Source organism: Desulfocucumis palustris (assembly GCF_002933875.1).
In the GTDB taxonomy this organism is placed as follows: Bacteria; Bacillota; Desulfotomaculia; order Desulfotomaculales; family Desulfocucumaceae; genus Desulfocucumis; species Desulfocucumis palustris.
In genome coordinates, this window is sequence record NZ_BFAV01000172.1 from 1 (window position 1) to 57671 (window position 57671).

Genomic DNA, 57671 nt, shown 5'->3' on the forward strand with positions numbered 1-57671 from the left:
AGGAATTATCTTTCTTTTCTCAGGTTATATAGCGAATATAAACTTTTTATAGCGTAATCACTAAAGAAAAACAGGACTTTTTCAACACTCTCCTAGCTGATATAATTTTTGTTTTTAAACTTGCTAATTTTCTTCATGCCGAGATACCAGCCAATACCAATGGCCAAAAGACCCGTTAATACAACCATCGGGTGCTTCCGGACGTTCTCCCAGCCTTCCGTCCAGGGTCCGGATGTAAGAAGGAAATATAACAGGATTATCCCGGTAGCCAGGAGCATTTCATAAATAATGCCGCCCACAGCCGCATCCACCTTATTGCGAAATCTCTCTAAAAACCTTATATGATCGGCCGCGGAGTTCAATGTTTCACCGGCCTTTTCTCCACCCCCAAGTTCATTTATAACCCTCACCGCCTCCCCGAGCCTGTCAAGGCCGGGATAACCGAACTGCTCCACGGCGTCAAACACGGCTTTGTGGGCTGTTGTGCCCGAATCCACTGTTTTTGCTATATACCCGAAAACATCCGCCACCGGTGCGGGGTGCTCCTTCTCAACCAACCTGAAACCATCCAGCAGAGTACCGGTCTTTGCAACAGCCGCAAGTTCCGATACCGCCCGGGGAAACTGCTTGAAAAACCTCTTTCTCCTGCGATTCATGTCAAGCAGCTGTTTTATCCTGGGAACCATAACAAATGCAGCCCCGGCAAACACCAGAGCCGCCAGGGGGGTGAACATAACTCCGGTTGTGAATGCGGCCATGGCCGAATACAAGCCGTATCTAAAGGACTCCTTACGCAGTACAGGGTTAATATTCCAGAGAACATCAAAAAAGTTTGTTTCAGGTTCCGGTTGTTCTTTTTTTCTTTCCAGCCTGTCAACCAGGGGAGAGCGTCTTTGCCAGCCGATTATAGCGATACCCAGTGATATAACCATCAGGAACAGCAGCAGGCTAAGAAATAATAGCATCAGTACCTCCTATCCCCGGGAGGCCGGCAGCAATTCAAACCATACCAGCATGCCGTTTGCCCGGGAGGTGTTAATTCTTTCCGCCTCGCCGGGAGCCACCGCGACCAAAACCGCATTAATTCCGTTTTTCCCGGGAACATCCAGTATCTCGGCATTTGGGGCCAGCAGGCTTACGGACCCGCCTTTAAACGTTGACTTTATAGTCACCCTGTCCCCTCTTTTTACTGCGTTCCCGACGGTGCTGTCAATGGATGGGGCCACGGCCACAGCCACAATTCCGGAACCCAGCGTTGCCAGCTTCGCCGCCGCCCCGGACCCGGAGGACGGCTGGAACATTGACCTGCGAAGGGGTGTGCCGGCCGGTATATAGCCTTTTGCCACCATACCCTGCAGCTGTTCAAGCCCGGTTACCGTATCCTGCCTGAGCGAACCGGCCGGCTCCTTGCCCATGGCCACAAGTTTGTTTGTGGGCATTTCATCGGAGTTTATGTCTTGTATAGCAACCGCCACAGGCACCATCCTGGCCACGGTGTTGTATCCGTGGGCACCCAGCAGCGCTGCCGCCACGGCCAGTATTACCGTTGCTATAAAAAAAAGCCTGTATTTTTTTTGCAAATTAAATTACCCCCTTGGAAAAGATCTCCAATGGCACCCTTACTTTATTCCGGGCCATTTTTTCTATCGCCCTTACCGGTTTATATCCGGTGGGCGCCAGTTCACCGCCGCGCCTTACGAAAATATCCTTAACTTCCACGGGCTCACCCTTTGAAAACTGCACTTCCGATATGTGGGTGCAAACCCGCCTTTCGCTATTGGTTGCCGGATCGTACACCTTTGCCAGCTGAACAATTATATCCACGGCCGACCCGATGATCATATTGCGGGAATTCTGATCCATGCCCACAGCCTCCTTAGCCTGGCCCAGCATCATGGGTATCTGCACCCTTACGGCATGTTCCGGGGATTCCGCGTGCATGGTGCCCATACCGCACTGGCCGGTGGCGAAGCCCCGGAGCATGTAGAATATCGCCCCGTCCCTTACCTCCGCCACCAGTATCCGGGTAGCCCTGGATTGCAGGGCATGCTTCAGTATGTAGTCAAAGGCAATTTCGCCCTTGCCTTCCAGGTTGGGCGGCCGGGAGACGTAATTGCGCAAATAGGGATGGGTGAGCGGGCATTCCCTTACCTCCTCCACCAGAACCGGAAGCTCCAAGGGGTCAAACTCATATCCCAAAACAGCAATCATTGTGGTTTTCCCGGTTCCCATAGGCCCGCAAAATACAATGTTAAGCCTGCCCCTGGCAGCATACTGGGAAAATGCCGCCGCCTCTTTAGAGAAGGTATCCGGCACAAGCCCGGTTATAGGCCCTATATAGACGAATTTCCTGGCGGCAATGTTGGTACACTCGGTTAAAGGAGGAATGGCCACGGCAACCCTGTGACCTTCCGGCAGCGTAAGGGTCACCGAAGGCCTTGATTCGTCCACCTTGCTCCTTCCCAGATAACACAGCCTTTCAACAAAAAGCCGCAGGTGTGTCTCACTGCGGAATTTAGCATTTGCCGTTCTCAGTATACCGTCCTGCTCGTAGACGATTTTATCGGGACCGGCCACCACAATATCGGTTACTGTCTTGTTATCAAACAGATCCTGCAGCGGCCCGTAGCCATCCAGCTCGTTTTTTATGCTCCGGGCAATTTGTATGCGGTCATTTAAGCCAAGTTCCCCGTGCCTTTCCGCTAAAAATACAACCATTTCGTTCTCAAGGGCGGCTCCCGCCAGCTCTTTTCCCTTCTGGTAAAGATTCAGTACATGCCGCCTGCATTCCTCAACCACTTCATCCATTTTGTTAATAAGGGTTTCTTCCATCTTTTTTTGCTGGCGCTGGCTCAACATATTTGATATTCCCGAAAGACCCTGAAAATTAGTATGTTTACTCAATTTACCCCCATCCTATCGCGCTATTTTCAACCGCCGCAGCAGGCCGCCAAAGAATCCCGCCTTGCTCTCAGCCCCGGCAAGTTTAAACACTTCCTTGGGAAATACCCGGTAAAGCAGCTTCTCCATCTCCCTGGTATAGGGAATGTTGGCCCCGCCCAGGTAAGGAACATCCACCTCGCTGCTTACCATGTTTAACAGTTCATGGTCATGGGGAAAGAGCGCCACCACCGGCAACCCCTTGGTAATATAGGGCAGTTCCTTTTCCAGTTTAAAGGAGCAGTTTTCCGGTATTTTATTAATTGCCAGGGAAATTATAGGGTTCCCCCGGATCTCTTTAATGGTGCCGGCCGAAAAATCGGCCAGGCCGTCTAAAACCGGAATTTCCGCCGAGCTTAAAATAATAAGGTCGTCCGCGGCCTCCATGGCCGCCAGGGTAGATGTGGACAGGGTATTGCCGCCGTCCACCAGCACAACGCTGAAGTGACGCCTTAAAACTTCCAGCACCTTTTGCACCAGCTCGTAGGTTATCTCACTCTCATCGGTTATTGATCTCAACGGGGGCAGCACAAAAAGATTTTCCTTTAACTTTACCAGGCAGGATTCCACCACCGCCGTATCGTGCTTGTGTTCCCAGGGAAAACGCGACCAGGCGGAAAGGGTTTTCTCCGGGATTGCAGGGTAGCCTTTAACGGCATCTTCCTCGGTCATGGTTATGGCCTCCTGCTTTCTGTCCCCCAGTATGCCGCAGTACCTGACCACGTCTCCGTAATCCCTGTTCATATCCAAATCCACCAGCGCCACCCGCATGTTGGTCAGGGCATTTAAACTCCTGGCCATGGAGACAAGGGTTACGGTTTTGCCGATGCCTCCTTTTTGACCGAATATAACGGCAATCTTTTTATCCACCATGACCACCCGGTTCCTGTCTTCCCGTTCCCTCTCCCTGATGGTTTCCAACCGGGCCTGCCTGCCTGATATTTGCCGTTCCTCCTTTATCGGAAGGGATTCCCCGGCCACGGCCGGGGACACGGGCCTGTCCGTAAAATAGGCCTGTATGGAATCCAGTTCCTTACCCCTGGTGGCGGTTTTAAAACGGTACCTGGCCCATTTTTTAAAGGCCTCGGCCGGATTGCCGGTGGAAATAAAAATAACGGAATTAATTTTGTTCCGGGTAATCACATCAACCATTATTTCTATTTCCCCGTCATCGAAGCCGAACAGCACCGCGTCCGTGCCGGCCCACATATTTTCCAGGGCATCCACCGTTGTGCTGGGCTCGGTGGTAATGTTGACTATCCTTATGCCGGTTGAATTCTGCGCCCTGTATTGTATTTGATCCGTAAACTCCCGGGGCCCCGCGATTAATAGCCTGATCATTTTAACTTCCCTCCTGAATCCGGGCTGCAACCTCTCCAATGCCCCGGGCAATATCCTCACTGGTGCGATAGGCCGGCTCTTTGGCCACCAGGGCCGCCTGGCAGCCTTCGGGATCATCCTTAATTACAATAAGGGGTTCACCCACGTAGCCGGTGACCAGATCCCGGGCGGTGGCCGGTATGTACCTGTTATAAACAAAAACGGCCTGCCCCCGCAGCTCCGCCGCAGGCTCCACGGACTGCACGATGTCATGGTCCATAACCACCACCGTCCGGTCGGGCTTTAAGGCCCCAAGCCCTTCCCCGGGCACCTGGGAAGGCATGTCCACAAGTACTCTGCGGTAGTTGTTTTTAAGCTGCCCCAGCACCTGCTCCAGCTCCCCCGGGGTCAACTCCCACAAATGGCCAGCGGGCATATATATATCTCCGAACTGCCCCTGGGCGCATTTAAACCCTTCCTGCTCCTGTATCTCCGCCCCGGTATAGCGGTAAGACGCCGGCGGAGCCCCGAGATCCAAAAGAGCCACCCTTTCGCCGATATCCGTGTAGTGTATGGCAAGGGACGTGGCCACGGTTGTCCGGCCAACCCCGCCCCTGAACCCCAGCACGGCAATCACTTTTACCCTGCCGGCCCGGGACGTCTCAGGAATAAAACCCTCTTCCGGCGCCGGGGATTCCCGGCCGGGGTCAATTAAATTCAAAATTTGTCCTGCGATAAACTCAAAGCTTAAACCGCTTCCCCCGGGCACGAATAATATGCTGGACTCCGGCACCCCGGCTGCCATGGCCTCTTGGGCGAAGTCCATCCCGGCTGGGCTGTCAAACCCGGCTATCACCAGTGTTGTGGCGGGATCCGTTATGTATTTGCCGGGCTCCGCGACACCGCCGGTTTTATTGGCCCTGACTATTAAGGTGGCGGCAGGAGGCCCCTGGGGCTCGCTGCTGCACTGCAATCCCGTAAGCCGGCTTAACCTTTGGCTGAATTTATCAAAGTCGGGCGCGTAAATGTACATGCTTTACAGTTCCCCCTTCCGCTATCTTTTAAATTTTGCAATCAAATTTGAGAACACCGATTTTCCCGTGACCTTTTTAATTGCCGGCGCCGGGGCGTCGATGGTAACGGGAAGCACCTCCGACGCATACCTTTTAACGGCGTCCCCCGCCTGGCAGCCCGGGAGCTGGACCGCCAGCCTGCACTGTTTTTTGGCCGCGTTTACCCCGGCGTGGTCCAGGGGCACCTCGTGCCAGGTATCGAATCCCAGCTTTTTGGCCAGCACATCGGTATCGTAATAGGCCAGCGGATTGACCATGTTAAAAACAAGTTTTGTTTTGCCGTGGCCGCCCTCCTGGGTTAAAAAGTGCTTTACTTTGCCCACGGTTTTCTCGGACTGCCCTCCCACCAGCATAACTACATCAGCCATCCTGATGACCCTCCTTGACTGCGGCGAAAAAGCATCGACCCCAAGGTCCACCACCACAAAACCGAATACCTCGGACAGGTGGTAGAGCATGTCCTCTATTTCGGACTCCGGCATATCCCTGCCGGCATAGGGGAAGGCCGGGATTACATACAGGCCGGAGTTATGCCGCAGGGTGTTGCCCTTAAGGTCGGTAATATGCCGGCGCCAATCGGATATGGTGGCCCATCCCCTTTTAGGCCCCCGGGCCTTTTTGTCAATTATTTTGTACCTGTCCTCGGGATCACAGAGGCCGCAGGCGGTATCGCAGTCCCCGAAGCTCAAATCCAGGTCCACAAGTACCGTCGCAATTCCGGACAGCGCCACACAGCCGCCGGCGTTTGTGGCCATAAAGGTTTTCCCCGCGCCGCCCTCCGCGGCGTAAGACACCACCAGGGGAGCCCTCCGGGAGGCGCGCTGCAGTATGCCGCTCCTCGGGGGCTGTACGGCCCGAAGCCCTTCCTCTCCGCAAGCCTTTTTATCCGGCTGCCGCCCCCGGGACGGTTCCGGCGGCTTGCCGTTTGCCGCCTGTGGCCTGGGCCGTGACGGTGCCGGCGGCAGGGGTATTATGGCGGGCACCCGGGCCTTTTCCGGCACCGGTGTTTCATCCTCCTCGAAGATGAATGAATCCTCCCCGTAAACCCCCGCCGGTTCAACCTCGTTTATTTTTTCAAGCTCCGCTATCAGCTCCTCCACCCGGGTCACCATGGCCCCGGACCTCTTTACGGCCTTCATTTCCGCGAAATTTAGCATTCCACCCGGGCTTACCACAACGTATACCGGCACGCCCCCGGGAATTTTATTCAAGGCTTCCAGATTGCCCGGCATTTCAACCACGGCGCAAAGTCCAGCCGTTATCTCGTCCACCGGGCAAAAAGCCTCCAGCCTATGCCTCAGCCCATCCGAGCCGCGGAAATAAATCACTTTTCTCACCACCCTTTCATTAACCCGATATGATTTTTTCAATATTGAAGGGAAGAGTGTTCCTCACGCTGACAATGACTTTTTTCCCCGCTTTTACCGAGGAGATTATTTTCTCCTTGAGTTTGCGCCAGTCCATTTCGCCCATCTCTATCTCCTCCCGCTGTATGGGCACGCTGAACACTTCTGTTTTTTTGTTTACCCGGGCAGGCACGGCTGCCCCAACACGCCAGTCATGCTTCCAGATGGTATTCGGATCAACCCCCAGCACGCTGGCCAGGCGGCCGCAGTCGGCGTCAATCACCACCAGGGGCCTTTTATACTGCCCGATGAAACGGCTTAACTCCATGGTTCTGTCCCCTGTTGCCACCACGACCTTTTTATCAAAATCAATCACCGCTGGACTGCCTTCGTTGCCCCTCTCCGTGGCCGACGCCGGCAATACCCGGTTTCTGCCGGCGTTTTTCGCCCTGTACAGGGCCTCGTCCGAGGATTTAACCAGCTCTTCCCAGGACCCGGCGTCCTTTCCCATAACCGCCAGGCCGGAAGAAAATGTTGAGCGGATCCTTTGGCCTCCGGGCAATGTAAGCAATTGCCGCGACCATGAATAACAAAGCCGCTCCCCTATGGGGAGAAAGTTTTCATTGCCGCAGAAAACCATCAGGAATTCTTCCCCGCCGTAACGCGCCACCACATCGGTTTTTCTCAAACCGTTGTTTAAAAACCGGGCGAAGGCCCGTAAAACCTCGTCCCCGGCCGGGTGCCCGTAGGTATCGTTTACCTGTTTGAAGTGGTCGAGATCACAAATCATTACAGAAAAAGAAATACCGGTTTCCCGGTATCTCCTTTCCTGCTCGGCAAGGTAGTGCTGCAAAAAATCCCTTTTGTACAATCCCGTCAAATCATCCTTTACCGCAAGATTCCACATTCCCCGCATCCTGGCGGCAAGGTTTCGAATCTTCTCCATGGTCAACCGGTCCAGCACTTCCACGCATTCATCGGCGCCCGCCTCATAGTACGCCCCGGAATCGCAGCTTCCCACCACGATAATAGGTGCGGAAGATAATATGAATTGGCGGCGCAGCTGCTTTATTGTACCGGCGGCCCCATCGCCGGCCGGTATCAAAACAGCGGCCGGTTTCGCCTCGCATATTTCCTGCACCGACCGGCAGCAGCGCGCCCCGGGAAGCCGGCCCAGGGCCACAAACTGTTCCGGTATCTGTACCGCCATGTCGTCTTTATTGTTTTGCGCCGTTTTTAAAAACGGTATTGACAGTTTCTTAGCTATCCTGGCGGTTAAGCCCTTGTCCGGCAAATCCTTTTTCAGGCGCTGTTTCCCGGCTTTCCTGCCGAAGCCGCTTTTTTGCCCGGATAATTCAGTGTCCGCCAGCTTCATTCCCGGAAGAAAATGCTGCACGTCGGCAAAGGTTCTCCTGGTTTCAAACCATTGCCGCAAATGCCTTTCATTAAATTCCTTAACGAAGTAGATATCAAAGACGGCCAGGCTGGTTACGGCCTGAAGAAAGCCTGTGTCCTCCGTCCTTTCCTCCGGCAATAACAATATAATCCGGCTGTTGGGCCGGCTTATCCTTATTTCTTTCAGCCTGGATACAAAGGAAGTGTCCCTGGCGATACTGCCATTTGTCAAATCTATCCTGGAAACATCAACCGTACCGTCAATCAGTATGATATCCGGGGGTTCTCCCCTGCCCGATTTGGCCCACTGGGCGGCGGTATCCATGGTGAAATCCTTGCCGGTAACTTGAGCGAATTCTTTTATGGCGCCATAAATATTCTCAATTACATCTGATTCAAATACCAGGTGAACTTTTGGGGTGGTTTGCTCCGGCTGTTCGTTTATTGACAAATACGCCCCTCCTTTCAGCGTCATTGCTATCAAAAAAAGACCGCTACCCTGCGGTCTAACTAAAAAACCATTGAGCAAATGAATAAATCCTATCACTTATAACAGGCGCGTTATTTATTAATAAATAGCCGATAACCGCTGAGATTATCAGCCCAAGCCCCGTACCTTTGGTAACATCGCTTGATTTTTTGTGTACTATCCCTATCAAAACTCCTATTATAAAAATTACTGCTCCGCCTGTTACGGCAAGAAGTAACAGGGGCTTGGAATAGGCCCGGCCGGCTTCCACAATTGCGTCTTTCGCCTTATTGGCTTTGTTAATCAGACTTTCCTGGGAGGCCGTGCCTTTAGGCTCATCCACTTTTTCAGGGCCATAGTTATATTGCTCTGCCGCCTGCCCGGCCTGTTCACCGGAGGATTCCGCACAGCTGATAATTGGCATAAAACATATGCCAGCGGATAATATGGCGGCGAAAATGCTAATTAATATACCGCATGGGATCCTCATATTTAACAGTGCCCCCTTCCACTTTAAACACCTCAAAATGCAAGTGGGGACCGGTACTCAAGCCGGTGCTTCCCACCAACCCGATTTTGTCCCCGCCTTTTACGTGTGCGTCCTTTGCGACGGTTATCAGAGACAGATGGCCGTAAAGCGTTTTAACATCACCATGGTCAATCATTACACAGTTGCCGTAACCTCCTTTTTTCCCCGCCCACATAACAACGCCCTCCCAGGCGCTGTAAACAGGCGCTCCACTTGGCGCGCCTATGTCGATACCATTATGCGGTTTTTCGGTTTTTGTTATAGGGTGTATCCGCTTGCCGAAAGGAGAAGTTATTGTAAAGTATTTGGCGGGAACCGGCAGGCAAACAGTGCCTCTCTCTCCTGTGTAATACTGTTTCGTCAAATCTACCTGAAAGGCCTCAACCCTGTTACCCATGATACCGGCATCAATTTGGTATTCCTCATCATATAGCTCCGCCAGCTCCAGCACCGTTTCTATTTCAAGCCTATCCGTCACCTTATACCCAGCCATCAAGTCAATTAACCTTTTTAAAAACGGGCCGCTTTTTTCAACGGATACCAGCTTGGGCATAATTGATTTCAAGTGGCCGTCGTCGTAATAGTTTGTCTCTGTTTCCCAGATGTATTTATAGCCGCCCTCAAAGTTGTTTGCTGTGTCCAGCAAGTAAACCTGCCCTGTATAGGTATGATAGCTCACCGTTTTATTGCCGTTTTTATCTCTTTCTATAGTTCGATCAACTTTTGTAACCTTAAAGGTTGTCCATTGGTAACTTGACTTTAAAACCTCATAATGATAGTCGGGATTAGGATTTCTAAGCAAACCGTCCTTGTGAATTATCGGATCGCCGGCAACCCTGTCCACTCCCGCCAGAACACTCCAGGGGAGCCTGTGGGGATAAGCCTGGGTTTGCTGGCTGGCGATTCTCCCTTTCTCAATATCCGAATCAAATATTGCCGGCAGCGATTCTTTTAACTCCTCCGTGCTCTGATGGCCTTCTTTCCAGGTTCTATCGCTTAATTCCCGGTATTTTTGGGCTAATTCCATATCCCTGGCCTCTGTCCAATCATCTTTTTCACCCAAATTAAATATTGATACCACTTTACTTTCACCATTGGGAGGTTTGTTGTCCATCATAAATTTGGGTAATAAAAATAATATGGTGAAGATAATAAAAAAAAGCAGCAGCATCCCCAGTAAAGGCAATGCAATTGGAGCCAGGGAAAATAATAGCTGCTTAACCGCTGCCGACAATATTTTGCCGCTAATTTTAAAGCCGGAACGGGCGAGCCCGCCCACTCCGGCCCGGGTTAAATTCTGAGCTGATTTATCCTGCTCCATACATACCCCCTACACTTGTAGATTAACAATCTTACCTTTATTCATAGTCCATATCATAATTCATACCATCATCCACAGGTTCACGTGACACCGGCTTCCTGCCCCTTGCCTTATAGTTATAGCCGTTTATGCCTCCGTTTGCTCTTGCCTTTCCCGAGCCTCCCTTATTTCTTCTAATCTATTTCTCATTCCCTCGTTAGAAAGCTTGAATTTTCCTTCCAATAACCCCAATCTGTTTTCCGCTATCTGGCCGGACAAGGTTTGAATAGCAGCCTCTGCGCTTTCTATCTCTCTTTTTCTTATCACCGGGTCGGAATATTTTTCCGAAAAATTTGCCGCCTCAAGCCGCTGACTGGCGGCCTCGTACTGCGGGACAAGCCTGGACAAGTTTTGCCTTGCCTGTCCCATATTACTCATTACCTCCCGCCTGTGCTCCGATATTTCCTGGCCGGTTCGGGCGGCGTCCCCCGCAAGATCGGGCATAAAGACCCGGGAGACATTAGCCCCGGCGGATACAACACGTCCGGCAAGTGCTCCCGCTCCACCCAGCACCCCGGTTCCTCCCAGCATGTTTCTGCCTATTTGAGCCGCGCTTGCACCGTCAAACAGCTGGCCGGCGCTAAATACCCCCAGTCTGTCTGCCGCCGTTCCCATAATTGACTTTCCGGTGACTTCAGCCTCTTCACCCACACCTTTGATAAAACCGCCGAGTTGATTAAATTTATTTGCCATCCCGGCGCCCAGCGCCCCGCCAGCCATTAAGCCCATACCGGGACTGCCTGTTGCCATAGCCGCCAGTGCACCGCCGGCAGTGCCCGCAGCAGCTGTTACCGCAACCCCTCTCGCCAATCCTCCCATGGTCCCGGCGGCGGTGTTTGCAACGCCTGAGCCTGCCGCACTGCTTGCAGCTCCGCTTGCAACTCCTGCTGAAGCCATACCGGCAGCCATGTCGGCGGCCGGAGAAGCGCCCATTTTACCCCCCATTAACCCGTGCCCCATTCTTGAAAGAGACATAATTGAGCCCAGCCCAAGCATGGTTCCCATGTGTCCCATGGCTCCGCTGCCGACAGTATCGGCTCCTATTACGCGCCTGACCAGAACAGCAATTGAGTTAAGCCCCAAAAGAAAGGCCATGAGGGTCCAGAAATCCGCTCCTCCCTCTGTAAACCCTATAAACAGGGCCAGGGCAGCCGCATGGCCGGATTGTAAAAATAGATTGGCGGCAAGCTCTTTTATCCACAAAGTAAAAACTCCCCTGGTTTGGGGAAACACGCTGGCAACGGCCATTACCGGGAAAATTAGCAGGAGTATGGCCAGCATTATTTTTCTCAATGAATACTGCCAGGTCATAATTGCCACCACAAATACCGTAACAAAGGCTATTACCGCCATCCCGAAGCTTGCGGTATCCCACTTGCAAAGGGTGTCCAGGAATCCCCTGCCCGTAATACTTCCCTCGATGGTTGTGTACAGCGCCTCCACCAGATAATAGTTCAGGCCGAAGATAAACTGCCATAAATAATGCCCGAAACCTACCAGCAATAAGCAAATAAAAAAACCGTTAATATAATCCTGATAGGTTAAACGCTTATTTGTATTTGTGGACTGCACCATGAGGAGTATACCGGCAATGGTAACAGCGATAACCAGGGGTATCGGCACCAGGTTTCCAAGGGTCTCGTAAATTATTCCTATTGCACCATATTCTCCATCGGTGAAGGTATATAGGTGTAACCCCTCCAACGGCGCCATTCCTTTTTTTATATCCCGGTTGAAGACTATTTGCAACGGCTCGTCTATACCTATAACGTCATTAATGAACAGGGGCACAATCATTATTACTTCCGCTAAAAATTTTTCTATGTAACCTGCTTTGCTTTCTACATCCTCAATATTTGTTTTGCCTTTGAACACTCCGTCAAAGGGACCGTCACCCTCAGAATTCTCACCATTACCCCCGTCCCCGGCGTTTGGATCTGTTTCGCCATTATCATCCGTTGGCACGTCTTCATAAGGCTCTACTGTTATTGGATACTTTCTAAGAATATCCGTTGATAGTATGTACTCTATCGTGACATCCGGCATGCTTTTATGTCTTTCGTCTATATAGAGCCCCTTATTTACATCTACTTCGGCTAAATATGTGTAGGGTGGCGGATTATTAGGGAACTTGTATTGTATTTTTACTTTTCCTTTACCCTCTTGATAAGATGGCGACCACTTTAATGTTACAGTGCCATCAGAGTTTCTTTTACCGGTTACATTTAAACCATAATCAGCCCATGCGGGTGTTGTTAGAAAGAGCATTATAATGAGTGCCATTAAGAGCTTACGCATTGGCGGTCACATCCTGTCTTTCCCAGAAGTCTTTATTCGGGTCATTTGCGAATAATTCAAGGTCCTTCTGCGTGGCCTTAAAATGTACCGCAACCGACTGGGTATCGGCTTTTAATATTCCGTACCCCTTTGGCGAACGCAGCAAAAAAGCAGCCTCTCCGTTGGACAGGGCAAATTTCCCCTGAATTGCGTCTATGTCAAGGCTTTCCTGCCTTAAGAATATTTTAGTGGGTGAGTTTTTAATTACCCCCAGTCCATAGGGGTTTCTGAGAAGCACCTCAAAACCCTGGGTAATGGTTATCATCCAGATGTTTAAGTGGCGGCCCCGGCGGTACCCGTTTTCAATCCACCTGGCCAGCTCCACGTCGGCTTCCATGGGAATTTGTATTTCATCCATCACTATGTACGTGGGATTCTTATCGGCCTTGCCGAAACGTTCCCAGGCGCATTTCTGTATTACAAAATAGGCCAGCGGCTGCATTATTTCCGCTTCCAGGCCGGCAACACTGATTCCCGTGATCGGGGCCTTTCTGAAATCCACGTTGCTCCGGCAGTCGAATATCGCCTGGGAGGGATTGCTTCCCTGGCGGGTGAAGGGTTTTAATATTTCGGCAATCTCTTTTAACTCCGGCACCCTTGCCATTTCAAAATACAGATCCGAAAGCGCGGGCATTTCCTTTCTTTCCCTGGTGAGCCTGAAGGATGAATCCGTGCTTTGGGCCCTGGTATAAAGATTTTTGGGATTGCCGTCTATTCCCCTGTCCGAATACAGTTTCCAGATCAATTCCTGAATTCTGGTTTTGGCCAGGCCGCTTAAATATTTTTCGTCCACCAGCCTGACAAGTTTAAACACGAAAGCCTGCACGGCCTGCACTGTTTCAGCCAGTTCCACCACCAGGCCGCCGTCCTCATCCTCTGATTCCACAACGTCAAATATATTAAACCTGTAATGACTGTCCGCGGTGAAATCAATATAGGGGCACCCGAGACCCAGAATGCCTTTTTTGAACTCCCTGGAGGGCTCGATCACCACGGTCCGGATGCCTGTCAGGGCTGAGCGGGCTATCAGCATCAAAACCATAAAGGTTTTACCGAAGCCTGTTCTCCCTACCACGCATATATGCCCCGTCCCCAGGGCTTTCTCCCTGCCGTTGTATAAAAGGGGTTTCTTTTGCATATCCTCCCCTATCACTATCCCGGTTTTGTGATTGATTGAACCCTGACCGAAGGGGAACAGGTCGGCTATATTGGAGGACTCCATATTGCGAAAGGTATCCTTGAACGCTCCTTCCTTATCCAGGGGAGTCATGGATAAAAGGGCCTCCAGCTGCCTGGTGTCGGCACCCCGGAGAAAAATCCCCTTCATTGCAAACCGCTTTACCAGGCTGTTGCAAAACCTTCTGAAAAACACCATATTGTTGCTGCTGGCGGTAGACTGAATGGAAACAAAGAAAAGCCTTTCCACTTCCACCCTCAGCCGTTCCTGCTGTGCCATCAGGTCACGCAGGGCGGTCAGGAGCATGGACCGTTTGTTTCTGTCCGTCTCGGTCATCAGGTCGGATTCAATTCCCGACATTTTTCTCCCTATTTCAAAGAGCACCCTTTGGGTGTCGGCGGGCCGGACGTGTATAGCCGTGTCACAGTCGCCTGGCCCGAAATCTCCCAGGTACAGGGCGTCAAGCATCCCCGCCCAGGTGGTGTTGGTGGTCAAAGGAGCGAAAAAGGAGCGAAAATATCGCGCGGGCTCAATGGTGCCGCCCACCTCCACCCAATAGTCCGTTGCCACACCCTCGTAATTTTTTTCCCCGGGCTTAACCTCTTTCACCAGGGACGGGGCCAATAAATCTTTTGGCCCGGCCGCCCCGGAAAAGAAATCCGGCTGGTCTTTTCCAGGCTTAAACTTGATTTTCTGATCAGGCTGTTTTTTCACCCTTTCCGGTTTCAGAGCTTTTATTCTTCCCAGCAGACTCCTCAATTAGCTCACTCCCTAATAATGGTGTAAGTGAATATGTGGCCGGCGAAAACATATCCTGGACGCCGGCATCCACAAGACGGGCATGTGGAGACAGGTCCCGGTTGAAAGTGCTGTAAATTAAATCAATAACCCCGTCCCTGCCCAACCGGATGTTTGGAATCTCCATGCCGCTAAGACACCCCTGTATCACGCCGGCGAGATTATCCAACTCCTGTACGGCCAACGCGCTTATTTCCTTATCGCTCATATGGCCGCCCCGTTTTGGTTTTAAATCGGACAGCAGGGCGTTAATAGCCTCATTATCCAGCTTTATGCCGGAATCAATGCTGGATACGGCAAGGGCGTCGATTTTAAGAATAATGTAGTGTCTCCTGTCCCTAACGTTTTTTTCCGTTTTTTCGCCGAGTTCGTTGCATAGTATCCTGCCGTATTCCTGCAGTTCCGGTGTGGGGGCTTTACCGATTTCTTTTTGCAGCTCGGCTATATAATCTTTAAAATCCAAATGTCTGCTTTGCACCAGAAATGTTGCGGGTATGGTGAGGGCATTAACCAGATCACGAAAGCCCAGCCAGAGGGACTCCTGTTCCGAGTGGCTTTTGAGGGCCATGTTGACGGGTTCCACCTCTATTACCATTCGGTACTGGTGATTGGGCAGTTCCACCGCGCCCCCGGGTGATATGTTTTTATACCTGATCAGCTCCTGGGTGGTGGTAACCGGTTTTTCCCCTTTTTCTTTTTTCTTGTTAAAAAGAATAAAAAGGGCGGCTGCCAGTGCCGCAACCGCTCCGTAATTCGACAAAAAACTCACTGCCCGGACCCCCTTTTGTAGATCAAGGTTCTCCGCCGCCTGTTAAAGGCAATCCAATACATGAAATAAGTATACAGTGGCAGCCCTGTTTTGCCTTCCCCGGCAAATCCGCACAGACCGCACAGGGCCAGCGGCAGAGCGTGATGTAAATGTTTAAATACATAGCTCTCCATGGGCAGAGGCGGCACAAACTGGGAAAATTTTATGGACAGGAATACTCCCGCCGCCAGCCAGCCCAACTGCTTCAAGGTAAAATTCCAGACAATCTTCTCTCCCTGGGTTGCCTGGTACGCCAGGGGATGCTTCTGCCCGTACATTATTATGTTCCCGAGGCCGTCGAGGTAACAAACCACGGCCATATGGCTTTAACGATGTCTTCAGCTCCGGTAATCAGGAATATGGCGATAAAGAAGTACATTAGTTTATCCTTTGCTGCAGCTTTTTTCTGTGGGTCGCCACCCGCGCCGAAAAAAATAAACCCTGCCCAGATAATAAATATAACTGCCGCGACTTTAGCCAGATCCTGAAGGACTTCAACCACTTTTTTTTGAGCAGCTTCTGCTCTGACCACAATACTGCTTTTATCGCCAGTATCATCCGCCATTGCAGCACTGTTAATAAAGAGCATAAGTATAACACACAACAACAAAATAGCAATTTTTTTCTTTTTGCTCAAAGATATTTACCTCCCTTTAATAAACGAATATGCCTTCATGAAAAGTAAATCACACCAACATTAAAACGGGACTTTGCTCTATACCATACCATTGAAAACCTTTCCGCGGAAACCAGTGTTCGAGCATCTATATCATGCCAACCAGAGCAGGCATCACCTCCTAAAAAAAATAGCCTGTAATCCATGAAGGACTACAGGCTTTATAAAGGAGGGGGAAACAGCATTTTTAAATGCTGTTTTGATGCTTTGAGTAATAAAATTATATATAATTATTGAACCCTGAATTAGCTGTTATGTACTCTATTGCCTCCCCGGAAAAATATATTAATATGGCACCTCTGCACAAGGCTGCCGCAATTTGGCTATTGGCAGTTCTTTGTCCCATTATGCCGGCAAGGAATCATAAGGTTAAACGCATAATAATACCGGCATTGGAAACAGCCTCACACCCTTCTTATACTGCGCATTATCGAATGGCATAGCTTCGCCATCCCCCAGTTTCTTTATTTTTTCCGACCGTTACCCCTTGTCCCTGTTGGATGCGAACCGGGATAAACAATGGTCTCCGAAATGATGTTGCAAATAATGACCTTCCCGTAATAATCCGCCTTTACCCTGCCCTGGCCCCGCCCTAATGATGACTTTTACAAGTGGTTGACTATCCGGTTGTATTAATTGATATCAGGGTCGCAATGCTTGCTTCCAAACCGTCATAATGCCAGCTCCACCGGTTCCATCATCAGCCGTATAAGCATTTTTTCGCTATACGACTCAACGAAAAAAACCTGTGCGGATTTCATCAGGTTGCGGACATATTGTAAGGGCAGGCGGATAACTGATTTTTTATTTCGTTTGGCTTCGATTATCCGGCTGAATTTGGCTTTTATTGATTCTAATATTGAAGTATCGGGTTTGTCAAATTCGGCCTGGTTTTCACAGCGGGAAAGTATGCGCTCCATTTCCTCCTCGGATATTGTCCCGTTAAGTATACCATAAACATGGGGCAACCTCCTGAGATAATGCCACAATTGATCCGTCAAAATGCATTTTACAAATACGTATCCCGTTATTATCGGCTCATACATGACTTTTTTACTGGAAAACACCGCAATTTTTTTTAATGGGGCTACAGCCTTGTCAATTAACCGGCCTAAGTTTTCCATACCCTTCAAATCAAATTTAACGGACCACTCCACGTCTATTTCCTTACCACTATGAACTTGCAGTGCTATCCAGTTATAGGCCATTATTTCTTCCTCCCATGGATACTTTTGATATAATCCCTTTTAGCAGCGTCCTCTTCCAGCTTGTAAATATTTATCAGGGTGCCCGAATTCTTTAAATAGTCTATTCTTGTGTTGATATGGGCGATTTCTTTAGTAATTTTTCTATTCCGGCGAAGGGTTTTCTCTTCTTCCATACGCACAAACTCTCCAAAACCCTTAGCCTGGAGCTGGCGATTTGTTCGGGAGAGATTTCTTCTGTCCACCTTTAACAGGTTAATCTCACGGCTAATGAACTCGTCTAATATTAACACCCCCTTTTAACATTTATCCCCGGATGAATGTACTAAAAACGGTTTTGCCATGTATTTGCCCAAATATCCAAACAAAAACACTTCCAGGTTCCGAAAGTGTTTTTTATTCCCGGCATCCTGGCAATCATACTGACAGTATCAGCTTAGACCCACGGCTTTGCGACCCCGGCTTTCGCAACGGGTTTGCCTTTGTCAAATTTTGTGTTTTTTGTATTCTTAAAGGTTAATTTGTCTTATTGTAGAAATATTTATTTAAAATATACCTTCGGGGATGGTTTTATGTTGAAGTGTATTGTGATAGATGATAACGATATTGCCCGTGAGTATTTTGTTGAGTTACTCCGTTTGACTGGAATGATTGTTGTGGTAGGTGACTATGGCGAGCCTTACAAGGGTATTTTAATGGTCAACCAATTATCACCCGACGCGGTCTTTTTAGATATTCAAATGGAACCCCTGAGCGGTTTGGAAGTGGCGAAGGCTCTCATTGCCAAAAATAACCCTCCTGAAATAGTTTTTATAACGGGCTATCCGGAATATGCCCAGCAGGCCTATGAAATAAACGCGGTTGACTATGTTATGAAGCCATACGATTTTCCCCGCATTATTACATCAGTTAACCGGATTATTGACCGATTGCAGCCGAGGAACAGGAAGGTTATTTTTAAAAATGGCAGCGCTACCTATTATGTTGAGCCATCTGATATTATTTTTATTGAAACCCTGAATAAAAGGTCCATTGTTCACTGTTTTGACGGAAAGCTGACAATTAATGAAACATTGACCTCCATCGAGAGGAGGTTGCTTGGCTTTGGCGATTTCGTGAGGTCCCACAGGTCATTTTTAGTTAACCGGTCCTGGATTAAAGCTATTTCAAAGGACACTAAGAACACCTATAAGATTTACTTTAAAAACTACAGTGGAACTGCCGATCTATCTTTCGACAATGTTCAACATTTTTTATAGTCCGGGGCTTGCTCCTTGATCCCGGCAGACTCTTTAATAATGCGCCACTACATGTGTTTAACGGCCTGTTGCTTCCGGTTTCCACATCTCATGTTAAAAATCATAGCATTTTTTGTCGTTAAATCAATAGGTTTTGCGCCAAAACAGGTTTTAATGCCCCGAAAGCCGAATTTTAGAGTATGAATCCCGCTATTTTAACAAAAACCTTTTTTAATGCTCCCGCCTACATTTCCATAAAATCCCTTTGACGGCAAATAAAAAAACCCCCACTCCTGCCCGCAAGCAGACATGGGGGTCTTTTTCATTAAATGGCAACCGACCCTTCTGCAGCCGGTTTTGCATGTGCGCAAACCTTGCAGGCTGCACGCATACTCCGCCCTCGCCCTTCTCGTGGCAGCTCCTGTCAGCATTTTCCCACGGGGGCCTTGCGGTCTACACACTCCATGCCGTCCACAGGCGCATGAAGCAGAACCATTGCACCTTCGCCCTGTTCTTTCCCTGCCTTTACGTCAAGCTGGGTCCGGTGTCAAACAGTGTAATAAAAAATTTGTAATTATTATACCTATTTTGGTTTTTTTATGCAATAACTTTATTTGCTTTCACAGGGAAATTTTATAAATCCCGCACGGCTTTTTATTTCCGTATAAGGAAAATTCAATGGAAGACTTTGTTTAAGAATCCATACCTTTTATCCCCCGGCTTGGAAGCCGGGCTGCCAACCCGGCGGCTCTCTCTTCATCTTTTTTTCGCCGTCTGAATCACTATGCGATTGTCCACCAAATTATTCCCCCGGTTGTCAACCCGAAATTTGCTTATCCTTCTTTACTCCGTCATATTGAATATCGTCAAGCGTATCTTTGCCGCCCTGCATCACCCTTGTTTTTTCCCTTTTAAAACGCAGAAGCAAAGGCTTCAGATCCTCAGCTCCCGCATCAATAAGATTTTCAATTATGGAGTGCACCTCCACCAAAAACAGCAGGCAGTATATGATTGAACTGAAAAGAACAGGCACGGCTTCGATTTCAACTATATATTTGGACTGGTGGGCCAGCACGGTCATAAAAAAATAAGCCGCTATTTTTATGGCCGTCCCGTGAAACATTTTTTTGGAGGATATTTGCGATTGCCTGGTGGCCTGCCAAAAGCCGCCGTACTTGACACTCAATGCCACCAAACGGGTTAAAAGGTCGATGACAACCGCAATCCAAAGCGCGTAAAAGGCTGCCGTCGGAGCAACCAGATAGGTTAAAACGCCTAAAAATATGCCGCCCAACTGGGCGGCATGGTTATTTATTATGTTGGTAAAAAGATTATACAGGTTGTCCAATTAACCACCTCTCAGCTAAATCGTATGACTATTTTTATCATCCCCAAAGGGTGAATTTGGAAATGACATAGACTTAATTTAAGTGGGTTGTCTCTTTGCTGACTTAAATATTTGGTGCGTATTTTAAGTCAATCACACCAAAACATCAACTTCTGTCTCGGACTCATTCCAAAGTTAATACCGGAATCCTTTACCTTTTGCAAACCTTCCTCACCCAACAGGGCTATGAAAGCTTCATGAATAACCCGTAGTTCATCAGCATGCAACTTGGTATACGACTGCATAAACACTTCCCAGCTTAACTCATTGGCCTTTTCGTTCGTCCGGTTCATGTAGGACGCAAACAAGTTCTCATGCGAAGTTTTTTGCAGGTCGATAAGCTGCAGTTTTTTAACCGACTCTTCCGGTAAATTGAAGCACTGCTTACCGCCCTTTTTAAGGGATAGAATATTATTCAACATAAATTACACCCCCAAAGACAGGGATTGTACCTTGATAATTGCCTTTTCAATCAGTACGCTGTCCCGGGCCGAGATAGCCAACATTGAAAGCCTTTTATAATAATCAAAAGTGTTGTAGTCTGTGCTGAAGGCATATACATCCTTGTTAAGCTCGGTCTGCACAGTGCTTTTCAAAGTCGCCAAATCAGTTACGTCAAGCATTGTAAGGCTTAAAATTCCCAAATAATACGCCGTGTCTATAAAGTTAAGGCCACTGATAACGGTTTGTAGAAAAGAAACCTTGTCAGCAGTTGCGTTGTTAATGGCATCCTGCAGTGTGCCGCAAATTTGTTGCTTGCCGTCATCGGGTAATTCTGTGCTATTCAGCGTTTTGATTTCAGTCGTAACTGTGGTGTCAGAATTGAGAAGTTTGTTGTAAAAACTTAGAGTTGCCACAAGGATGTCCTGCTGTTCCTGAAGAGTAGCCATGCTATTTTCCTCCTTTATGAAACTGTTATTTGATTTTCCAGGGTCTGAATATAGGTTATCGCACCAATAATATCATTCATCCTAATGATCCGGCCCTGGTTTACCAGGAAGTTTTTCGTGCTATCCACAGCCTTAATGTCGAGAACAACCTTATTGAAATGCTCCAACTTTACCGGTGCGCCAATCATCGGCTCCACGACATAGCCGTCATCCGGCCTGGTTTTGCTTCTCCTGGTCAACTCATTACGGATGGCGGTTTTTAACTCCAGAAAGTCATTCTTTAGGATAAATCCTCTATTCCTGATGTTTAGCCCCAGGTTTGCAATGGCCTGGGCCATGTTTGCTGCCATGCAAGCGTTATCACAATGACTTGTGCATGTTCCTGTGCAAGCTGTACATCCACCCGAACAATTACCTGAGCATGTGCCCGAACAGCTTGTATAACAACCTGTATAACAACCGCCAACACAACTACCTGAACAGCCTGTGCATGATGTACAATTACCAGTACAATCATTGGAACACCCAGTAGCGCAAACATTGGTGCAAAATCCAAGACATGTGCTAGCGCATCCAATACCGCAGCCGGAACAACCTGTGCATCCAAGCGTGCAATCGTTGGCGCATTGTATTGCACATGTTCCAGAACATGTGTCGCTGCATGTGCCAATACAGGAACCCGTACACCCGCCGCTGCAAGTACCGGCACAAGTATTTGTGCAACTACTACAACCATAGGCACATTGACCACCACATCCAGAACATGCACCACAACCACCAGTGCAGTGAGTTACACATGTATCTGTGCATCCCGCACACATCGCCGTGCAACCGGTACAGGTACCACAGGATGTATAGCAGGAACCAGAGCAACTTCCGTAGCAAGCCAAGACCTCACCTCCCTTGTAGTAGATTTATAAATTCCCCCGGCACATTGTCATCAAAACTTTGGTCAAGTCCCAGGTCCCTATAAAGTCGGTTCCAGTAGTAGACATTTGCGGCAACCCGGGCATGTTGCATATCGCAGATGAAGGTGGCCCGGACGTTGGGATCGCCAAAACGATCATAATTATATCCGGTGCAAAGGCTGCATCCGGCTGCAATTTGGCAGTCAATGCATTTCTGAGCCGATTGGCTAATCATGTCAATCTCTTTTAACCTGCGGAGCCATGGGTTTTCTTCTCTCCGGTCAAGACCGCGCCATATATCTCCGATAGACTGCTCCTTGCGTCCAGGTGTGGACATGGAGTATTCCATGAACCGAATACAGGGGAAACACTTCCCGTCCGTTCCAATCGCCAGCATCTGCCCGTTTCCCCCGCACCAGTTGCGTGTTTCGGTAAGTGGCTTACCGATTGCCTCGTTAAACAGGCTGGTATACACCTTGCCGTAAAGCTCGTTGTCAATCAGGTAGTCAGCCAACCCAACCATTTCACGGTAAAGTATCCGGGCGTGCTCAAGAGTCCATCCTTCCTCAAAACAGCAATTCGTAAACGCCCCGACAATGCCCAGGCTCCAGACGTTTTCCAGCGCCGGCCGCAGGTACCGGACATTATCCGGGGATAGGGTGATCTTCGTTTGCGGCCTGGCCTCGTTCTGTATCCACTTCCGGGCAGCCCGTTCCACAATGTCATAACTGCCACTGCCATCAGGGAACACACGGCAGGCGTCGTGCAGTTCCCTGTTACCGTCAATGGTGAGGCCCACGCTTACCTTCCCGGGGTTGCGCCACAGGAACCGCTGCACTTTCTCGGTGTCATACAGGATACCGTTTGTGGTCAAGCTTATCATGTAATTCAGTGCCCACGGGTGATTAAATTCGAACGCCCGGAATTTGAAGTATTCAACAATATAATCAATAAGGTCAATTTCCAACAGGGGTTCCCCCCCTATGAATTCCAGGATAACTCCCGGCGAAACAATCTCAGAATAATACCCGTTCACCTTCTTTTTGTCGAACAAAAAATCAACCGCCCTTTTAGCAGTCTCTTTTGTCATTACGTTATTGGATTTATGGACCTCGTAGCAGTATTTGCAAGCGAGATTACATTTCTCCGTGACCACAAAAGTGATGTTTTTTACCTTGAGATCGGGGTTTAAGCTGCATCCTTCCAGGATGTTATCCCTTTCCTCTTCCGTCATAATGAGTTTTGAAAAATAGTCCTGCCACTGCTCGAAGTCGGCTTCTGTAAGATATAGGCCGTTTTTAGGGGTTATCATGTTTACCTCCTATGCATAGGACGCCGGAACCGCTGGGGATAGTCCGATTATGTCAAGAGATATGGTTATGTTATTGGTAAGGCTACCACGGGCCGTCACCTCAAATTTTAAATCAAGCGGCAACAACAGTATGCCGGCAGATAGCCCATACTTTAACTCAAAAGGAACATACAGGAAGCTGTAATCAGTGGTGCCGTTATTGAAATCTGTACCCAAAAAGCTAATGTCTGCAAGTGTGATATAATTACCGACAGCGTTCTTTGCGCTCACTACGGCCCTTAATACAGCCGTGGTGGACGCTGCGTTACTGGTTTTTGCCCGCATTATAAAGGCGTATTTGTGGTATCCCAGTTCATTAACCGGAATAAACGCCCCAATGCTGTTTGCTATGGCCGTCAACACGGTAACGTCGACATTTGTGGTTATAGCCCTGGTACATATACCTTTTGAGGCATATGTGTCAACGGTCAGCCCCAGGGGCAGCGTTATGCCAATGACACCGTTCAAATCGTTTATGGAATACAGCTTTCCATGAAACATATTTTCGGCCAAATGCACAGCAAAATCTGAAGCCTTCGCTGCGTTTTGATCTATCAAATCAATGTTTTCATTGTAGGCTGCACGGCTTACAGCTTCATTCCCTAATGGTTTTTTCAATCCAAGCCTTGGCGTGATATCAGGCATTTAACCATCCCCCTGTCTCAAAGTCATTCCAGGCCAGAACCTTTGCATCTAATTGGTCCCAGGTAATACTTTGGACGTCGAAATCATCCCATAAAAGATAGCGGAAATTATAACTCACCGCCAGGTGAGCAGGTTTAATGTCCTCTATGGCGTTTTTTAAGTCTTCCAGGTTGGGCGGAATTCCGTATGTGTCCACAAATTTAACGGTGAATTGATAAAGCTCCGGCTGCTCTGTCACCTCCACGGCCCCGCCGTCATATGCTTCACAAGCGGCCTTTACCAATTGAATTGTTACCATACCCACACCCCGGATTTTGGATACAATCCTGTCCTGCCGCTGCTTGTCGGGCTTGCCGACGTAGTTTACGAGGCCCAGTTCCTCCTCCCACCGGTCCAGTCCCCAACTGGCTGTCCTGGCAAACCACTGGTCCAGAATCTCTTTTACACCTTGCTTAAACTGGTCCAGTTCCGGTCCAACAGCCTGCAAATAGGATTTAAACACCCGGCTTGTCTCATAATATTTGGGGCAATTGGCCAGCATGGCCTTGCCCCGGGGGCTGGTTAGAATGTCGGCGCTCAATTTAACGTCACCGCCCCCATGACGGCCACCTGGCCGGACATTACCGCCACGTTTCCGGTTCCCCCGTTAACCTGCAGGTCGCTGTAATCCTGCACACCCTCGGTATCCAGCAGCAAAGACCCGATCCTGACATAGCGCACCGTAGGATCGCCGGAGAAGGCCAGGCTTTCCAGGTAGTCTTGGAGTGCCGCTTCAAAAAGGCTCCTTACTTCAGCCGGGGTCCTGGTGCCGGAAAGGACAACAACGGCGGTTACATCAATGTTCACCATGGCGGCCGCCGTTACCGTCACCGCCGCCCCAATGGGCGCCTTTCCCTCCCCCATGCCCGGGTTTGGGTCAATATACCCTTGCGCCGCGTCCACAATGGCCTGGCTGGCCGGCTGTTTGTCCCTGTCCAGGAGAACAACCTTCACGGTGCCCGGTCCGTTCCACAAGGGTATCACCTGGACCGCCCCCACTCCGGCGACCTCCAGCGCCCATTGCATGTAATCGGCCTTGTTTCCGCTGGTTCCCGGGGTTCTAACCCTGGTTAAAAACCTGTCCCTTAAATCATCATCAGATTCCGTATCCGCTCCCCCTGTTACCGGGGATTCGTTTGTTACCGCGGATACCCCGTTGACGGGGGTTGCCAGCAACCCGACGGCACCCGCCGCCACGTTGCCTGTTTTGCCGGCCTCCGCCGCTTCAATGTCAGCGAACACGTATCCCTCAGCCGGAATAACAGCCGCCTGTTTGGTTACAAATTCCACAGCCCCGGTGTTCGTTACCAGGTCCGCCGCGGTGCTTACCGTTGTGCCGGCCGGTATAACGGTTCCCGCCACGCCGGTGAATCTGACCTGGCCGGCAGACTTAACCGCCGGCTTTCTGCTGATTCCGTGCTCATCGCATCTGGCGTCCAGGTATTCGCCAAAGGTGGTGCCGGCAAAACCCCGGTTAAGATATTCCCCCATATCCGCTTTCATTTGCGCTATTTCGTTGGACACGCCGGCCAGGGCGTCATATATGTAGCTGCCCTCGGATTTGTCAATGTCATCAGCCACCCTGTCCAGCATCCTGCTCAGAATGTTATATTCACTTTCATTTGTCAGAAAATCAGGCAGTTCCGACATCAGCTTAATTTCACCTCGCTCCCGATGGTTGTTTTCTCCCCCCGCACAGTGGTGATGTCGCAGGTAAAATACAGGGCGTCTTCCCGCCACGAAAAGGAGAAATTATTAACCTCAGCTGTCCTGGGGTCAACCAGCAGCGCCTCCCCGGTCATGCGCTCAACTTCACTTTCAATAATTGCCCTTGAATACCCGCGCCCCGCAAGCTCCTCGTACTCACTGCCGTAATTCCGGCTATATATCAGATAACGGTATCGCTGGGTCAACAGGGTTTTTTGACACCACTCCATGTAAGCCTCAATACCTTCCGCGGTTGCCACTCCGCCCGAGGGAGTCAGAATAAAATCCCCCGCCCCGAAATCAAAGCGCCAGCTTCTCCCGAATAACGCTTCGCCTTCGCTGAACCGGTTAATTTCAGGAGCATTAATTGTTGTCTCAGTTGGGAAAAGGTTAGGCATTTGGCATCACCCTCGCTAATATGACAAAATCCTGGCCGCCGTTAACCGGTGCCACCAGTACCCTGTCGCCGGTTTTTAATCCTTGCTTTAATTCCAGACGCACATCCTCAAATTCCCGGGCGTTGAAACTGTATTTTGTCAAGGCCGATGTGCCGGCTCCCGGCAGGGGATTACCCTGCCCGTCCACCGGACTTGTGGCGGTTCCAACCAGGAAAAAATCCGGAAGATGTATTTTAACCAGCCAATCTGCTATCAGGAAATCCTTTATTTCATGTTTAAAGTTATCCAGCTTCAGCCCCGCGGAGGTGATGGTTCCCAGTTCGCATTGCATTCCTGATGCCGGCCGGCCGGCTTTATCCGTGATCCTTGCTTCCAGCAGGGAAACAATCTGTTTAAAAGGATCCATTAAAATACCGCCTCCTGACCAATTCGGCGCCTGCCAGTTCCAGGCTCATGTGGCCGGGGCCGCCCAGTTCGTGTTTTACCGAGGTGACCAGCAATTCCCAGCCGTTCAGGCTTACTTTGTCGCCGGCCCTGATTGTGTTGACATCCAGACCTCTGACAGTCACCGTTTCCTGAATCCCGGCAAGCAATTTTTGCCCCGCGGTTTTGGCCTGGCCCGCACTGGTAATCTTGCTGTCAATCAGAACTTTCTGCAATGTCCCCAGTTTTTCCGTCTCACCCTTGACCAGGGCCAGTACGGGGGAACGCTTGTCTTCGGGAGCATTGCCCAGAACCTTTACCTGGGTGATTGCACCCTCCAGGGTCCGGCGCTGGTTTATTTCTTCCAGGTTTTGTTCCGTTTCAAGGGCCCAGATGGTTGAATTGCCGCCAATTCTGTATAATTCCAGCCCGTTGGGAGTCATCCGGGGCCGGTACATTTCCCCGCCCTTTTTAACGGTATCCGCCAAATCAGCCCTTATCATGGAATAAACCGATTGGGCACGGTATACCGCCTTGGCCAGCGGAGTTTTTGTGTCGGCCAGCCCGGAAGCCAGGGTGATATTCCAGTCGCCGGCATATTTTTTAAGCCTCTGGGTTGCGGTTTGGCCTGCGGGGAACAGATACTCGTCCTCACTTCTGGAAAGGTATATTGTTTTGTCGTAAACCCCCACATTCAGGTGTTTTTGTCCCCGGAAAGAGCTGTAGCACTCCCACACCACGCCCGGCTGCAGCAGGTATTGCATAACGTTGCCGCCAAAGGGCAGGCCGGAGACCCGGATATCCTGCCCGGGGGTTATGGCTGGAAAATCAGCGGTTGCAACCAGTCTGATATCCGCGTGATAGGCTATATCATCCAAGGACTCTTCCAGGGTTATGCTCTCCACAAGCTCCCGGAGATAATACCGGTTGTCCAGAACCACCTCGTATTTGCCGCTTCCCGGATTAATCATTTGGGCATCACCAGCTTCATTCCCGGGTAAATCAAATCCGGGTCGGGGCCGATTATCTTTTTATTGTTTGAGTAGATATCCTTCCACCTTGAGCCGTCACCGTAATTCAGTTTCGCTATGGCCCAAAGGGTGTCCCCGGACTTTACCTTATATTCCCCGGCAACCGGTTTTAAATCTTGCCTTTGGGCTTTCAGCCCGCCCGTGGAAGAAAGCGAAGCCGCCGCCTCCGCGGCGGTCCTGACCTTAATCTCACGCCATGTCCGGCAGGTCAGGTCGTAATAAACGTCACCGGGATAACCGCCTTTGAAGACGCTGGTATGAGCGGATATCAACACCGGCACGTTTATAATGGTTCCGGTTATATTCAGCCTGACGGGCTTGCGGCTTATCATCCATGCCGTCAACCGGTTCATGGCCTGCTGGGGGTCGGGCAGGTCGGAATAACGGCAAAAGGACGGGTCATATTCCATGGGAAAAAAAGAAGAGAAGGTGATATCTTTTACCTTCTCCCCGGTGGGAAAGTCAATTTCCCCGAGATTTATTATGTCAACCGTTTCATATTGCTTTTCCCGCCGGATTGTTACTTCTTCCGGGTTCACCGGCAGCTGTAATTCCGGTCCCTCGGGGTCCGATAAGATGAAATCCAAGGAGATTCACCTCCCTTTTTAATGCCGGCGGCCAATGAGGCTAGGCATAGGCCGGACCAAGGCCGCCGCTTCTGTTTTGGTATGCCTTGCGGAATTCCCTTGCAATTTTTAAGGCTATTTCATCGCCCAAACCGGCGGCATCCGCCTGGCTGTTAACGGTAACGTTTACTGAAACCTTTTGATTGATCCGCGGGTTGTTATTGTTGTATTTATTGGTTAAACCGCCGGATATACCATCCATGGGGGGTAACATCAGCTCAATATCTTTAATATTGCTTTTTCTCCGGCTCATGCCTTTTATAGTTTCCAATTGAAAATTCTTATACCGGTTGTTTTTATTAAATGAATTAAATAAATCTCGCTTATAAATATAAACATCCGCATTTAAATCATTAATAGTTCGTAAAGGGCGGATAGCTTTTTGGGTCATAAGAGAGGCAGGATTGGCATAACTGTTGTTGGGCAAATTTTGTTCTAAAATGTTATTTTTGTAACGTGCAGCAGCCATCTTGCCGGTTTGTAATGAATTGTGAAAGCGGTCCCCGGTGTTTTGAGTTAGTTCAATAAATTTATCGAAAGCCCATCCTGATAATTCATCGCCCACAAACCCTCCTATAAAGTTTCCAACTGCGCCACCTGCAGGGCCTCCAACGAAAGCGCCTCCCAGCATCCCTAATGTGCTGCCGATACCACTACCGGCAGTGGTAACTAATAGTCTTGCTAACTCTAAATTCCTTTCTTTCCCTTTTTTGTTTCGAAGAATATTACCCACTTCAAGAATTCTTAAACCAATTCCCAAATACCCGGCCCTTTTAGCAATATATGTCAGCCTGTTCGCTTCATGTATATTTATCGGCATTGCATCTGATAATATTTCTGCGGTTGAACCAATGCCATCTATCAAATCTTCGCTGGAGCCAATAAGATCTTCACTGCTAAATGCAACTTTTTCCAGCAGTTTTTTTATGTGCGCACTGATGGATTTATTTTTTTGCTCAGCAATTATTGCCTTATTTGAAAAGCCCAGCTTATTCTTATTGATTTCATTGATCTTATTTATCATTACCCGCTCTTTAATGGGATAAATAGGATCAACCGCGTATAATATATCCTTAATCCTCTGACCTGCTACATAACTATTCTTATTCAAATCGGCAATGGATCGCAAAGGTTTTGTAAGCATATTTTTTGTTGGTATGGCATCAGTTTCCAATTTTAAATGGAAACTGATGCTGCTCTCTGTAGCTTTTTTCCAGCGCTCTGTCTCTTTGTATCCCGAACCGCCAGCCGCCCTATTAGGGCTTTTCATAATTAAATGTCGATTTACATTTGGGACGCCTATGTTACTATACTTTTTTAAATTATTGATAGTCCGCGAGGTGAAAAATGCCTTATTAAAATTACGCTCAACCGCCCTTTTTCTGCGCTCCGCCTCTTCATCCCCCGGCCCCCCTGAAGTCCTGCCTAATTTATAATTAATATCAAACACGCCGCTAACCCTCCTTCCGCGCCCCGTCTCCGGCTTCCAGCTCAATCTCCGTACTGGCTAAAAGAAAAAGCTGTTCCCCCCGGGGCAGCTTCCAGAAATCCCCGGGAAGCAGGTGGTGCCGCACCCACATAAAGTGCAGCACCCCCGGCAGCCCCCCGGAGTTGATCAGTTTTTTACATCATCAAGAGAAATATTGAAGCCGCTTAAATCAAGAACCGTTTCCCCAAGGGCGGAAAGCTCCCCGGCCAGCAATACCCGTTTGATTATTTCCTCCGGCCCGGAAGCCTTATGCTTGGCCAGCAGCTTGCCGTCCCCCCAGTTCGGGGATACCGTCGCCGCTTCAATAAGGGCCACGTTAAAGTCCTCTTCATCTATATGCTCGATTACCTGGCCCCGGCGCTCCCTGCGCCGGGTGCAGCGCTCCCGGATGCCGAAAACCTGTTTCCCGGTCAATCCCCTCAACGTCACCGGGATACCCAGGCGGGGAAGGGTAACAGTCTTTTCAGGAAGGGAATCGGCCTCCAGCAGCCTGTTGATTATCTGTTCGCCGGTCATTTTTTCCATATCCATGCCAATCACCCCTATGCCACGATGGGATCCAGAAGCTCGTATTCCTCAAAGGTGAATTTAACTTCCTCCGTCACGGGTTCCCCGGCTTTCCAGCTAGCCAGCTGAAGTCCGTCCACCAGCACGTTTTTCAGTCTAATCCTTTCAAAGCCGTATGCCTCGGGGTCGTCCAGCTTGGAGATAATTTCAAACTTGCTGAAACCCCGCTGCAGCATACCGCTGGTTACTTTAAAGCCGCTCATGGTGCCGCTGCCTTTTAGAGGACCTTTCTTATACCTCTTCCAGACATCGCCGGACAAAAGAATTTCCTTCTTGTCCATTTCAACATTGGCCACAAGGCTGTTAAAATTGGTTTGCCACTGGCCGTCGATAAAAACCTGACCATAAGTTCCCAGAATGGTTCTGCCGGCATCCAAAGACAATTAAGCCACCTCCTACTTCACAATAAAAGTGCCGAATATTTGTTCCATAACGTCGGTGAGCCTGGCCTCCCACCTTAGATATACCTGGTCCGGCTCCGGGGTATTGACGGCCCCGGTTCCGTAATAATCCGGGTCCAGATATACATCCCAGCCGGTATTTTCTATAATTCCGGCCTGTGCCAGAGACTGCATGTACTGTTTACAGGCCCCGATCAGGGCCAGGCGCCCTTCCTCGGTGTTGTTGACCTTGCCTATATAATTGTCCTCGGCGGCCCTTAACAGGTCCGTATTGACAGCATCCATTACCCTGATGGTCCTGATCTTTTTCCAGGAATTGTTTTGCCCCTGGCGAAGGGTCACCAGGGAATTCATCCCCCGCAAGGCCTTAACCAGCAATCCGTCATGGAAGAGCAGGAAAACTCCCCCGGCAACGGCCTGCTCCATCTCGGAGCGGGTCCACCGTCTGGTCACGTCATCAAAGGGTGTTGCCGCGTAAGTGGTCGCCTCGCTGAGTTTCTGGCCGGCTATAAGCCCGGCCACATAGGCCGAAAGCTGCGCGCTGGAATAGGCAACACCATCCAGAATGGCGCCCGTCCCGACGTTGACAATCCCTTCATGGTTAAACCCGGCGCTTCTGGCTATGGCCTTGCCCACCGCCTCGGGCGCAGTGTCGTCGGAGGCCTGTCCGCCGAGAACCGCTATTATGCCTTTTCCTTCTTCCCTCATCCGTCCGGCCCAGGATACCAGGGATGTTTGTATGGCCGGATCATAAACACCGTCCAGGGCGATCAGATTAAAATCCCGGGTTTCAAAAGCCGTAAGGGCGCCGGCGTATTCCGCGGCTCCTATTGAAGCAATGCCGGAATTCCCGCCGCTGAGCGGCTGGTCCGGCACACCGGCGATTGTGCCGTCGCCGCCGGCCAGTTTGGCCGCCCTCACCCACTTGTTTGCAGGGTCGCTATTTATGGCGGCAACCGCATTGTCCACCACCCCGGCGCCTTTGTTAAAGGTAAAGGTTCTGAGTAACACGGAGCCCTCAAAAAGCTGTAGATCCTGTTTGTTTACGCCGTCGGCGGGGTTGTCCCCGACGGTGATTTTAAAGTTGTTGCCCCTGGCGCCTTCATACCTGGCCGTTATTCCCAGGACATCCGCGGCCGACCCGTCCTTTAAAGTCACACCGGCTTTAGCCGCGCTGCCGTCAGCCAGCCGGTAGGCCAAAACTTTACCGGCCCCTCCCAGCAGAATCAATTTAAGGGTTGTTGCCGCCGTGGAGCCTCCGGTGTGATCCGCGGAAAAATAATCATTTATCGCCGCTTCGCTGTTTATCTCAACGAACTCCCTTACCGGGCCCCAGTGAGCCTTCACCGGCGCCACCACCACGCCCCTGGCGCCGGGCTGTATAGCCGCCAGGGCGGCAGCCTCAAAATTCAGATACAATCCCGGAAGCACAGGTATTTCAGTTGCCGACCATGTTCCGCCCGCCATTAGCAAATCCTCTCCTTTATTATTTTATTTCCGGCTTTTAGAAGCGGTGTGCCATACCACACGAGAATTTCACACTCATCACCTCCGCTAAAATCAAATATAAGTGAGCCTTGGGTTCCGCCGGGAAGTCCCCATTCCAAGCCTTCCTTACTTGCGAAGCGAGAGCGAAGGGAGGGGTGGTTCACATAGTCCCCTTATTGTGTACGGCTGAGATAAGTGGAGCCTCATCCCCGGCTCTGCTTGCCAGTTGCCTGAGGGTTACCGATAATTGACCGGTGTTGAAGGCGTCGGCCTCATATTCAACCCTGGGGCGGCCAACAGTAAGATACCGTCTGTCGGCGCCGTCCAATAAAATTTTTATCGCGCCGCCCAATTGCCGGGCGATCATGACAACGGCCCACTGTTGCTCATTTATGCCGGCGCCTAAAACATGCCCCGTAAAGGTTTTTTGCACCTCGAAGAAATACCGGGCCCTCTCCCTTGTCTCAACTTTGGAGAGACGCCAGAGCACCGCGGGGTTTTTATAATTAACCGGCCAAAGATTGCGGTAAACCGCCCAGCCCGTGCCCAGCAGGGACTCCGTCCATCCGGACAGGGCTTCCAGCCAGGGGTCGTTCTCCACATTATCCGTTCCCGGTACTGGCTGCAGCGCCAGAACAACGAATTTCAGGCCCCTGGATATTACATCCAGTCCGGTATCTATGCAGTCGCCGCCCAGGGTGCCCAGGTAGCGGCAGGTGAACCAATCTCCGCCGCTTGCCGTAAGCTGCTGACCTTCTAATGCCCCGGTGATTTTTTCAACCAGATTGTCCACATTTTGAAATGACTCCGAGGCTGAAACATATGGCCATATCTCAATGTTTCTCAAAAAGCCGGCCCAGGGAGTTACATCCGGTCCCATGCGGACCGAAAGGACTCCGGCATCCACATTATTTCCAAACAGATCCGCCCGGGGAAGTTCCTTGGAGTCCGCCCCCTGTTTCAAAACCAGATAGGGCTTTGCCGTGTTTGCATTTGCCGTATGAAATTCAAGCACTCTGCCTTCAATTTCCGGAATGACATCAATTAATTTTTGACCAATCGCCGCTCTCATTATATTTAACGTGCTACACCTCCTGTCCTAAGGACTCCCTCTCACTTATTGTTTGCTTTCGTACGACAAGCGCGATTTTTTTCTCGGCACGGCGCACTAGATTCTGAACGCTGCCCTTGTTGCAGCCCATGAGTTCCCCGGCCTGGGCAAAGGAGTAGCAATGTCCGCGGACCAGCCTGAAGGCCTCTCTCTCCCTTGCGGACAGGGAGGACAGCAGCCTTTCCAGAAGCTGTACCATCCAGTCCGGAGCGGATTTTACGGAATCACTGCTTTTCAGAAAGCGTGAGATTAAAAACGGGTCCACCGGCACTTCCCTTTTTTCACGGCTCCATCTGGCAACGCTCCACTTTTTGCCGGGCACCCGCCCTGTTTCCATGTATTCTATCGCCCACAGGGTATCCGATATCATGCTCCTGCCGTGTATCGGCGATATATTGCTCCTGCGCAACAGGCTCAATGATTTTTTATATTCATCTATCAGCTCTTTCACAGCGCTCACTCCAGTCGGTAAAAATCCCGCGGGAAGTAACCGATAATGATTTACAGCTTTAGAGTAGAACTAAAAAGAAAAAAAAGAACACCCTTACAGGTGCTCCCCATTTTTTTCCATTAAGGCGATAATCTTTTTCATTACCCGGCTGACCTTCATCTTGCTGACATTTATTTTCTTTGCTATTTCAGATTGATTTAACCCCTGCAGCTTCAGTCCGAAAATAGCGCCCTCTTTCTCACCCAGCAGCTCTTTAACCTTTTTAATAACACTCTCCAGGTATAACCGGTCAACAGTTTCCAATTCAATATCATAACTGTCCTCCAGCATGTCCAGCAGGGTTATATGTCCGTCAGACAACTGACCCCGGGAATTTTTATTCCCCACCGGCTCATCCAGGGACCTGATATACTGACCTATCCCAAGAGCTTTAGTCACTTTCTCCCGGCTTTCACCCAACAGCTCGGCAATTTTACCGGGCCGGGGCAAATAGCCCAAATCATCCTCAAGCCTCTTAATCCTTAAGATAAGGTCATTTGCCGCCCGGGTGGGCCGGATGGGGCAATAGTGATCCCGGATGAAGCATCTCACCTCTCTTGCAACGGCAATAACCGAAAAGGAAGAAAATTTTGTGCCCCTTTCCGTATCAAAAGCATTTATAGCTTTAATCAGACCGATGCGCCCCACCTGCAGAATATCGTCCTTGTCCAGACAGGAGTTCTTAATCATCTGCTCGGGGTTACCCACGTATTTGTGGATGGAGTACCAGATAAGCTTTTCATTGGCCAGCAATACTTCGCCCATGTATACACTGTCAGATTTACACCTTTCAACATTAGCCTTGACGTTCAGTGAATACTTCTGATCGTATTTATTCATCGGCTCTACCCCTGTATTAATTTCAAAAAGATTTTGTATGGCCGGACATCCCTCAAATACCCGGCCATACTATAGGCCCTGCCGCCGCCCGGCGGCCATGATCAAGCCATATCAAAAACCGCGCTGCCGCCGTTCACATCCCGCCCCGGCACACCCCGACGCGAGCAGCGCAGTTGATTTTTAGTTGCCGGGAGAAAAACAAAAGGCCCGGGGTCTAATCCCGGGCCTCCCGTTTATACGAGTCAGCCTTCCAAACTTCCTTTATCTCGCCCCATACCGCTCTGCTATCCTGAACCTTCAGGATAACCTCGCCGTATTGGAGCTTGTCAATTTCCTTTGATTTTTTTTTGATTTGCGTAATTAATTGTTCCGAGACCCTCTCCAATAAGAACCACCTCGCAATAATTACACATTACGTGTATACGGGATGTGTTTTTTTGCCGCAAGCCGCGGCACGGCTATATTATGGCCATGTGTCAAAACAGCCGGATTACACGTAACGTAAAATTCATATCATCATTATAATTTTCCAACAGGGGTGTGTCAATAAAAATTTTACTAAATGTGAAATTATTTATCATTACGTGAAATGTGTGGTATAATATTTTAAATTAATATATTTGAGGTTGATTGCAATGAATCTAGGGAATAGATTAAAAAAAGCCAGAATGAAAAGGGGCCTTACCCAGATACAGGCGGCCCAAATACTGGGCATCGCAAACACGGCTTTGTCCAATTACGAACGGGGGGAACGGGACCCCGATACCACCCTGCTAAAACGTCTTTCAGAATTATACGGGGTTTCGGCCGACCACCTTTTGAACATTAACATCAATTCAAAAATTGATATTATGGAACTTTTAGAAGACGGAAATACTGAGGTTGACATTGAAGGCCGGCCCTTGACCCTGGAACAAAGGTTAAAAATAAAGTACTTTTTGAGCGGGCTGCTGCGGGTGGAGCAGAGAAATTCAAAGCCGGAGGATGTAAAGTATTTGGAAAATAATTTTTCCGACACCAATTTGGACCGGCAGCTGGATAGGGCCGTGATTGCGGCAAGCCACGAATCCCGGCAATTCCTGCAGGCGTCGCCGGATCTTAGAGAATTGATTAAAGAAGAAGTGGTAAAAATTCTTGAGGAAAGAAAAAGCAAATGAAATAATAAATTGAAAAGCAGTTTTAATAATTGCCACAAAAACTACCCCAGGGTAGTTTTTATGGTTTCCAAACCATTCGACAATTATTGACATGGGTGAGGTATTATATGGATCAGAAAATTCAATCTCTCTGGGAAATTGCCGAAAAGGAAGGAATAGAAGTAAGATACACAAATCTGCATAAAAAAGACCCGAAACTGAATGGACTATACGTATGGGCGTATAATCTGCCCATAATACTTTTGGACAATTCCCTGCAGTGGAACTGGCCGCAATTTCGTTGCGTTTTTGCCGAGGAAGTAGGTCACTATTATACCTCGGCAAAATCCAATCTACTGATAGCCCAGCCAAGTTACCAGGATAAAATGAATCTCAGCCGGGATGAATACCGGGCAATGTGCTGGGCAACGGATTATTTAATACCCGATATTGATTTAAACAGCGCAATAAATTCGGGGAAAATCAGTTCACCTTCGGAGCTGTCCGATTATTTCGAGGTAACCGAGGCTTTTTTAAATCATAAATTGGAGATATTTAAGAAAAGAAAGGAATCCGGCGGCGGAATTTTTAAAATTAATTTGCCCGCCCCGTTGGACCGGCCCGTCTGAGTTTCCGGCAGGTTGCCTGTAAAGCGGCACGTCCTGGCGGGACCTGCCCCGGGAATAAAAATTTGCCGGTAAACTCAAATGCTGTTACAATATTTGAAATTCTAATTTATGGCGGTGGCATCATGGCAAATTCCTTCTGGCTGTATAGAATATTTGATGTGGCGGAAGAAATCAACCTGGAAAGGGTGGAACAAATACTGGCTCAAACAGGATCCACCTCCCGGATGAAACTTTCCAGGGTCCGCTCCAAATCCATTCAGATAAAAAACCCCCCGGTAACCATAGAACTTGGAGAAGAAACGGTAACCGCCCTGCAAATGCCTTTTAAGGCAACCTTCTCCGCCAGGATATTCGATCTGGGTGTAATAAGCATTGTGTTAAGGATTACCCTGCCACTTGAATTTGACTATGATAATATCCATAAATTATCCGTATATATGTACAACACAGACGATATGGAGCCTCTTTTTGAAAATAAACTTTCGCAGATCCAGCGCACGCTTCAGGACGCGATGTTCAAGCCGGTGCTTTCGGGCTTTGTGGAGGATTACATAATATACTTCTTCCGCAATTGGAATCCCGAATGGGACCCGGCCCCCCTGCTGCTGGCGGAAACGGAGCCTTTAAGCGATCAGGTCCGGCGGGAACTGACGGCCAACTCCTTCGTCTACGGCAGGGAGGATCTGGCAGTGATAACCTGGGACTCCGCCCTGGTATACGACGCCTCGGGCAGCGCGGATATACCGGACCTGCTGGAATTCGCCAACTCCCAGCTGCTGGAGCTGCGCTACTACGACAACCTGCTCAGTGACGAGATGAGGAAAATGTACCAGGCCATCGAGGATGTGGGTACTGTTCCGAAATACGGACGCCGCAGGCAATACCGCAAAATTATGAACGAATTGATGGAACTGGTGGCGGATGTAAGTGAAATCACCGAGCGCATACATAATTCCCTGAAGGTTACCGAGGATATTTTCTACGCCAGGGTATACGGCTCGGCGCTGAATATATTCCGCACCCGGGCCTGGGCGGACAGCATTGAAAGAAAAATATCCATCATCCAGCAGAGCTACTCCATGCTCAGCGATGAAATCGTCACCCAGCAGTCCGCCATAATGGAACTGGCCATAGTGCTGCTGATCATGCTGGAAATAGTATTGGGATTAAACAAGCTGTTATAGACTCTGAATATTCGACTCTGGAGACTGATGCAAATGCGTAAACAGGAACGTTTGCTGACCACCGCCGAAGTTTGCTCGACCCTGGGCGTAACCCCGGCAAAAGTCCGGCTGCTCACCGATGAGGGCTACCTGGAAATACAGGGCAAGCAAAAACTCAAGCATGGCGATGTAAATCTCTATAGTCCCGAGCAGGTTGAATCCCTGACCCGGGAAATGCCCAGGATACTGGCTAACTGGGCCACCCGGGAAAACGCCCGGTTCGGCGCGGCCCGCTCCGGCAGGATAAGGGCCTTTGAATCGGCCAACGCCTGGGAAGTCAGGAAGGACCGCGAACGTTTCCTGGCATCCCTGAACCCCGCCCCGGAGAAAACCGCCGATCTATTAAGGGTATCCTACTATCTGTATCACCTCAATCACTACGCCAAGGCCGGGCAGAAATACCTCTACGACCTGAAGGAAAAAGTTTTAAAATCCATGGCCCAAAATTTTATAGAAGAACCGGAGTTGGAAATCGTTAAGGTAGAAGGGTTACAGCAGATTAACCTCTGCCAGAACTGCCGGGCAAAGGCCAGGTCCATGGGCCTTAGCTACGCTGAAATGGCCAGGTCCGGCGAAGGATGCCCCCGCTGCGCCAGAAACAACAGCTACTACGATCTCTTCGAATTCAACATCGCCTGGGGCGAACACCGTTTTTCCTTCCACACCCCCTTTTCGGTGGCCAGAAAGTGGTTTTCCCAAAACCGGCAGCTGCCCCGCAGAAATCGCGGGCACCAGCAGGAACAGGGACTGACCTTCGGACGCCCCATCACCGAAAGGGAAGCCCGGGCGCTGCCCATGGACGAAGTATTGAAACAGCTGGATTTTTTTCTTGAGAAATACTAAATTAAGGCAATCCTTCCTGAGATTGTTTGTAAATAAGGATTTTGGCGGCCAAAGAAAAAAAAATACGCCCTGACCGTTAACCCGCCCACAGGCGGTTTTTTTATTTAAAAATGACACTCATTAAACTCCGGTGATTCTAATATATTCCATTAGGAGTAATTAATACCGGAGTGGTTGTTATGGAAGACGTTTATAAATTAATCAATCAGGCCCGGGAACTGGGCCGCTTCTGGTCCGACATCCGGCTGCCGGAAGTGATTTTTATGGGACCGGTGAATAGCGGTAAATCCACCCTGATAAACGGCCTGCTTCAGTCGGAAATATGCCCGGTGGACGCCTCACCATGCACTTTCATTCCCATCCGGCTGACCGCGGGCAGCGCTTTTTACGCGGAAGCCCATTTAAGGGGCAAGACCCGGCGGATTATGGACAAAAGACAGCTTGCGGATTTAGTCAGGCGGAAAGCCCCGGGTAAGGTCACCGGAAGTATAGAGATAAGACATACCGCGGATATTCTTAACTGGTGCTCCCTGGTGGACGCCCCCGGGTCCGGCCTGAGCACGGAAACCGACCGACTGCTGGATAAACTGGTGGCCGGCAGCCCCGCGGAGATAATTTTCCTGTTGCACCAGAGGGGAATGGATTCCTCCATCCACAGTTATTTAAACGGCATTAGAAAGCTCATACAGTCCGGCAATATAAACATATCCTTCTGGATAAACGCAAACACGGGGCTCAGCGACGGCTCCACCCTGCGGGAAACCGTCGCCTCCCTGCGGCAATTGCTTCCCGGCCGGAGCGGAGTACAGCTAATCAGCACCAAAGACCACAAAAGTATTGAATTACTGTCCCTGTACATAAAAACCTCCATGGCCGGAAGGATGCTAAAACAGATTGAAAAACAGCTCCGGAGCATGGACGGGAGCCTGCCGGTGAGGCTTGGCAAAATCACCGGCATCAAGGACGACGGGGAATTCCTGAGGCAATTCTGGGATTTGCACCAGGATGCCCGGCAACTCCTGCTGGCCCGGGAGGCGATATCATCCCTGCCCGGAGCCGGGGGCAGAATACACTGGCTTTTGAATGATAACGCCAGGCGTCTGGTGCTATTGGACGTACCTTCCGGAGCAGCCCTGAAGCAGCGGGGAAAACATTCCGGGCAGCCGCTGAAAATGGAACAACTGATTAAAGAAATGGCCGGGGACAGTATCCTGAACAAAATAATACCCGCTCCGGGACTGAAAGACCTTGCTGAAAAAATCAATAACCGGAAATGCGTAATTGAGGTGGTGGGCACCTTTTCTTCCGGAAAGACCACATTTCTTAATGCCCTGCTGGGGGAGAGCATCCTGCCCACCGGAGACAAGGCAACCACTTCCAGCACTGTTGTCATCGCTTACGGCTCTGAAAAAAAAGCGGTGGTCCGCTCACTCTTGCAGCCGGTATTTAACCCCGTGCGGAAAAAAGACGGAAAATACGTGCCGGACGCCAGGGAAATGAAGGCCCTGCAAAGCCTTATAAATGATAAGGAATTTTTTTCAGTGGTGGCGGATGTGGAAATAGCGGTGGAAAAAAGCTTTCACCGCATTCCAAAGGACGAATTGGCAGCTGCGCTGGAGGATACCCTGTCCCAATTAAGCAGGGAGAAAAAAGCCGGTTCCGCAGGCAAAATAGCCTCCCTGCTGCCCGGATTCATATCCAAAAAGGCGCCGTCCAGGGAAAATCCGCCGCTTATGGCGGTTCGCCTGACACTCAGCAATCCCCTGCGCTTTGTTTTCGACCTGGATAACCCCGGGCAGAGGGAGCGGTATGTTAAAATAACCTCCCCTCCTTATTCCTTCATCATTGAAAATGTGGAAGTTTTCCACCCGTCCATGCCCCTGAGGAAAGCATATTTGGTGGACACCCCCGGCTGGGATTCCCCGGACAATCCCCGGGATGTGAAAAAGCCTGTCTTTTCACACCGGGCGGATATAAGGCTGCACTTCCTTCACGGTAAACATCTGGCCTCCGATGTGAGGGATCCTCCTGAAAGCAGCCTGCCGGAGGTCTATTACGTTATCAATTTCGCCGACACCTTGAATCAGCTGGAAAGAGAAAAGGCTTCCCTTTTTATCAGGATAAAATTGCCCGCCCAAAGCGGCAAACAACCTCTCCCCTATCCCCGGGTATACATGATATCGGCCCTTGAGGCTCTACGGGGCGGGGACGAGGGATTCAGCCGCCTGGTCCGCCAGCTGGCCCGGGGCGTTGAGGACCGTCACCTGCGAATGCTCCGGGAAACCGGAGAACAACTCGGTTCCATGCTTGGGGAAGCGTTAGAGCGTTGTTCTTCCGGAAGAACCGGAAGCGGAGACTCCAGGAATGCGGCAAAAATAAAAAAATATCTGGAGGAGCTAAAATCTTTGTCTAAAACGTCCAACATGCCGGGGGGGAATAAATTATGGAAAACGCCAGGCTGCTAGATGAAAGGCTGAAAAAGATAATTAAGGAAATAGGCAGCAAGACCGGGGAAGAAGTAAAATCGCTGGTTATTGGAGATATCATCCGGGAAGTGGAAACGATTACCGCCAGAAATAGTCAGCGCCAGTTGATAAAAATGCTCTCCATGCTGAAAAAGGCCGTAGACGATATTTAATGTGGACATTCCTTCGGAGGGCTGTTAGTAACCGGCGATTTTTAACCAACATAAGAAGGTGTGTCCCCTAACCTTATTAAGGAGGTATTTCTGTGGATAAAAATACAAACTCCACCGGGCAGCAGGACGAGGTTATTCAAAAACTGACCAGGGATATCATGAAAGGAGCCAGATTGAAGCTGGTGGAACCGGTGCTGGACGAAAACCGCCGTTTGCTGGACCTTTTGCAGGCCCTTCAAAAACAGGAAAGAGATGATTTCGCCGCCATAAAGGCGCGCCTGGAACTGCTGGAGCATGCCGTGCAGCAAATACCCCTGCTCATTCTTTCCGCCATTCGGGATGCCATTAACCAGGCGGGAGTCGATGTCAAATATGAATGAAGCGGATAAACTGAATAAAGAGGTGGGCTCCCTGGCCAGCTCAATTAGGGCCAGGCTGGTCAACCCGGCTGAAACATTGGAAAACAGGGTGTCGGAAGTGGAACAAAAGGTTTTACTGTTAAACAGGATATGCATCCTGCTGTCCGCATTCACAACATTGTCCCTGGGAGGAATTGTATATATATTGACCAGGTAATACATTGTGGACATTTCTTCACGATAAATGATAAAGGTGAGGACAGGGTGCCCCCTTAGCAGAAAAACAGCCGGGCGAAATCGCCCGGCTGTTTTTTGAGTTTCAAGTGTTTATTACAGTTTCAGAAGAAGCGGACCAAGGATCAGGGAAATGGTACCGGCAACCTTGATCAGCGGGTTCATGGCAGGACCGGAGGTGTCCTTGCAGGGGTCACCAACGGTGTCACCGATAACGGCAGCCTTGTGCGGTTCGCTCTTCTTGCCGCCATAAGCGCCGCCTTCAATGTATTTCTTGGCGTTATCCCATGCGCCGCCGGCGTTGGCCAGGAACAGGGCCATCAGCACACCAACGGTGGTAAGTCCGCCCAGGAAGCCGGCCAGAGCCTTGGCTCCCAGAAGGAAACCAACCAAAATGGGAACGGATACGGCTACAACACCGGGGAAGATCATCTTGGCGATGGCGGAGCGGGTGGCAATGTCCACGCAACGGGCGTAGTCAGGCTTGCCTGTACCTTCCATGATGCCGGGGATCTCGCGGAACTGGCGGCGAACTTCTTCCACCATGCCGAATGCGGCTTCACCCACGGCGCGCATGGTGCTGGCGCCAATCAGGAAAGGAATGGCACCACCGATAAACACACCCACCAGAACGATAGGCTCGGTAAGGTTGACAACAAACTCGCCGTTGGGCAATACAGCGGCAAATTTGTGTTTTACACCGTCAACATAAGCGCTGAACAGGGCCAGAGCGGTAAGGGCCGCGGAACCGATGGCAAAGCCCTTGGCAATGGCGGCGGTGGTGTTGCCCACAGCGTCCAGCTTGTCGGTTTTCTCACGCACTTCTTTGGGAAGTTCGGCCATTTCGGCAATACCACCGGCGTTGTCAGCCACGGGACCGAAGGAGTCCATGGCCACAACCATACCCGCGGTGGAAAGCATACCCATGGCAGCCATGGCTATACCGTAAATGGACCACAGTAAAGACTGTCCTTCAGGAGCAAAAGCGGAAACTGCCCAGTAGGAAATGAAAATAGCGGCGGCAAAGGTCAGCATGGGGAAGAATACCGACTCCATACCAACAGCCAGACCGTGAATAACGTTGGTGGCGGGACCTGTTTTGGAAGCCTCGGCGATCCTGTTGACAGGGCCTTTGCCCGCGGCGGTGTAGTGCTCGGTAAGATAACCCACCAGAACGTTAACAATCAAACCGGCCATAACAGCCAGGAAGATACCCATATAAACGTTCTCAAAAGCCACGCCGGTGTCCTGACCGTTGATAATAACATGGGCTTCCGAGGGGAAAACAGCCTTGGCCACGAAGAATGTGCCGACGGCGGTAAGAACGTTGGTGCTCCACAGACCAACGTTCAGAGCGGCCTGCGGGTTGCCGCCCTCACTGGTGCGCACGGTAAATGTACCTATGATAGCTGAAATAATACCCACCGCGCCTACCAGCAGCGGGAAGATAACACCCGGGAAACCGAACAGAGTATTACCGATGAGCATTGCGGCAATAGTGGTGGCGCCGTAGGATTCAAACAGGTCGGCGCCCATACCGGCGGTGTCACCAACGTTGTCACCAACGTTGTCGGCAATGGTTGCGGGGTTGCGGGGATCGTCTTCAGGAATACCTGCTTCAACTTTACCCACCAGGTCGGCGCCCACGTCAGCAGCCTTGGTGTAGATACCGCCGCCAACACGGGCGAAGAACGCGATAACCGAGGCGCCGAAGGCGAAGCTGTTGATAATCAGCGGGCTTTGGAAAATGATGAAAAGAACGGAAACACCCAGAAGTCCAAGACCGGCCACGGAAAGACCCATAACTGCGCCGGCCCGGAAGGAAACCTGCAGGGCTTTGCCCAGTCCGCTGCTGCGGGCGGCTTCGGCTGTACGGGCGTTGGATTTGGTTGTACTGTTCATGCCGATATAACCGGCGATGGCTGAACAAACGGCGCCCACCAGGAATGAAATGGCGGAAGCCGGGCCCACGGGCAGGTGGGAGCCGGGTGCCTGGTGCACAAAATACTGTGCGGCCCACAATAATACGAAAATTACGATTGCGAAAGGAGCCAGTGTTTTATACTGGCGGTTCATGTACGCCATGGCGCCCTCTTGAACCGCTTCGGAAAGCTGCTTCATCTTGGGCGTGCCCATGCTTTCTTTAAGCACCTGGGACATTGTAAAAAGGGCAAACAGCAGCGCAATCGCGCCGGCGCCGGCAGCGTAATAGGCTAAGGTCATATTTTCCACTTTTAACTTTACCCTCCTCTTCCCCTAAAAGTTTTCTTTAGTTACCGGAGAATTACCACAAACCCAACAGTAGAGACGTAACCCCAAACAATATTGCAACAACCATTGTAACCTTGCCCAGCAACTCGTCCATTCCTTTTTTCTTGCCGAAAAAAGTTTCTGCGCCGCCGGCAATAGCCCCGGACAAGCCGGCACTTTTTCCAGACTGCAGTAAAACTGAAGCAATAAGAGCTATGGACATAATTACATGAAGGGCGGTTACCAGGCCCTTTAACACAACTTCACCTCCTCCAACATCTCATATGAAAAATATTATAGCACGGGGAGCAAAAAATGACAATCGGACGAACCTTTTACAGGCCTTAAAAGCAATTATTTATCTCAGGCAGTAAAGGGCTTGCCTACCTCCGTAACGGGCCACCTCGCCCAGTTCCTCCTCAATGCGCAGCAGCTGGTTGTACTTGGCCACCCGGTCGGTCCTGGAGGGAGCGCCTGTTTTAATTTGCCCGGCATTTGTGGCCACCACCAGGTCGGCTATGGTAACATCCTCGGTCTCCCCGGAGCGGTGGCTGACCACCGCGGTGAAGCCCGCCCTCTTGGCCATTTCTATGGCGTCCAGGGTTTCGGTAAGGGTGCCTATCTGGTTTACCTTGATCAGGATGGAATTGGCCACCCCTCCGGATATGCCCCTGGCCAGGCGCTCGGTGTTGGTCACAAAAAGGTCGTCCCCCACTATCTGGATACGCCTGCCCATTTTTTCAGTGAAGAGCTTCCACCCGTCCCAGTCATCCTCCGCCAGCCCGTCCTCAATGGAAAGTATGGGGTATTTGTCCAGCAGCGCCGCGTAGTATTCCACCATTTCCGTGGAGGAGCGGGGCTTTCCTTCCAGTATGTAAGCGCCGTCCCTGAACATTTCCGTGGCCGCGGCGTCTATGGCCAGGGCTATGTCGTCACCGGGCTTATAGCCGGCTTCTTTAACAGCCTCCACTATAACGGCCAGAGCCTCTTCATTGGAGCCCAGATTGGGGGCGAAGCCGCCCTCGTCGCCCACGGCGGTATTGAGGCCTTTCTTCTTCAGCACTTTTTTCAAAACATGAAACACCTCGGCGCCCATGCGCAGGGCTTCGGCAAAACTCCCGGCGCCCACGGGCATAACCATGAACTCCTGGATATCCACGTTGTTGTCCGCGTGCTTGCCGCCGTTCAAAATGTTCATCATGGGCACCGGCAGCTGTTTGGCGTTTACCCCGCCCAGGTACTGGTAAAGGGGCAGGCCCAGGGCATTGGAGGCTGCCTTGGCCGCGGCCAGGGAAACACCCAGTATGGCGTTGGCCCCCAGCTTACCCTTATTCGGAGTGCCGTCCAGTTCAATCAGGCTTTTGTCCAGCTCCACCTGCTCGGTGGAGTCGTAGCCCAGCACCTCCGGGGCAATAATATTGTTGACGTTCTCCACGGCCTTTGCCACTCCCTTGCCCAGGTAACGGCCGGAGTCCCCGTCCCTTAACTCAACCGCCTCGTAGGCTCCGGTGGATGCCCCGGAGGGAACCGCCGCCCTGCCCAGGGTGCCGTCCTCCAGCAGCACATCCACCTCAACGGTGGGATTGCCCCGGGAGTCCAGTATCTCCCTGGCATATACGTCCGCGATAATTGTTGACATTATATATTCCTCCTTTTAATGTAAGGGGACACACCTCTATGAATGTCTTTCCTTAGGGTTGAGGAATGTCCCCAACGTATGTAAGGGGACACACCTCTATGAATGTCTTTCCTTAGGGTTGAGGAATGTCCCCAACGTATGTAAGGGGACACACCTCTATGAATGCTTTCATTAGGGTGAGGAATGTCACCAACGTATGTCAGGGGACATTCCTCTATTGAGCCTCTTTGGGGTGGGGTGTGTCCGCAACTATTCTTTTATTATCAGGCTTTCTCCGGTCATTTCCCCGGGCTTGTCAATTCCCAGCAAATCCAGCATGGTGGGGGCTATATCCTCCAGCCGCCCTTTCCTGAGTTTAAGGCCGGACACATCATTCCCAATTAATATGAAAGGAACCGGATCCACGGTATGGGCCGTGAAGGGCTCCCCGGTTTCATCCTTCATGCGCTCGGCGTTGCCGTGGTCGGCGGTAAAAATAACCACCCCGTCCCTGCCCAGCACAGTTTCCACCAGCCTGCCCAGGGAGGAATCCACCGTTTCAACGGCTTTGACCGCCGCCTCCATGTTGCCGGTGTGGCCCACCATGTCCGGGTTGGCGTAATTCATGATGATGACCTTGTATTTATCCTGGGCCAATTGTTCCAGGGCGGCCCCGGTAACCTCCGGGGCGCTCATTTCCGGCTTCAGGTCGTAGGTGGCAACCTTTGGCGAGGGCACCAGTATGCGGTCCTCTCCCTCATTGGGGGGTTCCACCCCGCCGTTAAAAAAGAAAGTAACGTGAGCGTATTTTTCTGTTTCCGCCAGTCTCAGCTGTTTAATTTTTTTGCCCGACAGCACTTCCCCCAGGGTGTTGACTATTTTTTGGGGCCTGAAGGCCACCGGGGCCTCAATGGTTTTGTCATACTGGGTCATGCACACGAAGAACACCCGGGGCCGGTCCCCGGGCCGGTCAAAACCGTCGAACTCCCCGTCCACAAAGGCCCTGGTTATTTCCCTGGCCCTGTCCGGCCTGAAATTATAGAATATAATTGAGTCGCCGTCCCTTACGGTGGCCAGAGGATTTCCCGGGCCGTCCTCAATCACCGTGGGCAGAATAAACTCATCCGTCTTCTCCCGGCCGTAGGAGTCCCGGACCGCCGCCAGCGCCGACTTGGCCTTCAGCCCCTCACCCAGCACCATGGCCCGGTAAGCCTGCCGCACCCTCTCCCAGCGCCTGTCCCTGTCCATGGCGTAATAGCGGCCTATCACAGTGGCAATACGGCCCACGCCCAATTCTTTTATTTTATCTTCCAGCTGCCGCACATATTCCACCCCGCCGGTGGGGGAAGTATCCCGCCCATCCATGAAGCAGTGAATATAAACCTTTTCCAGGCGGCGTTTCCTGGCCATTTCCAGCAGGGCAAAAAGATGGGTGATGTGACTGTGCACCCCGCCGTCGGACAGCAGGCCCATCAGGTGCAGGGCGGAGTTGTTTTTCAAAGCGTTGTTCACCGCGTCCGTCAGTACCGTATTATTGTAGAAATCGCCGTCCCTGATGGACTTGCTGATACGGGTCAGCTCCTGGTATACAATTCTTCCCGCCCCAATATTCAAGTGTCCCACCTCGGAATTGCCCATCTGCCCCCCGGGCAGCCCCACTTCCTCTCCGGAGGCGTCAAGGGTGGTATGCGGGTAAAGGGACAGGAACTTGCAAATGTTCGGTGTATTGGCGCAGGCAACGGCATTGCCCTCTTTTTCATCCGTCAGACCCCAGCCGTCCGCAATTATCAGCACCAGGGGACCCTTCAGTCTTTTCACCAGATTCACTCCCAAATTTCTACTGTCACCTAGCTGCCTTTATTATCCCCGCAAAGCTGTCCGGCTTGAGGCTGGCGCCTCCCACCAGGGCACCGTCGATATCCGGCTTGCCCATTAGTCCGGCTGTGTTCTCCGGCTTAACGCTGCCCCCGTATTGAATGCGCACTTTCTCCGCCGCCTCCCGGCCGGCCACTTCCGCCAGCAGTCCCCGGATCAAGCCGTTGACCTTCTGGGCGTCGTCATCGGAGGCCGTCCTTCCGGTTCCAATGGCCCAGACCGGCTCATAGGCCATCACCAGGCTTGCCGTTTGTGTCCGGTCAAGCCCCGCCAGGGCGCCCCTAACCTGGGTGTCAATGACCTTCTCGGTTACGCCGGACTCCCTTTGCTCCAGGGTTTCACCCACGCATACTATGGGTATCAGCCCGTGCTTAAAGGCGGCTTTGACTTTTTTGTTCACTGTTTCGTCTGTTTCACCGAAATACTGCCTGCGCTCGGAGTGCCCCAGTATCACATATTTGCAGCCAATCTCCCTGAGCATCGGGGGAGAAATCTCCCCGGTAAAGGCTCCCTGTTCTTCCCAGTACATATTCTGGGCCGCCAGATTGATATCACTTCCGGCCAGGGCCTGGGCCGCGGCGCCCAGGGAGGTGTGGGGCGGGCACAAAACCACTTCCACACCGCCTGTCCCCCCGGCCAGCAGCTTTTTCAGCTCATTGATAAATTCAACGGTCTCCGGCACTGTTTTATACATTTTCCAGTTGCCTGCAATTAATGGCATACGCAATGTAACTTCAGCCTCCCATTCATATTAATAACAGCCGCTCCATCTGTCGGGAGTTTTCCTGTTCCAACTTCTCATTTCCCGCCTCCCGCCTCTCAATATTGAACGGCCTTTGCAATTATCTCCTTTACATGTCCTGCAGGGCGGCCACTCCGGGCAGCAGCTTACCCTCCAGAAATTCCAGTGAAGCCCCGCCGCCTGTGGAAATATGGGACACTTTATCCGCCAGGCCGGCCTTTTTCACCGCGGAGACGGAATCCCCGCCGCCCACCACCGTAACAGCGCCGCTGTCGGCCAGCGCCCGGGCCACTTCAAAAGTGCCCCTGGCAAAGGGAGCCATTTCGAACACCCCCATGGGTCCGTTCCATACAACAGTTTTCGCCTTTCTGATGGCCCCGCCGAACAAATCAATACTCTCCGGGCCTATATCCAGGGCCATCCAGTCGCCGGGAATCCCGTCCGCCGGCACAACCTTCTGCTCGGCGTCGGGGTCCGCTGCCAGGGCAACCACCAGGTCCACCGGCAAAAGCATCTCTATGCCCTTTGCCGCCGCTTTTTCCATAAGCTCCCCGGCCAACTCCGCCTTATCGGGTTCCAGCAGAGATTTGCCGGTTTCGTACCCCTTCGCCCGGAGGAAGGTATTGGCCATGCCCCCCCCGATAATCAGGGTATCCACTTTCTCCAGCAGGTTGCCGATTACCCCTATTTTATCGGAAACCTTGGCCCCTCCCAGAATGGCCACAAAGGGTCTTTCCGGGTTGAACACGGCCCGCCCCAGCATTTCCAGTTCTCTTTCCATAAGAAAACCGGCCACTCCGGGTATTATCCGGGCCACCCCCTCGGTGGAAGCGTGCGCCCTGTGGGCGGCGCCGAAGGCGTCGTTTACGTACAAATCCGCCAGCTTGGCCAACCGGGCGGCAAAGCCGGGGTCGTTCTTTTCCTCTTCGGGATGGAACCTGACATTCTCAAGCAAAAGCACATCGCCCGGCTGCATACTTTCTATAGCCCTGGCGGGCTCGTCGCCCACACAGTCATCCACCTTGACCACTTCGTTGTCCAGCAATTGCTGCAGTTTCTCCGCCACGGGGTTCAATCTGTAGCGGTCATCCACCTTACCCTTGGGCCTTCCCAGATGAGAAGCCAGTATTACCCTGGCCCCGTGCTCCGTGAGATATTTAATGGTGGGCAGGGCGGCCCTGATCCTGGTATCGTCGGCCACATTGCCCCCCTGGTCCAGCGGCACGTTAAAGTCAACTCTCACCAGCACCCTTTTACCGGACACATCAATATCCCTTAAACTTTTTTTGGGCATTTGCAACACCCCTTCCGATTGGTATCATTTCCAATTTTATACTTTAATTTAAGCTAAAAAACAAACCGGCCTGTCACCACCGGTAATACTTATCGGAACAGGAACCAGTTTTATTTTGCTTCAAAAGGTATTCTATCATGTATATTTGACAGCCGGTACAAATATGCGCCAAACCGGCTTTAAATTCACCCAAATGTTAATCATGTTATTCGATTCGCCGCCGGAAAAACAGTTCCTTCAATACGGCATATATTTCCGCGCAAAAAAGGCCCTTGCGCTATCCGCCAAAGGCCTTCCCTTTTAATTTTAATACCGTTTTCTTTTCCGGATGGGGGCTATATTCAATTCATCCCTGTATTTGGCCACGGTGCGGCGGGATATTTTTATCCCCCGCTGCTTGAATATCTCGGCGATTTTCTGATCATTGAAGGGATTGGCGGAATCCTCCGAGGCCACAATCTCCTGCAGCATTTTTTTAATGCTCTCGGCGGAGGTCATGGTGCCGGAAGAATTGCTCAGCCCGGAGCTGAAGAAATATTTCATCTCCAGCACCCCCTGGGGAGTCTGTATATATTTATTGGAGGTGGCCCGGCTGACCGTGGACTCGTGCAGTCCCACCAGGTCGGCCACCTTTTTGAGATTTAACGGTTTTAAATATTTCACCCCGTAATCCAGAAAATCCCTTTGCAGCTCAACCAGGCAGCTGGCTACTTTATACAGGGTCATGCGCCTTTGCTCAATGCTTTTAATCAGCCAGGCGGCGGCGTTCAGCTTGCTCTCCACAAAACGGCGGGTTTTGGAATCGGTATCCTTATCCTGGGACAATACCGATCGGTAGGTGGAATTTATGGTTAAACGGGGCACCGACGTGTCATTCACCAGTATCACGTATTCCCCGCCCACTTTTTCCAGCACTATTTCCGGCACAATATAACGGGTTTCGTTGGAGTTTGTAAAATTCCTCCCGGGCTTGGGATCAAGTGTTTTAATATAATCAGCCACCCGCTGGATTTCCTGCACCGGAACCCCAAGGGTCTGGGCCATTCTGCTGAGCTTTCCCTTGGCCAGATCCATAAGGTGGTTCTGAATAACCTGCCTGAGCAGCAAATCTTTATTGCCTAACTGGTCAACCTGTATCAACAGGCATTCCTCCAGGGATCTTGCCCCCACCCCCGACGGGTCGAAGGTTTGAACCAGTTTTAAAGCCTCCTCCACCTCGGATCTGGTGGCGCCCATTTGAACCGCCGCGTCCTCCAGCGATGTTTGCAGATAGCCGTGTTCATCCAGGTTGCCAATCAGATACTCCGCTATATTTCTGATCCTGTCCGAACAAAGGCATAAATTCAGCTGGAAAGTAAGGTGTTCCACCAGAGTCGGGGCCAGGCTGAGGAAATTCTCATAGGTGTACTGGTTTTTCTCCGAATTTCTTTCCACTTTGTTATAGCCCGGATCGCCGCTGTCGTTGAAATAATTCTCCCAGTCAATGTCATATTCTTTATCACGCTCAGTTTCCTTCCCCGCTTCAGACATTTCTACGGTCTCTGTTTCAGCCTTGTCCTGATCCTCGTTGATCTCCAGCAGGGGGTTTTCCTGAAGCTGCTGCTCAATGTAGGATTCCAGTTCCAGAGAGGAAAGCTGCAAAACAGTAATAGCCTGGCGCAGTTCAGGGGTCATGATTAATTTTTGCGTTTGTTCGATGTTGAGACCATAACCCATGCGCATTGCCTTTCACCCCTTGATCTTCGATAATCCCCCGGAAAGCCTGCCACATTTCATAAATTCCGGGCAGCCTCCGAATTGATTTTAAAACGTTCAATATTGTCAAAAAAATTTTAATAAATAATAAATTCTCTGTTTACAGCGAAATTTCCTGCCTTCCCTGGCCTGATACCAGCATATTCGCAAGGTAAATGTTTCATTACCCAGCTAAATTATCTTCTCAGCCTTGCGGGAAAGAGCAGCCGCAAGCCGGTCAGGGCCGTCATTATCAATGCTGTTGACAGCGCCAGGACAAATTGTCCGGACATGTAAAAATAGGGATGAAGCTGGTAACGGTAATCCGCCAGGTCATTCAAAATCATCCAGGCCAGGACGCCCGCGCCCTGGACCGGCGCAACCCGGAGGGTTCGCAGGTATATCCACCCCTCCAGGGCCATTCCCAGGTGCGAAAGCCAGAGAAACACCTCTGTAAGGGCAATTTCACCACCGCTAAGCCAGTAATCGGTAATCAGCACCACGGCCCACAGCCCGTATTTAATGCAGGTGGCGCACGCCAGGGCGCCAATGGCGCCGCTCCTGAGGCCCAGCAGAAACAAACCGGCCATAAGGGCGAACAGCGTGGTGGAAAGCGGGCTGTCCGGAACAAGAGGCCATACCGCCGGCGGGGTTTCGGAAAGCTGCCCGCCGTACCAGTAATACCCGTAAATGGAGCCGAAAAAATTTATAACCAGCAAAGGTATTAAAAAACGCTTCTGCCACGGATTTTTCCAAAGTTCACGCCAAAGCTCGAAGGGATTCATTGATATAATGTTCCTTGTCTTATACTATGTTGCTTTCAGCCTATTTGCCAACGGTTTCCATACAATCCGCCGCAATGTTATAGTTTTCCCTGACAACCTTCGCGGGCACTCCCGCCGCCAGCGCCCCGGGGGGAATATCCCGGTTGACCAGCGAGCCCGCCCCCACCACCGCGCCGTCACCTATGCTTACTCCGGGCAGAACGGTGCTGTTGGCGCCCAGCATTACCTCCCTGCCTATCTTAACCGTCCCGGTGCGATACTCCCTGATTAAAAATTCGTGGCACAATATGGTGCAGTTATAACCCAGCACGGAGTTCTCACCGATGGAAATAAGCTGGGGGAAAAAAACATCCATCATGGCCATCAGCCCCACCGAGGTATTCTTTCCAACCTTCATTCCAAGGCTCTTATATAGCCATCTTTTCAAATGCAGCGAAGGCAGGTAGCGGCATAATGTTATGATGGCAAAATTCCAGCACACCCGGAGCGGATTAACCGCGCTGCACCAGAGGTGCAGTGAATTTTTGCCGGGCGGGGAAGGCACGTGCTTCAGCCGCCTCCGGTCGGTCATTTATGGGTCCTCCGTTGGTTCATTCTGAACTTTTCGGCAATTTCCTCTATTTTTCTCATCCTGTGGTTGATGCCGGACTTGCCCAGCCGGGGTTCCATCATGTCCCCCAGTTCCCTGAGGCTGACGTCCGGGTGGGCCAGCCTGGCCTCCGCCACCACTTTAAGGGACGGGGGCAGTTTGCCCAGCCCCATGTGCCTGTCCACCAGATTAATATTATCCAGCTGCCTCACCGCGGCATCCACGGTTTTGTTCAAATTTGCCGTTTCACAGTTTACCAGGCGGTTGACCTGGTTGCGCATATCCTTGTAAATACGGGTGTTTTCAAACTCCAGCAGGGCCGTATGGGCTCCGATTATACTCAAAAAATTAACAATCTGCTCGCTTTCCTTCAAATAAACCACGAACCAGTTTTTCCGGCGGCTTATTTTGGCCGACAGCTTGAACTTTCTGATAAGCTCCGCCAGGTCGGCGGCATGACTCTCGTTAGTGGTTATAATTTCTAAATGGTAAGTGCCCTCCGGGTTGCTTACCGAACCACCGCCCAGAAAGGCGCCCCTGAGGTAGGAGCGGCGGCAGCAGTCCCGGCGGATAAACTGGTTTTTAATGCCCTGCAGAAAATTTCCCCTTTTATTCAAAAGGCCCAGGGCTGCGAGTATTTCCAGGGTCTTGGGCTGTGGCGGCACCTGCACCATGTAAACATTATTTTTACGCAGCTTTATCTTTTTCTCAGCCTGCACTTCCGTTTGAACACCGAATAACTCCCTGAGAAGAATAAAAATTTTCCTGGCCACGGCAGCGTTTTCATTAACAATTTTCAATAAAACCTGCTTGTCGCTGATTTGGATGCTGCCGTCCAGCTTGGCCAGGGCGGACAGTTCCGCTATTTTGCAGCAGCGGTTTACATTTAACACCCGGGCCAATTCATTTTTTGTCAACGTGGAGAAGGACAATCCTCAAATCCCCCTCTCTCCCTCGCAAATATTATACCACAATGCAAAAAATAAGCCCAGGAAAATAGCGGTATTGCCCTTCTCCCGGCCAAAATAAAAATTACGGACATAGGTTTGGAACGTTCCTTGCTTGAAGGCAGGCCGGCCTGGGCACAACCCCGCAGCCACGGAACTCCCCGGTTTAGATGGCCTTGGAAGGTTTCCCTGTTCTCTGCCATTTGCTCAGCTCGTATATAAATCTGCCCTGGGTATAATCCCCCCGCACCCGGATTCTTCTCAGGGTATAAATGCCGTCACTTTCCCTGGCCAGACCCTGTTTTGTGGTAACCGCCGCCAGGTAGCCGCTTTCCCTCACCATATCCACCACCCTTTGATTATAATTTCCATAAGGATAGCAGAACACATCCACTTTTTTACCCAGACCCTTTTCCAGTTTTATTTTGCTCCGGGCTATTTCCTTCCGGGCCCTGTCCGGGTCCACCTCCGCCAGGTGAGGGTGGCTTAAGGTGTGGGAACCTATGGTTATTCCCCCGGAGGACATTTCCCTCAATTCCTTCCATCCGGCCATGTGATTCAGGGGCTGGCGCCCCGCCCTGTAGTCAAAATCATTGATTCCCCCGATGGTGTCGGCCACCACGAAAACCGTGGCGGTCATTCCATACTTTTTCAGTATGGGAAAGGCATAGGTGTAATTATCCAGGTAGCCGTCGTCAAAGGTTATAACCACCGGTTTTTTCGGAAGAGGCCTGCCCCGTTTAAAGTACTCCGCCAAATCCACAAGGGAAATGGAGTGGAAGCCTTTTTTCTTCAGAAACCGGAGCTGCCTGTCGAAAGACCTGGGTGTAACCCTGAGGCCATATCCGCCCACAAAGGGGTCGGGGTTGACCTTGTGATACATTAATACGGGAACTTCCCGGGAAATGTCGCCGGTATAAGCGTAATCGGCCAGGGACTCCGCCAGATCGTCCCTGGCGCAGCCCACGGCGTAAAAAAATACATATACGGACAGGGCTGTAATTACCAGCAAAGCAATTATCTTTTTAGCCATTTGATTAAATTACTCCGCGCTTATTAACATTTTTTACAGGCTTTCAGTCTGCCTGGCCGTTGCCCATGCCATGCAACAGACTCATTCTTTCCAGGGGCTTTTTATTGGCCAGGGTAAGATTAATAATGGTTTCCGCAAGCTTTTTCGGATTGTGCCTTGCCATGTCCCCGCCGGCCAGGAATTCTCCGGTAACGGCCTTTGCTCCCAGTTTTTCTATTTCCCTGGGGTCCACCCGGACTTTTACGGCCCCTTCCTTGCTGTAGCGGTTTTTCAGGAAAGCCGGTATTTCCTCCGTGTTCACCGCCATATAGTCCACAACCTCCCCGGAGTGAGCCACTATCGCCCCCAGGTGTTCACTGGCGGTATAACCGTCTGTTTCTCCGGGTTGGGTCATTATATTGCACACATATATTTTTATAGCCCGGGTACGGGCCAGGGCATCGGCCATACCCCGCACCATCAGGTTGGGAATTATGCTGGTATACAGGCTGCCGGGGCCGAGTATGACGGCATCCGCCTCGTGAATGGCCTTCAGTGCCTCCGGAAGAGGGTAACAGTCCGCGGGGTCCAGAAAAACCCTCTCTATCCGCCTGCCGTACCCGGGAATGCTGGACTCCCCCCAAACTACGGCCCCATCGGAAAATTCCGCGCCCAGCCTCACATCCTCCAGGGTGGCCGGCAGCACCCGCCCCCGAATGGCCAATACCCTGCTCATACCCTGCACCCCTTGATGAAAGCCGCCGGCCACTTCATTCAAAGCGGCCAGCAATAGGTTCCCCAGATTGTGGCCCTTTAGTTCACCCGTGGTAAACCGGTATTGCAACAGGGCTTCCATAAGGGATTCTTTATCGGCCAGGGCAACCATGCAGTTGCGGATATCCCCGGGGGGCAGGATACCCAGATCACCCCTCAGCCGGCCGGAGCTTCCTCCGTCGTCCGCCACGGAAACTATGGCGGTAATGTTGCTGGTATAATCTTTAATACCCCTCAACAGCACGGACAGGCCGGAGCCGCCGCCGATTACCACAATTCTGGGCCCCCGGCGCAGATATCGCCTGCTGTAAATAATATCCACCAGCCGCTGCTCCCCCGCCGGAGCCAGCACGGCGATAATGGAACGAAAAGTTCTTTGCAGCCCCAGCAGTACGGCCGCCAGTCCGGTAAGGGGAAATACCAGCACCCAGGGCCAGCCGGCCAGGGGTCCAAGTATCTCCCGGGCGCCGGCCATTATTTCGGTTCTGGTGACAGGCATCAGCAAGCCTGCCAGCAGCACGGTGCCCCCCAGGGTCAGCGCGGTGCCGGCCAGCACCAGAAACAGCCAGCGTTTCACATGAAGGCCGGGATATAGCCACTTAAACAAATTCATTACTTACCGGTCCCCGCGTCCCGGTCCAGGTCCCTGTGCCGTACTTTAACTCTATAGCTTTTATTCTTGAGATATTCAGTAAGTTTGTTGGCCAGGGTAACCGAGCGGTGTTTTCCTCCTGTACAGCCGACGGCTATCATCAATGTGGTTTTTCCCTCCTTGACATACTGGGGGAGCAAAAACTCAATCAGTTCGAATAATTTATCCATAAAACCGGTGGCTCCGGGGGTGCTTAAAACAAAATTCTGGACGTCCGGATGGTTCCCGGTGAGCGGCCGCAGCACCGGATCATAATGGGGGTTGGGCAGAAACCTGACATCGAAAACCAGGTCGCTGTCCATGGGTATACCGTATTTGTATCCAAAGGACACCACCGTGACCCGAAGCCGGGAAGTATCGGCGCTGTCTCCGTACAAATTGTTCATTTCCTCTTTTAGCTGGGCGGGGCTCATGGTGGAGGTGTCAATTATTTTGTGGGCCAAACCCCGCAGCTCTTCGAGTTTTTTCCTCTCTTTCAACACCCACTGCAACACCTCGCCGTCGGGACTTAAAGGGTGGCTCCGCCGGGATTCTTTAAAGCGCCTGATCAGGGTTTCATCCGAAGCCTCCAAAAACAATATATGATACCTGACATCCGATTGATCCAATTCAGCCAAAACTTCGGACAGGGAGTCGAAAAATTCTCCGCCCCTGACATCCACCACCAGGGCGATTTTTTTAATTTCAGCCTTGGACTGCACGCAAAGTTCGGCAAATTTGGGTATCAGCGCGGGCGGGATGTTGTCCACGCAAAAATAGCCCATATCCTCAAGACAGCGCACGGCCTGGGTCTTTCCGGCTCCGGAAAGGCCTGATACAATAATTAAGCTCTGCATGGACAATATATCCCCCTCCCATATTGAATTCTATACTGTCATTGCTAAAAAATCTATACCCGGCGAAATTTCCCTGCCGGGAAATCACTCCGGGTATTAAACACCTGCTCCATTGGAAAATTAAGGCGCTCCAGCAGGGCTTCCCCTTCTCCCAGCCGGCCCACCCCGGACGGGGTGTGAGCGTCACTGTTAACGGAAATGGGAGTCCCGTGGCGCAGGGCCGCGGTTACAATTTCTTCCTTGTCGTATTTGTGGCCGGTATTAATTTCCATGGCCGTGCCGTACCGGGCGCAAACCCTGGCCAGCTCGTCCAAATCCACCGCCAGCATAAGATTGGGGTGGCTCACTATGTCCACCGGGTTTTTGCGGACAGCCTCAGCCTGCGCCTTGGTGTTGCCGCTTCGCAGCCGCTCCCTGGCAAATCTGCTCACCCTGGCAAACTGGTTGGGCAATAGCCAGGTCAGCGCTTCGGACCCGCGATCCGGCAGTACGAAGGGATGGAGTCCGGCCACCAGCAGGTCCAGCCTCCCGGCCAGCTCCGGGGGTATGTCCAGTTTTCCGTCGGTACCGGTGACATTGGCCTCCGCCCCGATTAAAACCCTTATCTGAAATTCCTCTTCAAGCTTTCCGGCTTCAGCGGCGGATTCCCGGTACACCGAAAGATTTTCAACCCCGATGCCGATGCCCCGGGGGCCGTGATCCGTTATACCCACCGCCTTCAGTCCCGATTTTGCCGCCGCCTGGACATTTTCCCGGATGGTTCCCCTGCCGTCGCTTTTCACCGTGTGGGTATGGAAATCCGCCCATAGTCGCATTTTGCCTTAACGTCATCTCCCGCTTCAATGGTTATATTTCAAACACTATCCGCTCATTATTATATTTCTCCACCTGCTTTTCGTATTCAGCCCGCCTGCCGGCGTAATCCTCCCTGCCCATCAGGGCGTAGGTTATGTTTTTGCCTTCCTCCACCCCCGGCTGATTATAGGGGTTTATATCCCAGAGCCCGGCTGTGAACACCACCAGGGCCTCGTAAAAATAA

62 protein-coding genes and 1 riboswitch (1 of these 63 running past the window's edge) are annotated in these 57671 nt (G+C 51.0%); of the genes, 9 read left to right on the plus strand and 53 right to left on the minus strand.

The window, feature by feature from the left end:
- Window positions 1-92 precede the first annotated feature (92 nt).
- The 16 genes from DCCM_RS16765 to DCCM_RS18345 form a co-directional block, all read right to left on the minus strand.
- The gene (locus tag DCCM_RS16765) at window positions 93-965 is read right to left on the minus strand and encodes a type II secretion system F family protein (protein ID WP_104373536.1); all 873 of its coding nucleotides are present in this window, start codon (window positions 963-965) and stop codon (window positions 93-95) included.
- A gap of 9 nt (window positions 966-974) precedes the next feature.
- On the minus strand, window positions 975-1580 hold the full coding sequence (locus DCCM_RS16770; protein ID WP_104373537.1) for a flagella basal body P-ring formation protein FlgA: 606 nt from the start codon (window positions 1578-1580) through the stop codon (window positions 975-977).
- Between the two features lies 1 nt (window position 1581).
- The gene (locus DCCM_RS16775) at window positions 1582-2904 is read right to left on the minus strand and encodes a TadA family conjugal transfer-associated ATPase (protein ID WP_104373538.1); all 1323 of its coding nucleotides are present in this window, start codon (window positions 2902-2904) and stop codon (window positions 1582-1584) included.
- 12 nt (window positions 2905-2916) lie between these two features.
- Window positions 2917-4281, minus strand: coding sequence for a CpaE/TadZ family protein (locus DCCM_RS16780; protein WP_165792226.1), 1365 nt, complete (start codon window positions 4279-4281; stop codon window positions 2917-2919).
- Window position 4282: 1 nt separating this feature from the next.
- Window positions 4283-5293, minus strand: a complete 1011-nt coding sequence (locus tag DCCM_RS16785) for a cellulose synthase operon protein YhjQ/BcsQ (RefSeq protein ID WP_104373540.1) — start codon at window positions 5291-5293, stop codon at window positions 4283-4285.
- A gap of 21 nt (window positions 5294-5314) precedes the next feature.
- On the minus strand, window positions 5315-6661 hold the full coding sequence (locus DCCM_RS16790; RefSeq protein WP_104373541.1) for a CpaE/TadZ family protein: 1347 nt from the start codon (window positions 6659-6661) through the stop codon (window positions 5315-5317).
- Window positions 6662-6680: 19 nt separating this feature from the next.
- Entirely contained in the window at window positions 6681-8525 is a 1845-nt protein-coding gene (locus tag DCCM_RS16795; RefSeq protein ID WP_165792227.1) for a diguanylate cyclase, read from the minus strand.
- A 55-nt stretch (window positions 8526-8580) separates the two neighbouring features.
- The gene (locus tag DCCM_RS16800) at window positions 8581-8967 is read right to left on the minus strand and encodes a hypothetical protein (protein ID WP_165792228.1); all 387 of its coding nucleotides are present in this window, start codon (window positions 8965-8967) and stop codon (window positions 8581-8583) included.
- Window positions 8968-9004: 37 nt separating this feature from the next.
- Entirely contained in the window at window positions 9005-10393 is a 1389-nt protein-coding gene (locus tag DCCM_RS16805) for a M23 family metallopeptidase (protein WP_231702832.1), read from the minus strand.
- A 126-nt stretch (window positions 10394-10519) separates the two neighbouring features.
- On the minus strand, window positions 10520-12478 hold the full coding sequence (locus tag DCCM_RS16810) for a TrbL/VirB6 family protein (protein WP_104373544.1): 1959 nt from the start codon (window positions 12476-12478) through the stop codon (window positions 10520-10522).
- Window positions 12479-12722: 244 nt separating this feature from the next.
- Window positions 12723-14705 (minus strand): VirB4 family type IV secretion system protein, encoded by a 1983-nt coding sequence (locus tag DCCM_RS16815; RefSeq protein ID WP_104373545.1) that lies wholly within the window; start codon window positions 14703-14705, stop codon window positions 12723-12725.
- On the minus strand, window positions 14644-15513 hold the full coding sequence (locus DCCM_RS16820) for a TraC-like domain-containing protein (RefSeq protein WP_104373546.1): 870 nt from the start codon (window positions 15511-15513) through the stop codon (window positions 14644-14646). The genes DCCM_RS16815 and DCCM_RS16820 overlap by 62 nt, the downstream gene beginning before the upstream one ends.
- The gene (locus DCCM_RS16825; protein ID WP_165792229.1) at window positions 15510-15830 is read right to left on the minus strand and encodes a PrgI family mobile element protein; all 321 of its coding nucleotides are present in this window, start codon (window positions 15828-15830) and stop codon (window positions 15510-15512) included. Before DCCM_RS16825 ends, DCCM_RS16820 begins: the two co-directional genes overlap by 4 nt.
- Window positions 15831-15832: 2 nt before the next feature.
- Window positions 15833-16189, minus strand: coding sequence for a TrbC/VirB2 family protein (locus DCCM_RS16830; RefSeq protein WP_104373548.1), 357 nt, complete (start codon window positions 16187-16189; stop codon window positions 15833-15835).
- Between the two features lie 710 nt (window positions 16190-16899).
- Entirely contained in the window at window positions 16900-17436 is a 537-nt protein-coding gene (gene nusG, locus DCCM_RS16835) for a transcription termination/antitermination protein NusG (protein WP_104373549.1), read from the minus strand.
- On the minus strand, window positions 17436-17726 hold the full coding sequence (locus DCCM_RS18345; protein ID WP_128739182.1) for a hypothetical protein: 291 nt from the start codon (window positions 17724-17726) through the stop codon (window positions 17436-17438). The genes nusG and DCCM_RS18345 overlap by 1 nt, the downstream gene beginning before the upstream one ends.
- Before the next feature lie 108 nt (window positions 17727-17834).
- Window positions 17835-17924: riboswitch (cyclic di-GMP riboswitch) on the minus strand.
- An 81-nt stretch (window positions 17925-18005) separates the two neighbouring features.
- On the opposite strand from DCCM_RS18345, the gene DCCM_RS16840 reads away from it, so the two are divergent.
- Window positions 18006-18692: a LytR/AlgR family response regulator transcription factor gene (locus DCCM_RS16840; protein WP_128739183.1), complete on the plus strand. Its 687-nt coding sequence runs from the start codon at window positions 18006-18008 to the stop codon at window positions 18690-18692.
- Window positions 18693-19488: 796 nt separating this feature from the next.
- Here DCCM_RS16840 and DCCM_RS16845 read toward each other — a convergent pair.
- From DCCM_RS16845 to DCCM_RS18825, 22 genes are all read right to left on the minus strand, one after another.
- Complete coding sequence (locus DCCM_RS16845; protein WP_104373551.1) at window positions 19489-20019, minus strand: phage holin family protein; 531 nt, start codon at window positions 20017-20019, stop codon at window positions 19489-19491.
- Window positions 20020-20147: 128 nt separating this feature from the next.
- Window positions 20148-20480 carry a hypothetical protein gene (locus DCCM_RS16850; RefSeq protein WP_104373552.1) on the minus strand — a complete coding sequence of 111 codons (333 nt, stop codon included), beginning with the start codon at window positions 20478-20480 and terminating at the stop codon, window positions 20148-20150.
- 3 nt (window positions 20481-20483) lie between these two features.
- Window positions 20484-20948 carry a hypothetical protein gene (locus tag DCCM_RS16855; protein ID WP_104373553.1) on the minus strand — a complete coding sequence of 155 codons (465 nt, stop codon included), beginning with the start codon at window positions 20946-20948 and terminating at the stop codon, window positions 20484-20486.
- Window positions 20949-20962: 14 nt separating this feature from the next.
- On the minus strand, window positions 20963-21286 hold the full coding sequence (locus DCCM_RS19365; protein ID WP_231702833.1) for a hypothetical protein: 324 nt from the start codon (window positions 21284-21286) through the stop codon (window positions 20963-20965).
- Complete coding sequence (locus DCCM_RS19370) at window positions 21256-21717, minus strand: hypothetical protein (protein WP_231702834.1); 462 nt, start codon at window positions 21715-21717, stop codon at window positions 21256-21258. The genes DCCM_RS19365 and DCCM_RS19370 overlap by 31 nt, the downstream gene beginning before the upstream one ends.
- 125 nt (window positions 21718-21842) lie before the next feature.
- Entirely contained in the window at window positions 21843-23168 is a 1326-nt protein-coding gene (locus DCCM_RS16865) for a radical SAM peptide maturase, CXXX-repeat target family (protein WP_104373555.1), read from the minus strand.
- Between the two features lie 9 nt (window positions 23169-23177).
- Window positions 23178-23852, minus strand: coding sequence for a hypothetical protein (locus DCCM_RS16870; protein WP_104373556.1), 675 nt, complete (start codon window positions 23850-23852; stop codon window positions 23178-23180).
- Window positions 23845-24432, minus strand: a complete 588-nt coding sequence (locus tag DCCM_RS16875) for a putative phage tail protein (RefSeq protein WP_207655624.1) — start codon at window positions 24430-24432, stop codon at window positions 23845-23847. The genes DCCM_RS16870 and DCCM_RS16875 overlap by 8 nt, the downstream gene beginning before the upstream one ends.
- Window positions 24429-25541, minus strand: coding sequence for a baseplate J/gp47 family protein (locus DCCM_RS16880; protein ID WP_104373557.1), 1113 nt, complete (start codon window positions 25539-25541; stop codon window positions 24429-24431). The genes DCCM_RS16875 and DCCM_RS16880 overlap by 4 nt, the downstream gene beginning before the upstream one ends.
- Window positions 25541-25996, minus strand: a complete 456-nt coding sequence (locus DCCM_RS16885) for a DUF2634 domain-containing protein (RefSeq protein ID WP_104373558.1) — start codon at window positions 25994-25996, stop codon at window positions 25541-25543. Before DCCM_RS16885 ends, DCCM_RS16880 begins: the two co-directional genes overlap by 1 nt.
- Entirely contained in the window at window positions 25989-26402 is a 414-nt protein-coding gene (locus DCCM_RS16890) for a DUF2577 family protein (RefSeq protein ID WP_104373559.1), read from the minus strand. The genes DCCM_RS16885 and DCCM_RS16890 overlap by 8 nt, the downstream gene beginning before the upstream one ends.
- Window positions 26389-27390, minus strand: a complete 1002-nt coding sequence (locus DCCM_RS16895) for an XkdQ/YqbQ family protein (RefSeq protein WP_104373560.1) — start codon at window positions 27388-27390, stop codon at window positions 26389-26391. Before DCCM_RS16895 ends, DCCM_RS16890 begins: the two co-directional genes overlap by 14 nt.
- Entirely contained in the window at window positions 27387-28037 is a 651-nt protein-coding gene (locus DCCM_RS16900; protein WP_104373561.1) for a LysM peptidoglycan-binding domain-containing protein, read from the minus strand. The genes DCCM_RS16895 and DCCM_RS16900 overlap by 4 nt, the downstream gene beginning before the upstream one ends.
- A 40-nt stretch (window positions 28038-28077) precedes the next feature.
- Window positions 28078-29526: a hypothetical protein gene (locus DCCM_RS16905; RefSeq protein WP_104373562.1), complete on the minus strand. Its 1449-nt coding sequence runs from the start codon at window positions 29524-29526 to the stop codon at window positions 28078-28080.
- Window positions 29527-29530: 4 nt separating this feature from the next.
- Entirely contained in the window at window positions 29531-29668 is a 138-nt protein-coding gene (locus DCCM_RS18820; protein WP_165792230.1) for a hypothetical protein, read from the minus strand.
- Between the two features lie 23 nt (window positions 29669-29691).
- On the minus strand, window positions 29692-30096 hold the full coding sequence (locus DCCM_RS16910; protein ID WP_104373563.1) for a phage tail assembly chaperone: 405 nt from the start codon (window positions 30094-30096) through the stop codon (window positions 29692-29694).
- A gap of 11 nt (window positions 30097-30107) precedes the next feature.
- Window positions 30108-30515 carry a phage tail tube protein gene (locus DCCM_RS16915; RefSeq protein WP_104373564.1) on the minus strand — a complete coding sequence of 136 codons (408 nt, stop codon included), beginning with the start codon at window positions 30513-30515 and terminating at the stop codon, window positions 30108-30110.
- Window positions 30516-30527: 12 nt separating this feature from the next.
- Entirely contained in the window at window positions 30528-32000 is a 1473-nt protein-coding gene (locus DCCM_RS16920) for a phage tail sheath family protein (RefSeq protein ID WP_104373565.1), read from the minus strand.
- A 181-nt stretch (window positions 32001-32181) separates the two neighbouring features.
- Window positions 32182-33093 carry a hypothetical protein gene (locus tag DCCM_RS16930; RefSeq protein WP_104373567.1) on the minus strand — a complete coding sequence of 304 codons (912 nt, stop codon included), beginning with the start codon at window positions 33091-33093 and terminating at the stop codon, window positions 32182-32184.
- A 13-nt stretch (window positions 33094-33106) separates the two neighbouring features.
- Window positions 33107-33583 carry a sigma factor-like helix-turn-helix DNA-binding protein gene (locus DCCM_RS16935; RefSeq protein ID WP_104373568.1) on the minus strand — a complete coding sequence of 159 codons (477 nt, stop codon included), beginning with the start codon at window positions 33581-33583 and terminating at the stop codon, window positions 33107-33109.
- 93 nt (window positions 33584-33676) lie between these two features.
- Window positions 33677-34462, minus strand: coding sequence for a sigma-70 family RNA polymerase sigma factor (locus DCCM_RS16940; RefSeq protein ID WP_104373569.1), 786 nt, complete (start codon window positions 34460-34462; stop codon window positions 33677-33679).
- A 214-nt stretch (window positions 34463-34676) separates the two neighbouring features.
- Window positions 34677-34847: a hypothetical protein gene (locus DCCM_RS18825; RefSeq protein WP_165792231.1), complete on the minus strand. Its 171-nt coding sequence runs from the start codon at window positions 34845-34847 to the stop codon at window positions 34677-34679.
- 250 nt (window positions 34848-35097) lie between these two features.
- Between DCCM_RS18825 and DCCM_RS16945 the strand changes: the two genes are divergently transcribed.
- From DCCM_RS16945 to DCCM_RS16980, 8 genes are all read left to right on the plus strand, one after another.
- The gene (locus tag DCCM_RS16945; protein ID WP_104373570.1) at window positions 35098-35619 is read left to right on the plus strand and encodes a helix-turn-helix domain-containing protein; all 522 of its coding nucleotides are present in this window, start codon (window positions 35098-35100) and stop codon (window positions 35617-35619) included.
- Between the two features lie 107 nt (window positions 35620-35726).
- Window positions 35727-36227 (plus strand): ImmA/IrrE family metallo-endopeptidase, encoded by a 501-nt coding sequence (locus DCCM_RS16950; protein WP_104373571.1) that lies wholly within the window; start codon window positions 35727-35729, stop codon window positions 36225-36227.
- 122 nt (window positions 36228-36349) lie between these two features.
- Window positions 36350-37411, plus strand: coding sequence for a hypothetical protein (locus DCCM_RS16955; RefSeq protein ID WP_104373631.1), 1062 nt, complete (start codon window positions 36350-36352; stop codon window positions 37409-37411).
- A gap of 33 nt (window positions 37412-37444) precedes the next feature.
- Window positions 37445-38293 (plus strand): hypothetical protein, encoded by an 849-nt coding sequence (locus tag DCCM_RS16960; RefSeq protein WP_104373572.1) that lies wholly within the window; start codon window positions 37445-37447, stop codon window positions 38291-38293.
- A gap of 179 nt (window positions 38294-38472) precedes the next feature.
- Window positions 38473-40758, plus strand: a complete 2286-nt coding sequence (locus DCCM_RS16965) for a dynamin family protein (protein WP_104373573.1) — start codon at window positions 38473-38475, stop codon at window positions 40756-40758.
- Complete coding sequence (locus DCCM_RS16970) at window positions 40737-40931, plus strand: hypothetical protein (protein ID WP_104373574.1); 195 nt, start codon at window positions 40737-40739, stop codon at window positions 40929-40931. The genes DCCM_RS16965 and DCCM_RS16970 overlap by 22 nt, the downstream gene beginning before the upstream one ends.
- A 92-nt stretch (window positions 40932-41023) precedes the next feature.
- A complete protein-coding gene (locus tag DCCM_RS16975) occupies window positions 41024-41311 on the plus strand; it encodes a hypothetical protein (protein WP_104373575.1) in 288 nt (95 codons plus the stop codon).
- Window positions 41304-41507, plus strand: a complete 204-nt coding sequence (locus DCCM_RS16980) for a hypothetical protein (RefSeq protein ID WP_104373576.1) — start codon at window positions 41304-41306, stop codon at window positions 41505-41507. The genes DCCM_RS16975 and DCCM_RS16980 overlap by 8 nt, the downstream gene beginning before the upstream one ends.
- A gap of 113 nt (window positions 41508-41620) precedes the next feature.
- On the opposite strand, the gene DCCM_RS16985 is transcribed toward DCCM_RS16980, so the two are convergent.
- The 15 genes from DCCM_RS16985 to DCCM_RS17055 form a co-directional block, all read right to left on the minus strand.
- Entirely contained in the window at window positions 41621-43747 is a 2127-nt protein-coding gene (locus DCCM_RS16985; RefSeq protein ID WP_174705175.1) for a sodium-translocating pyrophosphatase, read from the minus strand.
- Between the two features lie 61 nt (window positions 43748-43808).
- The gene (gene secG, locus DCCM_RS16990) at window positions 43809-44033 is read right to left on the minus strand and encodes a preprotein translocase subunit SecG (RefSeq protein ID WP_104373578.1); all 225 of its coding nucleotides are present in this window, start codon (window positions 44031-44033) and stop codon (window positions 43809-43811) included.
- A gap of 99 nt (window positions 44034-44132) precedes the next feature.
- Entirely contained in the window at window positions 44133-45413 is a 1281-nt protein-coding gene (gene eno / locus DCCM_RS16995) for a phosphopyruvate hydratase (protein WP_104373579.1), read from the minus strand.
- Window positions 45414-45662: 249 nt separating this feature from the next.
- Window positions 45663-47210: a 2,3-bisphosphoglycerate-independent phosphoglycerate mutase gene (gpmI, locus tag DCCM_RS17000; protein WP_104373632.1), complete on the minus strand. Its 1548-nt coding sequence runs from the start codon at window positions 47208-47210 to the stop codon at window positions 45663-45665.
- A gap of 25 nt (window positions 47211-47235) precedes the next feature.
- Window positions 47236-47994 (minus strand): triose-phosphate isomerase, encoded by a 759-nt coding sequence (gene tpiA, locus DCCM_RS17005; RefSeq protein WP_104373580.1) that lies wholly within the window; start codon window positions 47992-47994, stop codon window positions 47236-47238.
- A gap of 124 nt (window positions 47995-48118) precedes the next feature.
- Complete coding sequence (locus tag DCCM_RS17010) at window positions 48119-49303, minus strand: phosphoglycerate kinase (RefSeq protein ID WP_104373581.1); 1185 nt, start codon at window positions 49301-49303, stop codon at window positions 48119-48121.
- A 306-nt stretch (window positions 49304-49609) separates the two neighbouring features.
- Complete coding sequence (gene rpoN / locus DCCM_RS17015) at window positions 49610-51025, minus strand: RNA polymerase factor sigma-54 (protein ID WP_104373582.1); 1416 nt, start codon at window positions 51023-51025, stop codon at window positions 49610-49612.
- A 209-nt stretch (window positions 51026-51234) separates the two neighbouring features.
- A complete protein-coding gene (locus DCCM_RS17020) occupies window positions 51235-51822 on the minus strand; it encodes a DUF1405 domain-containing protein (RefSeq protein ID WP_104373583.1) in 588 nt (195 codons plus the stop codon).
- Between the two features lie 40 nt (window positions 51823-51862).
- Complete coding sequence (locus tag DCCM_RS17025) at window positions 51863-52393, minus strand: acyltransferase (RefSeq protein ID WP_104373584.1); 531 nt, start codon at window positions 52391-52393, stop codon at window positions 51863-51865.
- On the minus strand, window positions 52390-53343 hold the full coding sequence (gene whiA / locus DCCM_RS17030; RefSeq protein WP_104373585.1) for a DNA-binding protein WhiA: 954 nt from the start codon (window positions 53341-53343) through the stop codon (window positions 52390-52392). Before whiA ends, DCCM_RS17025 begins: the two co-directional genes overlap by 4 nt.
- Before the next feature lie 181 nt (window positions 53344-53524).
- On the minus strand, window positions 53525-54391 hold the full coding sequence (locus DCCM_RS17035) for a polysaccharide deacetylase family protein (RefSeq protein WP_104373586.1): 867 nt from the start codon (window positions 54389-54391) through the stop codon (window positions 53525-53527).
- A gap of 43 nt (window positions 54392-54434) precedes the next feature.
- The gene (locus DCCM_RS17040) at window positions 54435-55757 is read right to left on the minus strand and encodes a gluconeogenesis factor YvcK family protein (protein ID WP_104373587.1); all 1323 of its coding nucleotides are present in this window, start codon (window positions 55755-55757) and stop codon (window positions 54435-54437) included.
- The gene (gene rapZ, locus DCCM_RS17045) at window positions 55757-56632 is read right to left on the minus strand and encodes an RNase adapter RapZ (RefSeq protein ID WP_174705177.1); all 876 of its coding nucleotides are present in this window, start codon (window positions 56630-56632) and stop codon (window positions 55757-55759) included. The genes DCCM_RS17040 and rapZ overlap by 1 nt, the downstream gene beginning before the upstream one ends.
- A gap of 53 nt (window positions 56633-56685) precedes the next feature.
- Window positions 56686-57447 (minus strand): PHP domain-containing protein, encoded by a 762-nt coding sequence (locus tag DCCM_RS17050; RefSeq protein WP_104373589.1) that lies wholly within the window; start codon window positions 57445-57447, stop codon window positions 56686-56688.
- A 31-nt stretch (window positions 57448-57478) separates the two neighbouring features.
- Window positions 57479-57671, minus strand: the 3' end of a protein-coding gene (locus DCCM_RS17055; RefSeq protein ID WP_373855511.1) for a phosphoglucose isomerase-related protein. It continues 1211 nt past the right edge of the window; only the last 193 of its 1404 coding nucleotides appear in the window; the start codon falls outside the window, past its right edge; its stop codon occupies window positions 57479-57481.

What these genes read in the sequence shown, in the direction of transcription:
- DCCM_RS16765 (WP_104373536.1), bottom strand. Translation starts at nt 965, where the DNA reads ATGCTATTATTTCTTAGCCTGCTGCTGTTCCTGATGGTTATATCACTG.
- DCCM_RS16780 (WP_165792226.1), bottom strand. Translation starts at nt 4,281, where the DNA reads ATGATCAGGCTATTAATCGCGGGGCCCCGGGAGTTTACGGATCAAATA.
- DCCM_RS16785 (WP_104373540.1), bottom strand. Translation starts at nt 5,293, where the DNA reads ATGTACATTTACGCGCCCGACTTTGATAAATTCAGCCAAAGGTTAAGC.
- DCCM_RS16800 (WP_165792228.1), bottom strand. Translation starts at nt 8,967, where the DNA reads ATGCCAATTATCAGCTGTGCGGAATCCTCCGGTGAACAGGCCGGGCAG.
- DCCM_RS16805 (WP_231702832.1), bottom strand. Translation starts at nt 10,393, where the DNA reads ATGGAGCAGGATAAATCAGCTCAGAATTTAACCCGGGCCGGAGTGGGC.
- DCCM_RS16810 (WP_104373544.1), bottom strand. Translation starts at nt 12,478, where the DNA reads ATGCCGGATGTCACGATAGAGTACATACTATCAACGGATATTCTTAGA.
- DCCM_RS16825 (WP_165792229.1), bottom strand. Translation starts at nt 15,830, where the DNA reads ATGTACGGGCAGAAGCATCCCCTGGCGTACCAGGCAACCCAGGGAGAG.
- nusG (WP_104373549.1), bottom strand. Translation starts at nt 17,436, where the DNA reads ATGGCCTATAACTGGATAGCACTGCAAGTTCATAGTGGTAAGGAAATA.
- DCCM_RS16840 (WP_128739183.1), top strand. Translation starts at nt 18,006, where the DNA reads ATGTTGAAGTGTATTGTGATAGATGATAACGATATTGCCCGTGAGTAT.
- DCCM_RS16850 (WP_104373552.1), bottom strand. Translation starts at nt 20,480, where the DNA reads ATGTTGAATAATATTCTATCCCTTAAAAAGGGCGGTAAGCAGTGCTTC.
- DCCM_RS16855 (WP_104373553.1), bottom strand. Translation starts at nt 20,948, where the DNA reads ATGGCTACTCTTCAGGAACAGCAGGACATCCTTGTGGCAACTCTAAGT.
- DCCM_RS19365 (WP_231702833.1), bottom strand. Translation starts at nt 21,286, where the DNA reads ATGGCCCAGGCCATTGCAAACCTGGGGCTAAACATCAGGAATAGAGGA.
- DCCM_RS16865 (WP_104373555.1), bottom strand. Translation starts at nt 23,168, where the DNA reads ATGATAACCCCTAAAAACGGCCTATATCTTACAGAAGCCGACTTCGAG.
- DCCM_RS16870 (WP_104373556.1), bottom strand. Translation starts at nt 23,852, where the DNA reads ATGCCTGATATCACGCCAAGGCTTGGATTGAAAAAACCATTAGGGAAT.
- DCCM_RS16880 (WP_104373557.1), bottom strand. Translation starts at nt 25,541, where the DNA reads ATGTCGGAACTGCCTGATTTTCTGACAAATGAAAGTGAATATAACATT.
- DCCM_RS16885 (WP_104373558.1), bottom strand. Translation starts at nt 25,996, where the DNA reads ATGCCTAACCTTTTCCCAACTGAGACAACAATTAATGCTCCTGAAATT.
- DCCM_RS16890 (WP_104373559.1), bottom strand. Translation starts at nt 26,402, where the DNA reads ATGGATCCTTTTAAACAGATTGTTTCCCTGCTGGAAGCAAGGATCACG.
- DCCM_RS16895 (WP_104373560.1), bottom strand. Translation starts at nt 27,390, where the DNA reads ATGATTAATCCGGGAAGCGGCAAATACGAGGTGGTTCTGGACAACCGG.
- DCCM_RS16910 (WP_104373563.1), bottom strand. Translation starts at nt 30,096, where the DNA reads ATGGATATGGAAAAAATGACCGGCGAACAGATAATCAACAGGCTGCTG.
- DCCM_RS16920 (WP_104373565.1), bottom strand. Translation starts at nt 32,000, where the DNA reads ATGGCGGGCGGAACATGGTCGGCAACTGAAATACCTGTGCTTCCGGGA.
- DCCM_RS16930 (WP_104373567.1), bottom strand. Translation starts at nt 33,093, where the DNA reads ATGAGAGCGGCGATTGGTCAAAAATTAATTGATGTCATTCCGGAAATT.
- DCCM_RS16940 (WP_104373569.1), bottom strand. Translation starts at nt 34,462, where the DNA reads ATGAATAAATACGATCAGAAGTATTCACTGAACGTCAAGGCTAATGTT.
- DCCM_RS16945 (WP_104373570.1), top strand. Translation starts at nt 35,098, where the DNA reads ATGAATCTAGGGAATAGATTAAAAAAAGCCAGAATGAAAAGGGGCCTT.
- DCCM_RS16950 (WP_104373571.1), top strand. Translation starts at nt 35,727, where the DNA reads ATGGATCAGAAAATTCAATCTCTCTGGGAAATTGCCGAAAAGGAAGGA.
- DCCM_RS16955 (WP_104373631.1), top strand. Translation starts at nt 36,350, where the DNA reads ATGGCAAATTCCTTCTGGCTGTATAGAATATTTGATGTGGCGGAAGAA.
- DCCM_RS16960 (WP_104373572.1), top strand. Translation starts at nt 37,445, where the DNA reads ATGCGTAAACAGGAACGTTTGCTGACCACCGCCGAAGTTTGCTCGACC.
- DCCM_RS16965 (WP_104373573.1), top strand. Translation starts at nt 38,473, where the DNA reads ATGGAAGACGTTTATAAATTAATCAATCAGGCCCGGGAACTGGGCCGC.
- DCCM_RS16970 (WP_104373574.1), top strand. Translation starts at nt 40,737, where the DNA reads ATGGAAAACGCCAGGCTGCTAGATGAAAGGCTGAAAAAGATAATTAAG.
- DCCM_RS16980 (WP_104373576.1), top strand. Translation starts at nt 41,304, where the DNA reads ATGAATGAAGCGGATAAACTGAATAAAGAGGTGGGCTCCCTGGCCAGC.
- DCCM_RS16985 (WP_174705175.1), bottom strand. Translation starts at nt 43,747, where the DNA reads ATGACCTTAGCCTATTACGCTGCCGGCGCCGGCGCGATTGCGCTGCTG.
- eno (WP_104373579.1), bottom strand. Translation starts at nt 45,413, where the DNA reads ATGTCAACAATTATCGCGGACGTATATGCCAGGGAGATACTGGACTCC.
- DCCM_RS17010 (WP_104373581.1), bottom strand. Translation starts at nt 49,303, where the DNA reads ATGCCCAAAAAAAGTTTAAGGGATATTGATGTGTCCGGTAAAAGGGTG.
- rpoN (WP_104373582.1), bottom strand. Translation starts at nt 51,025, where the DNA reads ATGCGCATGGGTTATGGTCTCAACATCGAACAAACGCAAAAATTAATC.
- DCCM_RS17020 (WP_104373583.1), bottom strand. Translation starts at nt 51,822, where the DNA reads ATGAATCCCTTCGAGCTTTGGCGTGAACTTTGGAAAAATCCGTGGCAG.
- DCCM_RS17025 (WP_104373584.1), bottom strand. Translation starts at nt 52,393, where the DNA reads ATGACCGACCGGAGGCGGCTGAAGCACGTGCCTTCCCCGCCCGGCAAA.
- DCCM_RS17035 (WP_104373586.1), bottom strand. Translation starts at nt 54,391, where the DNA reads ATGGCTAAAAAGATAATTGCTTTGCTGGTAATTACAGCCCTGTCCGTA.
- DCCM_RS17040 (WP_104373587.1), bottom strand. Translation starts at nt 55,757, where the DNA reads ATGAATTTGTTTAAGTGGCTATATCCCGGCCTTCATGTGAAACGCTGG.
- rapZ (WP_174705177.1), bottom strand. Translation starts at nt 56,632, where the DNA reads ATGCAGAGCTTAATTATTGTATCAGGCCTTTCCGGAGCCGGAAAGACC.
- DCCM_RS17050 (WP_104373589.1), bottom strand. Translation starts at nt 57,447, where the DNA reads ATGCGACTATGGGCGGATTTCCATACCCACACGGTGAAAAGCGACGGC.